This is a genomic window from Pseudomonas costantinii (genome assembly GCF_001870435.1).
GTDB classification, from domain to species: Bacteria; Pseudomonadota; Gammaproteobacteria; order Pseudomonadales; family Pseudomonadaceae; genus Aquipseudomonas; species Aquipseudomonas costantinii.
Genome location: NZ_MDDR01000037.1, coordinates 396,590 through 439,689 on the forward strand (window position 1 = coordinate 396,590; position 43,100 = coordinate 439,689).

Sequence of the window (43,100 nt, forward strand, 5' to 3'; positions counted from 1 at the left end):
AACAGGTTGGCCACTTGCGGGTCGCAATTGAGCTGGCCACGACGGTAGCGGCCCAGTTCGGCGAGGAAGTCTTCCAGGCGCATATGCGCGGCCACCAGCATGCCGTCGGCCCAGGCGCCGCTGTTGGCATCGTTGGCGCGCGGGGTGTCCCAGCCTTTGCGGGTGAAATTGACCTGGCGCCCAGCCTCGACGGCCAGCGGCAGGCCGTTGTAGCTGTTGGGCATCACGTCGACGTGGCCCTCGAGTACCGCCAGTTGGGTGTGGTCGTTGAACTGGCGCACGTTGAGTCGCGCTGCCTGGCTGCTGAGCAGGCCTTGGCCAGTGAGTACCTTCAGTGGTGCATTGCCCGCGCGGGCGGTCAGCAGGATTTCGCCTTCAAGCAGGCGGATCAAGCGCTGCCGGCCATCGAAATGTACGTCCACCGCGCTGCCGGTGTTGAGCTGCAACTGGCTGCCATCAGCCAGTTGCACTTTGCGCCGCTGGCCGACGGGGCTGCGGTAGTCGGCGGTCAGAGGCGGCAAAACATGTTGCTGGCGTAAACCCCAGGCTGCGGCGGAACCGGCACCGAGGATCAACAGCAACTTCAAAGCCTGACGCCGGCTGCTGGATTTCGGTGCGTTCAGCGCGGCATGCGCCAGAGGCGAGGGCATGCCGCGCAGGCGCTGGTTGACGCTCTGGATCTGGTCCCACGCCCGTTGATGTTCGCTGTGGGCATCCAGCCATTGCTGCCAAGCTGCTTGTTTACGCGGGTTGAGCGCGCCTTGCTGCATTTCCATCAGCCAGTGCACGGCTTGTTCGGCGACTTGGGTTGAGAAGTTCATAGGGCAAAGTAGCAGCGCATGGCCGCTTTGTTCAGGTGGCGTTTGACCGTGGCGATGGAGATGCCCAGTTCGGCGCCGATTTGCTCGTAGGTCAGGCCGTCGAGCTGGGCCAGCAGGAAGGCGCGTTTGACAGGGGCGGGCAGGCCATCCAGCAGTTGGTCCAGTTCTAATAAGGTTTGCAGGATGATTGCGCGTTCTTCTTCCGACGGAGCCACGTGTTCGGGCATTTGCGCCAAGGCCTCGAGGTAGGCGCGTTCCAGGTCCTGTCGACGGTAGAAGTTGAACAGCACGCGCTTTGCGACGGTGGTGAGGAAGGCGCGAGGTTCGATCAGCGTCGGGGTTTCCCGTGCGGTGAGCACGCGAATGAATGTGTCCTGGGCCAGATCGGCCGCGCTTTCCGGGCAGCCGAGTTTGCGTCGCAACCAGCCGGTAAGCCAGTGGTGATGGTCGTGGTACAAGACTTCGACAGTGTTGGACGGCTGCAACGCGATCACTCCACAGTATTGGCATACTTTAGAGAACAAGAATTGTTCGCATTGTAGGGCGCGTGACAAGGTTCGGCAATCCGCCCGGACAGGTGATTCATCCGTTCTCTTTTGCTTATGAGAATATTTATCATTAATATTGCGCGCTGATGAACCTGGCGCCTCCCGCATGAAAAGCAAAACCTCACTTCCCGTCTCCTACCGCCTCGCCGTCACGTCGCGCGTGCTGGCTGCAGTGGTCGGCGGCTATCTGATGGCCTCCCTGGCGGCCGTCTGCCTGGCGCTGTGGATGCCTACATCCCGCGCCGATGCGGTGATCACCGGGATGATGAGTTCGTTTGTGTTCTACCTGTTGGCGGTGCTTTGGTGTTTCGCCTGCCGTACGGCGTGGCGCGCCTGGTTTGGCGTGATGCTGCCGAGCGCGATGTTTGCGACTCTGGCGGGCGTGGGGTTCTGGATGGCGCGCACATGAAAGAGGGCTTTCGCCAGGCCATGGCCTGGTTGCACACCTGGGCCGGTTTGATCTTTGGCTGGCTGCTGTTTGCGATTTTCCTGACCGGTACCTTGTCCTATTTCAAGGACGAAATTACCCACTGGATGCAGCCCGAAGTGCAGGCCTATCCATTGGACGATGCGCGCAGCCTGAGCGTCGCCCAAGCCTACCTGCAGCAACAGGCGCCGAATGCCGCACGCTGGTTTATCACCCTGCCGGACAGCCGCGACCCCGGTTTATCAGTGATGTGGCAAGACAAGATCGACCCCGGTAAGCGCCGCAACTTCATTCAAAAAACGCTCGATCCAATCACCGGCCAACCCATCCAGGCCCGGGAAAGCATGGGCGGCGACTTCTTCTATCGTTTTCACTACCAACTGCAAATGCCTCACCCCTGGGGCCGCTGGCTGTCGACCACCGCAGCCATGGTGATGTTCGTCGCGCTGATCACCGGCATCATCACCCACAAGAAAATCTTCAAGGACTTTTTCACCTTTCGTCCTCGCAAGGGTCAGCGCTCCTGGCTGGATGGGCACAATGCGGTGGGCGTGTTGGTGTTGCCGTTTCACTTGATGATCACCTACAGCAGCCTGGTGATTTTCATGAGCATGGTGATGCCGGCGCCTATCGTGGCTTCCTACGGCACCGACAGTCGTGCGTTCTTCAATGCGGCGTTCCCGAGTACTAACAATGCACCCGCGCTCGGCCAGCCGGGTAAGTTGCTGCCGCTGCTGCCGATGTATAAGCAAGCGCGCGAACAATGGGCGGGCGGGCATGTCGGACGGCTAGCGGTGAATAACCCAAGTGATGTGAACGCCTCGGTCAATGTGTTTCGCGCCGGCTCTGATCGCGTGGTGCATGATTTCTCCAGTACCGTGTCTTTCAATGGCACCACGGGTGAACTGTTGCGAGTGAGCGGCGAACCGTCCCTGCCAGCGGTCATCGGCGGTAGTTTCTATGGCCTGCACATGGGCCATTTCGCCGGCCCGGTGCTGCGTTGGCTGTACTTTATCTGCGGCCTGGCGGGCACGGCGATGATCGGCACCGGGTTGGTGATCTGGCTCGGCAAGCGCCAACTCAAGCACGCTAAAACCGGGGTCATGCCGTTTGAACTGCGGCTGGTGGAGGTGCTGAATATCGCCAGCATGTCTGGGCTGATGATCGCCATCGCCGCATTTTTCTGGGCCAATCGACTGTTGCCGGTGAGCCTCGCCGAGCGCTCCGGCTGGGAAGTACAGACCTTCTTTATTGCCTGGGGCCTGAGTTTGTTGCACGCGGTGCTGCGTCGAGGTCGCCAGGGCTGGGTCGAGCAATTGAGTGTCGGTGCGCTGCTGTTTGCCTCGATTCCACTGCTCAACGCAATCACCACGTCGCACCACTTGGGCGCTTCATTAGTGACAGGCGACTGGGCCATGGCCGGCTTCGACCTGACCTGCCTGGGCAGCGGCGTGTTCCTCGCTTGGGCGGCCTGGAAGATGCAGCACCGCACGGCGCCGCAACCCAAGGCTGAAGGCGTTCGTTCGTTGACACTCAAGCAGGAGGCGAACTGAATGCTCCTCGCGCTCTTGATGTGCTACGCCGGATTTTGCGCATTGTGCCTGTCCACCGACCGCCACCACGGCGAGCTGTTGCACGGCAAACCATCGCCCGGTCGACGCTTGAGTTTGCGTGCGGCCGGTTGGTTGCTGCTGACGCTGTCGATCTGGCCGGCCGTTGCGGTCACAGGTTGGAGCCAGGGTCTGGTGGAGTGGTGCGCCGTCTTGATGCTCAGCGCATTGCTGCTGGTGCTGCTGTTGCCGTATTGGCCAAGGCTGGCCTTGATCCTGGCGGGCGTCGGCCTGTTGACCAGTCCTGTTGCGGCCTTCGCCCTATTCTGAGCCTCTTATGATGATCAGCACCCCACCGGAATCTCAAGACAGCCAGCACACGGATGCGGCCGGTGGGCGTGCGCATTTCCTGCAAGTGTTTTTGTCCCAGCGTTCGCAAATGGAAGCACTGGTCAGTCGACGTGTCGGTTGCCGCGCCACGGCCGCCGACCTGGTCCAAGATTTGTTCCTGCGCTTCTGGCGCCGGCCGCTGGTGCAGGTCGAAGAGCTCAGCACCTACCTGTTGCGTTGCGCCGGCAACATTGCCATCGACCACCTGCGCAGCGAAGGCGCCCGTGTGCGCAGCAACGAAGGCTGGCTGCCGGAACAGCAAGACAACCAGGGTTCCGAACCCCAGGCTGCGCTTGAAGCAGGCAATGATTTGCGTCATGTCGAAGCCGCCCTGCGCAGCTTGCCGGAGCGCACCCGGCAGATTTTCCTGCTCAACCGTATTCACGGCCGCAAGTACGCGGAAATCGCCAAGGCCATGGGGTTGTCCCAAAGCGCGGTGGAAAAACATATGATGCGTGCCCTTGAAGCCTGCAAAGCCAGCCTTCGCGAACCATCTCCAGCACGCACGCCAGGGAAAGCACCGTGAACGTCATCCCCACGCCCGCCCAGGAACAGGCCGCACTCGACTGGTTGAGCCTGCTGCATGATCAGCCCAGCAGTGGCGACCAAGCCACGTTCAGCCGCTGGCTGCGGGCCGACCCTGCGCATGTCGAGGCCTATTCCCAGGCCCAGGTGTTGTGGGAGTTGAGCGAAGTGCCGGCCCGCACTTTGGCGAACGAAGATGCATTGGCCTTGCAGCGCTACCTCAAGGCGATGAACACCTCGAAGCGCTCGCGCGTCGTGCGTTGGTCCGGCGCCTTGGCCATGGCCGCGTGCCTGCTGGTGATGGTGTCGATGGGCGCCGGTTGGCAGCCGTCGCGTTGGGTCGATGACTTCGGCGCCGATTACGTGACGGCGCCGGGGGAGGTGAAGACCGTGATCCTGGCCGATCAATCCCAAGTCACCTTGGATGCCGACAGCGCCATCAGCGTGGATTTCGCCCACGGTGAACGCCACATCCAGCTGCGTCGCGGTGCGGGCTTTTTCAGCGTGACCCACACCGGCCAGTCCTTTGTGGTGGAGGCGGGCAGCGGTGAAGCGCGAGTGCTGGGCACGCAGTTCGAGGTGCGTCTGCAACCGGCTGGGGCCCAGGTCACGGTATTGTCCGGCCGGGTTGGTGTGACGCCATCCAAGCAGGGCCAGCAACAGATTCTGACGGCAGGCCAGCAAGTGACCTACGCCGAAGGTGTGGCGCAGCCCCAGCACCCGGTCGACAGCGAATCACGCCTGGCCTGGCGTGAGGGTTGGCTCAATTACTACAAGGCGCCGTTGGCCGATGTGGTCAAGGACCTGGGGCGCTATTACCCAGGTCGCATTCTGTTGCTCAACGATGAACTCGCTACCAAGCGCGTCAGCGGCAGCTTTCCCAGCAAAGACCCGCAGGCGGTGCTGAATGCCTTGCAAGCGGTGTTGGGGTTCGAGCAGCACAGCGTGTTGGGTCGGATGATTGTGTTGCGTTAGGTACATTCAGGGTCCGTTTTACCCCTCTCTACTCCTCACTCGGTCTCTGTAAGCCGCGCCTATCGCTGCATGCAGACCTTTCACCGAACCTTCATCGCAATTGCCAAAACCTGTCACCAAACGGTTACACGCGGCGTGGATCATCCCCGGGTTCCTGAGCGAGTGGTCAGGAAGGATCGCGTCGTCTGTCAGTCCAGGCCCGGCGCAACTGCCCCATACAACAGATCAATGTAAGTAAGGGATCTACCCGTGAACTACAACAATCTATCTGCCCTGCTTTTAGCAGCTGGCCTGGGTGGCTTTGCGCCGCTGGTTTTGGCGGACGACGCTCAGGACGTGGGTTCGGTGAATGTCGCCGGCAAACAAACCCTGGGCAACGGCCATATGATTCGGGAGGAAAGTGCCAAGGCGCGGTCGACGGTGACCAAGGAAGCCATGGATGAAATGTCGTCGACCGCCAACGCCATCGACAAACTCAAATACACACCGGGCATCAACGTTTCCAGTGACGACGCCAGCGGTACCAGCGGCACCAACTTCACCATGCGCGGGATGAACTCCGACCAGATCGGGGTTTCCGTCGACGGCGTGCCGATCAACGATTCGGGCAACTACAGCGTTTATTCAAACCAGATGGGCGACCCGGAAAACCTCGCTGAAGTATTTGTCACCCAGGGTTCCTCCGAGGCGGACGGCCCGCACATCGGCTCCAGCGGTGGCAACATCGGCATGATCACCCTTCGGCCGACCAAGGAGTCCGGGGTTTTCGCCAAACAGATCGTCGGTGCCAATGCCCTGCGCAAGACCTTCGTACGGGTGAACACCGGCGATTTCGGTGGCCTTAAGACTTGGGTGTCGGCGTCTCACCTTGAAGGTGACAAGTGGCGCGGTAGCGGCACCCTGCGCAGCGACAAAGTCGAGTGGAGCAGCCTGTTCGAAGACGGCAACGGCAACTCGACCCTGGCCACGGTGAAGTACAACAACCAGGAAAACTACAACTACAACACGCTGAGCAAAGCGCAATTCGAGAGCGAAGGGCGACGTAAGGATTACTCGGAAACGCCGGTCTACAAGTCGGGTTTGCTGTCTGCGTCCTACAAGCTCAACCGTAACCCGTTCGAAAGCGTCAACGCCACGCTCACCCAGCGCTGGCGCCTGCAAGACAACCTGTCGCTGACAGTCACCCCGTATTACTACTGGGCCAACGGTGGCAGTTTCAGCGGTCAGACTGCCTCCAACCTGGGGCCAAAGACCGATAAGGCCGGCAACTACGACCTGAGCAACCTGAAGTCGGCCAACTACTACCGTCCATCGTGGACCGAAACCTGGCGCCCTGGCGTCACCGCCAAAATGAAGTGGGACATCAACGAAGAACACAGCCTGGACTATGGCTACTGGTATGAACGCGCTCGCCAGCGCCAGACACAGCCATTTATCGGGATCAACAGCGAAGGCGCACCCAGCGATGTATGGGGTGACTACAACAGCGGCGGCCAGGTGGTCGACAAAAACGGCGCGACCGTACAAGGCCGCCACTACTACACCATCACCCCGGCACAAAAACTCTGGGTCCAGGACAGCTGGCAAGCCACGCCGGACCTGAGCTTTGTCGGTGGGGTGGCGTACCAATACGTCGAGCGCGACGGCAACAACCTGGGCAGCCTGTACGACAAACCGGAAAAACGTAACACCCGTTACCACCAGTTCTTGCCGAACTTCAGCGCCAAGTACCAGGTCGACGAGAGCAACCAGGCGTTCTACAACGTCACCCGCAACATGCGCACGCCACCGAACTATGTGCTGTACAACAAGGGCGACTCCGTCAGCCTGAAGCCTGAATTGAGCTGGAACCAAGAGTTGGGCTGGCGCTACACCGAAGACGCCATGGCGCTGAGCGCGACCCTGTTCTACATCAGCTTTAAGGATCGCCAACTGTCGACCACCGACCTGAACGGTGACTACGCGGTGATCAACGTCGGCAAAGTCGACAACAAAGGCCTGGAGTTGGAGTGGAGTGGTCTGTTGCCGCATAACTTCAACTACTACGCGTCTTACACCTACACCCAGTCCGAACAGAAAAATAATTTGCTGAGCAAGAACGTGCTGTTGCCGACGGCGGGCAAGCAACTGGCCAACGTGCCGGAAAACATGTTCAACCTGGTGTTCGGGTATGACGACTCGCGTTTCTACGGCAACATCGCGGGCAAGTACGTCGGCAGTTTCTACGGTGACTTGACCAACAACGAAAAAATCGACGGCCGTACCGTGTTTGACCTGAACGCCGGTATCTACTTGCCGGTGGACAAGAAAGTCATCAAGTCGGCGACGCTGCGGTTTTCGATGCTTAACGTGTTCGACAAGGAATACTTGAGCTCGGCGCGTACCGTGTCGTTCAACTCGGCACCGGTGAACGGCTTGGCGCCAAGCACGGCGTATTACAACGTGGGTGAAGAGCGTACGGCGATGGTGTCGCTGGAAGCCAACTTCTAAGCCAAATGTGGAGGGGCTTGGCCTGCGATGCAGACACCTCGGTATGTCAGCCTCACCGCGGTGAGGCTATCGCAGGCAAGCCAGCTCCCACACAAGCCAGCTTTCACAGCGTTTGGGTTACTTCAAGGCCGCCATAATTGCTTCTGGGTTGTAATCGCGAATCAGCGTTCCATTCACATCCACAAACGGAATCCCGCCTCCGCCCAACGCCTCATACGCCTTGCGCGCCTGGGCGTCCTTTTCGATATCGAACGCCTGGTACGGAATACCTTTCTGGTCCAGAAAGCGGCGGATCTGCTTGCAGTACCCGCACCACTCGGTGAAATAGAGCACCACACGCGCCGAAGTGCGTACCTGCTCCGAAACCACCTGCGAGGGGTTGAACAGCCGCTCGATCTTGCCCCAGTTCTGGATAACCACCACGACCAGCAACACCAACAGGACTTTCTTGAGGACCCCGCCGAGCATCAGTTACGGCGCTTGAGCTGGTCGGTCAGTTGGGTCGGCAGGCCTTTGATGATCAAGGTGCCGGCGGCTTCGTCGTACTCGATCTTGTCGCCCAGCAGGTGTGCTTCAAAGCTGATGGACAGGCCTTCGGCGCGACCGGTGAAGCGGCGGAACTGGTTGAGGGTGCGTTTGTCGGCCGGGATCTCCGGTGACAGGCCGTAATCCTTGTTGCGGATATGGTCGTAGAACGCTTTTGGCCGATCTTCATCGATCAAGCCCGAGAGTTCTTCCAGGCCCATAGGCTCGCCGAGCTTGGCCTGGCTGCTGGCGTAGTCCACCAGGGTTTTGGTTTTTTCGCGGGCGGATTCGTCCGGCAGGTCTTCGCTTTCGACGAAGTCGCTGAACGCCTTGAGCAGGGTACGGGTTTCGCCCGGGCCGTCGACGCCTTCCTGGCAGCCGATAAAGTCGCGGAAGTATTCCGAGACCTTCTTGCCGTTCTTGCCCTTGATAAAGGAGATGTACTGCTTGGACTGCTTGTTGTTCTGCCACTCGGAAATGTTGACCCGTGCTGCTAGGTGCAGTTGGCCCAGGTCCAGGTGGCGCGAGGGGGTTACGTCCAGCTCGTCGGTCACCGCCACGCCTTCGCTGTGGTGCAGCAGGGCGATGGCCAGGTAATCAGTCATGCCTTGTTGGTAATGGGCAAATAGCACATGACCACCGGTGGAGAGATTGGATTCTTCCATCAGCTTTTGCAGGTGCTCGACCGCCGTACGGCTGAAGGTGGTGAAATCCTGGCCACCGTCGAAATACTCCTTCAACCAGCCGCTGAACGGGTGCGCGCCGGACTCGGCATGGAAGAAACCCCAGGCCTTGCCTTGTTTGGCGTTGTAGCTCTCGTTGAGGTCGGCAAGCATGTTCTCGATGGCGGCCGATTCGGACAGCTCCGAATCGCGGGCGTGGAGAACTGCGGGTGTGCCGTCGGGTTTTTTGTCGATCAGGTGGACGATGCAATGACGGATCGGCATAGGCTTCTCGGCTGGTTGAAGGGGAGCGGTTGGCCCCCCCAAAAAGTCGCCCAGTGTACCGCACCCGTTGGCCAAGACACGCTTGGAAGGCTGTTTTGGGCGACCTCCGACGGCCTATATGCCTTTTTTTCACGGTTTAGAGCGATAAAGCTGACCAAATGGCTAGGTAGAGGCGGATATTTCCCCGTCTCTGTGCTAGTTTTGCCCCGTCTTACGCCAAGTCTCGGCGTTAAGCGTGCATTCAGCATCTGTCAGGTCGAACCAATCCCCGTTTCAAGCATCTATAACCCCGATCTCCGTGGTTATAGCCTGGGGTGCCAGGCCATGACGGTCGGGCTCGATGGCTGACACTGCACTCTGCAATCCATATGAATTTGATAGGGAAGGAACACCACAATGGCTATTACTAAAGACCAACTGATCGCTGATCTGGCTGAAGCAGTAGACGCACCGAAAACTACCGTGCGCGCTCTGCTGGACCAACTGAGCCAGATCGTTGCTGATCAGCTGGAAAACGGCGGCGAAATCACTCTGCCAGGCGTTGGCAAACTGAAAGTGACCGAGCGTCCTGCCCGTACTGGCCGTAACCCTTCGACTGGCGCTGCCATCGAAATCGCTGCCAAGAAAGTTATCAAGCTGGTTGTGGCCAAAGGCCTGACCGACGCTGTTAACAAGTAAGACGCAGCAAAAAAAACCGTGCTCCGGAGCGATCCGGGCACGGTTTTTTGTTGCCTGCGTTTTTACTGTGATGAAGGGCTAGTCACGGACCCAGCGCTGGCGCCAGATTTGCTGTTCGTTTTTGGTCTGGAACGTCCAGGCTACAAAACGGCTTTGTTTCTGGCCTTGGGACATCTCCACTACCTGGCTTTCCAGCACGCCGGCTTTTTTCAGCGCTGTCTCGATCACAGGCAAGTTGGAGGCTTTTGACACCAGGGTGCTAAACCACAACACCTTGTGGGCAAAATGCGCGCTTTCAGCGATCAGCTGTGTCACAAAGCGTGCTTCGCCGCCTTCACACCACAACTCCGCCGACTGACCGCCGAAGTTCAGTACTGGCAACTTGCGTTTTGGGTCTGCCTTGCCCAAGGCGCGCCACTTGCGTTCGCTGCCCTTAGTGGCTTCGTCCATGGATGCGTGGAACGGCGGGTTGCACATGGTCAGGTCAAAGCGCTCACCCGGCTCCAGCAAGCCCAGCAGGATCTGCTTGGGGTTGGTTTGCTGGCGCAGTTGAATGACCTTGCTCAGGTCATTGGACTGCACGATCGCCTTGGCGGCCGCCACAGCAATAGGGTCGACTTCCGAGCCCAGGAAGTTCCAGCGGTATTCCATATAGCCAATCAGCGGGTAGACGCAGTTGGCGCCCATGCCGATGTCCAGCACCTTGACGATCGAGCCGCGCGGGATCTTGCCGTCGTTGACGCTCGCCAGCAGGTCGGCGAGGAAGTGCACGTAGTCGGCACGCCCTGGTACCGGCGGGCACAGGTAGTCCGCCGGAATGTCCCAATGCTGGATGCCATAGAACGCCTTGAGCAACGCCCGGTTGAATACACGCACCGCATCAGGGCTGGCGAAGTCGATGCTTTCCTTACCGTAAGGGTTGAGGATCACGAACTTCGCCAGTTCTGGCGTGGTCTTGATCAACGCCGGGAAGTCGTAACGGCCCGTGTGACGGTTGCGCGGGTGCAGGGTAGCTTCTTTGCGCGGCACCACGGGTTTGGCCGTGGCGGCGGTTTTAGGCTTCTTGCGCGGTGGTTTAGGTGTGCTGGGGGCGGTCATGGGCTGCGTCGATTCTGGGGTTGTTTCAAAAGTGGCGGCTATTGTCACACATTCCTGGGCCGACCTCGTTCAAATCTGGGAGCTGGCTTGCTTGCGATGGCATCAACAGGGTTTGGCAGATAGACCGAGTCGTCAGCATCGCAGGCAAGCCAGCTCCTACATTGATAGGGATTGCAGGGGAGAGCTTTAGTGTTTTCGGGGAAAAAAAAAGAGACCCGAAGGTCTCTTTTTTATACGGGTTCCACCTTACAGGCTGGATATCCGCGCATGTTGCTCCGCCAGTTTGCCCAGGGCTTGTTCAGCCTCGGCCAGTTTGGCGCGTTCTTTGTCGATCACTTCAGCCGGAGCCTTGTCGACGAACGCTGCGTTGGACAGCTTGCCGCCCACTCGCTGCACTTCGCCTTGCAGGCGCAGGATTTCCTTGTCGAGACGGGCCAGTTCTGCGCCCTTGTCGATCAAGCCGGCCATCGGCACCAGCACTTCCATCTCACCGACCAATGCGGTCGCCGACAGTGGTGCTTCGGCGCCAGGGGCCAATACGGTGATCGACTCCAGCTTCGCCAGCTTCTTGAGCAACGCATCGTTCTCGGTGAGGCGACGCTGATCCTCGCTACTGGCGTTCTTCACGAACACTGCCAGTGGCTTGCCCGGCCCAATGTTCATCTCGGCGCGAATGTTACGCGTGCCCATCATCAGGGTCTTGAGCCATTCGATATCGCTTTCGGCCGCCTCATCAATGCGCGCTTCGTTGGCCACCGGCCAAGGCTGCAGCATGATGGTTTTGCCTTCGATACCGGCCAGCGGCGCGATGCGCTGCCAGATTTCTTCGGTGATGAACGGCATGAACGGATGCGCCAGACGCAGTGCCACTTCCAATACGCGCACCAGCGTGCGACGAGTGCCGCGTTGGCGTTCGATTGGCGAGTTTTCGTCCCACAGCACGGGCTTGGACAGTTCGAGGTACCAGTCGCAATACTGGTTCCAGATGAACTCGTACAAGGCCTGTGCGGCCAGGTCGAAGCGGAACTGGTCGAGTTGGCGGGTCACTTCGGCTTCGGTGCGTTGCAGCTGCGAAATGATCCAGCGGTCGGCCAGGGACAGTTCGACGGCTTCGCCGTTCTGACCGCAGTCTTCGCCTTTATCCAGCACGTAGCGCGCCGCGTTCCAGATCTTGTTGCAGAAGTTGCGATAGCCTTCGACGCGGCCCATGTCGAACTTGATGTCGCGACCGGTGGATGCCAGCGAGCAGAACGTGAAGCGCAGGGCGTCGGTGCCGTAGCTGGCGATGCCGCCTTCGAACTCGTCGCGGGTCTGCTTCTCGATCTTCTTCGCCAGTTTCGGCTGCATCAGGCCCGAAGTGCGTTTCTGCACCAGAGTTTCCAGGTCGATACCGTCGATGATGTCCAATGGGTCCAGGACGTTGCCCTTGGACTTGGACATCTTCTGGCCCTGGCCATCACGCACCAGGCCGTGTACGTACACAGTCTTGAACGGAACCTGCGGCGTACCATCCTCGTTCTTCACCAGGTGCATGGTCAGCATGATCATCCGGGCAACCCAGAAGAAAATGATGTCGAAACCGGTAACCAGCACGTCGGTGGAGTGGAATTTTTTCAGGAAATCGGTCTGCTGCGGCCAGCCCAGGGTGGAGAAGGTCCACAGACCCGAGCTGAACCACGTGTCCAGTACGTCGTTGTCCTGTTGCAGCGCCACGTCCGGACCGAGGTTGTGCTTGGCACGTACTTCGGCTTCATCGCGGCCTACATAGACCTTGCCCGATTCGTCGTACCAGGCCGGAATGCGGTGGCCCCACCACAACTGACGGCTGATGCACCAATCCTGGATGTCACGCATCCACGAGAAGTACATGTTCTCGTACTGTTTCGGCACGAACTGGATGCGGCCATCTTCCACTGCGGCAATGGCAGGTTCTGCCAGCGGCTTGGTGGATACATACCATTGGTCGGTCAGCCACGGTTCGATCACGGTGCCGGAGCGGTCGCCTTTCGGCACTTTCAGGCCGTGGTCGTCGACGCTGACCAGCAGGCCAGCGGCGTCGAACGCAGCAACGATCTGCTTGCGGGCTTCGAAACGGTCGAGGCCGGCGTATTCGGCCGGGATCTTACCGTCGATGCTGTCGTTCAGCGTGCCGTCCAGGTTGAACACCTGGCAGGCCGGCAGTACGGCGGCGTTCTTGTCGAAGATGTTCAGCAGCGGCAGGTTGTGGCGCTTGCCGACTTCGTAGTCGTTGAAGTCGTGGGCCGGGGTGATTTTCACACAGCCGGTGCCGAATTCAGGGTCGCAGTAGTCGTCCGCGATGATCGGGATACGGCGGCCTACCAGCGGCAGTTCGACGAACTTGCCGATCAGCGCCTTGTAGCGCTCGTCTTCCGGGTTAACGGCCACGGCGGCATCGCCGAGCATGGTTTCCGGACGGGTGGTGGCGACGATCAGGTAATCGTTGCCCTCAGCGGTTTTGACGCCATCGGCCAGCGGGTACTTGAGGTTCCACAGGAAGCCTTTCTCGTCGTGGTTTTCCACTTCGAGGTCGGAAATCGCCGTGTGCAACTTGGTGTCCCAGTTGACCAGGCGCTTGCCGCGGTAGATCAAGCCGTCTTCGTGCAGGCGCACAAAGGCTTCTTTCACGGATTCCGACAGACCATCGTCCATGGTGAAGCGCTCGCGGCTCCAGTCTACGGACGAACCCAGGCGACGGATTTGACGGCTGATATTGCCGCCGGACTGGTCTTTCCATTCCCAGATCTTTTCCAGGAATTTCTCGCGACCCAAGTCGTGACGGTTCTGGCCGGTGGCTTCGAGTTGGCGTTCCACCAGCATTTGGGTGGCAATACCGGCGTGGTCGGTGCCCGGCTGCCACAGGGTGTTGCGGCCCTGCATGCGGCGGAAACGGATCAGCGCATCCATGATCGCATTGTTGAAGCCATGGCCCATGTGCAGGCTGCCAGTGACGTTCGGTGGCGGAATCATGATGGTGTACGAGTCGCCCGCACCTTGTGGGGCGAAATAATTCTCGGACTCCCAAGTCTGGTACCAGGAAGTTTCAATAGCGTGCGGCTGGTAGGTCTTATCCATGCGCGGCGGGACCCTAGTTGGCATTTATTCAGGAAAGCCGGCAAGTATAACGGGGGATAGGGGAGAGGGCGAGTTGAAGACGGGTTAAAGGTAGATGGACAACCAATGTGGGAGCTGGCTTGCCTGCGATGGCGTTTTCTCAGTCAGCATCTTCTGTAACTGATACACCGATATCGCAGGCAAGCCGGCTCCCACAAGGATTTGTACTCAAACTCAGGATTGGTATTGGCTGAGCAACCGCTCCATCCGCGCATCCATCCGGCGCTTGATTTCGGTTTCGATATGCGGGGCAAAGTCGTCGATCACGTCTTGCATGATCAGTTGCGCGGCGGCGCGCAGTTCGTTGTCCAGGTGCAGCAGCAGGGCGTCGGGTGCCTTTTCAGTGGCAGCGGCAACCGGTGCGGGTTCTGCTACGGGGGGTGTTGCAACAGGTTCAGGCGCAGCGTGTTTGCCACCGACCATGTCGAACAACAGTGGAATCTGTACCTCGCCGTCAACCGAGTCGGTCAGCAGCGGCGGTTGCAAGTCATCATCACCGAGCAACTGGCGGATCGACTCGAGGTCATCCAGCAGGTGGTCGTCTTTTTTTACAGGGTTGGGAGTGTCCATCATGTGCTCAAAGTCGTTGTAGCCGGTGATCTTGCAGAGGATAGCCCTGTTCGCGGTAGAAACGGAAACTCTCCCGCGCGGCCTGACGAATAGCCGGGTCTTCCACCACCACTTCTGCCACACGGGCAAAAGCTTTGGCAAAGGCCGGTACTTTCAGGTCCAGGTTGACCAGCAGGTCATGGTGATCGCCGCAACTGTCGCCTAAACCCAGCACAACCAGGCCTTCGGGCTCCGACTCGGCGGGGCCGTGGGGCACGAAGCTTTCGCCCTTGAAGCGCCATAGACGGGCGTCGAGGTCATCGCGTTGGGCGGCATCGCTGCAATGCAGGTAGATGCGGTGCCCCATGCGCCAGGCTTTTTCGGTGAGTTTGCAGGCAAAGTCCAGGCGCGCGGACGGATCGGCGCTGGGCAATATATAGAAGTCGACTTGGGTCATTGGGGGTCCTGATAGCCGCACCGAAATTGCAGATACCGTTTAAATAAATCGGTCACCACGAAAGCCCGTAGCAGCTGTCGAGCGCAAGCGAGGCTGCGATGCGGTGTATCAGGTACTCCGCCGACGCAGCCTCGCTTGCACTCGACAGCTGCTACGGCCGGGGTGGCGCAATGGCGACCCCGGCGTCTTCAGTTTCAGGCTTTGGCGCGATCCAGCAGGTATTGGGTCAGCAGTGGAACCGGACGGCCAGTCGCGCCCTTGTCCTTGCCGCCGCTGGTCCAGGCCGTGCCGGCGATGTCCAGATGCGCCCAGTTGAAGTTTTTGGCAAAGCGCGACAGGAAGCAGGCCGCCGTGATGGTGCCGGCTTTCGGGCCGCCGATGTTGGCGATGTCGGCGAACGGGCTGTCCAGCTGTTCCTGGTACTCATCGAACAGCGGCAGTTGCCAGGCGCGGTCGTCGGCCGCCTTGCCGGCGCTGAGCAGTTGCTCGATCAGTTCGTCGCTGTTACCCAGCAGGCCCGACGTGTGGGAGCCCAGGGCAACGATGCAGGCACCGGTCAGGGTGGCGATGTCGATCACGGCTTGCGGCTTGAAGCGCTCGGCGTAGGTCAGGGCATCGCACAGCACCAGGCGACCTTCGGCGTCGGTGTTGAGGATTTCAACGGTCTGGCCGCTCAGGGTGGTGACGATGTCGCCCGGACGGGTTGCGCCGCCGCTCGGCATGTTCTCGGCACACGCCAGGATGCACACCAGGTTGATCGGCAGCTTGAGTTCAAGCACGGCACGCAGGGTACCGAAGACACTGGCGGCGCCGCCCATGTCGTACTTCATCTCATCCATGCCCAGGCCTGGCTTGAGGCTGATACCGCCGGTGTCGAAGGTGATGCCTTTGCCGACCAGGGCATAAGGCTTCTCGGACTTCTTGCCGCCGTTGTATTGCATCACGATCAGGCGTGGCGGCTGGTCGCTGCCCTGGCCCACGGCATAGAACGAGCCCATGCCCAGTTCTTTGATTTTCTTCTCGTCCAGGACTTCGACTTTCAGGCCCTTGAACTCCTTGCCCAACGCCTTGGCTTGTTCGCCCAGGTAAATCGGGTGGCAGATATTCGGCGGCAGGTTGCCCAAATCACGGGTGAACGACATGCCGTTGGCGATGGCCTGGGCGTGAGTCAGAGCGCGTTCGACTTCAGCCTGGGCGGCCTTAATGGTCAGCAGGGTGATTTTTTTCAGGGCGCGAGGTTCGGCTTTCTGGCTCTTGAACTGGTCGAAGAGGTAGCCGCCGTCCAGCAGGCTTTCGGCCAGCAGACGGGTCTTACCGTAGCTGTCGCGGCCTTTTACGACGATTTCATCGAGTGCCAGTGCCGCATCGCTGCCGCCCAGGCCCTTGAGGGTGTTGAGGATGGCGCTGATGATCTTGCGGAACGGACGGTCGCCCAGTTCCGCGTCCTTGCCCACGCCCACCAGCAATACGCGGTCGGCTTTAAGGTTAGGCAAACTTTGCAGCAGCAGGCTCTGGCCGACTTTGCCGGCCAGGTCGCCGCGCTTGAGGACGGCGCTGATGGCGCCACCGCTCAGTTCATCCAGTTGCTTGGCGGCGACGCCGAGCTTGCGGCCTTCGCCGACAGCGACCACGAGGGTGGCGGTTTTCAACGTTTCGGGGCTAACGCTTTTTACAACCAATTCCATTTTCGGGTCCCTTATCAAGGTCTGTGAGCCTGGCGTCTGTACGCAGGCTTTAAAGCTAGGCAGCTGTGTAAACCGCCCGCGACAAAGGCCGCAGTTTGAACCTCGCCGGAGGAGCCTGACAACCCTTGCCGCATGCTTTGTGCACGCGTACGAGCAAGCTCCGTGACAGGCGCGGCCAATCACAGGATAATGCGCCATCTTTTTAGCCGGCCCGTGTAAACGGGTCGACTCGATATGCTTGCTTGTTTGGCCGCCTTAGCCTGACAACCCTGGAGTGTCTGGTTTGATTGTCTTCCGTTATCTGTCCCGCGAAGTCCTGTTGACCCTGAGTGCCGTGAGTGCGGTATTGCTGGTCATCACCATGAGTGGTCGTTTCGTCAAATTCCTTGCCCAGGCGGCTTCGGGCGCTTTGGATCCGGGCTCGTTGTTCCTGATCATGGGCTTTCGCCTGCCGGGGTTTTTGCAACTGATCCTGCCGCTTGGCCTGTTCCTCGGCATTCTGCTGGCCTATGGCCGGTTGTATCTTGAAAGTGAAATGACCGTGCTATCGGCCACCGGTATGAGCCAGCAGCGTCTGTTGGCCATGACCATGGTGCCGGCTGCCGGCGTTGCCTTGGTGGTGGCCTGGTTGAGCATGAGCCTGGCGCCCCAGGGCGCCATGCAGTTTCAACTGCTGCTGAACAAACAGGATGCGATGACCGAGTTCGACACCCTCGAGCCTGGGCGCTTTCAAGCGCTCAATGACGGCACGCGGGTAACCTATACCGAAACCATGACGGAAGACCGTGCCAACCTCGGCGGCGTGTTTATTTCCCAGAAAAACCTGGGGCAGAACCAGAAAGACCGTGGCATTTCGATTCTGGTTGCCGACAGTGGGCGCCAGGAAGTGCGCCCTGACGGTAGCCGTTACCTGATCCTGGAAAATGGCTACCGTTACGACGGCAGCCCTGGGCTGGCGGACTATCGGGCGATCAAATACGACACGTATGGCGTCATGCTGGCCAGGCCTGAGATAAGTGAAGAAGTGACTGACCGCGATGCACTCCCGACTGCATCGCTTCTAGGCAGCAAGGAACTGCGCTCCATCGCCGAGCTGCAATGGCGCCTTTCCCTGCCGCTGCTGGTGTTTATCGTGACCTTGATGGCCGTGCCGCTGGCCCGCGTCAACCCACGCCAGGGCCGTTTCCTCAAGCTGTTACCGGCGATCCTGCTGTACATGGCCTACCTGACCATGCTGATTTCCGCCCGTGGTTCCTTGGAAAAAGGCAACTTGTCGCCGACCCTGGGCCTGTGGTGGGTGCACGGGATCTTCCTGGTGATCGGCCTGGGGCTGCTCTACTGGGAACCTATACGTCTGAAAATGAAGAGCCGTCGTGGCCTGAAGGAGTTGGCGCGTGACTAAGCTCGATCGCTACATTGGTAGCAGCGTACTGATCGCCATTCTGGCGGTGCTGGGTATTATCCTGGGCTTGGCCTCGCTGTTCGCCTTCATTGATGAAGTGGGTAACGTCACCGACACCTACACGGTCATGGATGTATTGAGCTACGTAGCGCTGACTGCGCCCCGTCGGCTCTACGACATGATGCCGATGGCCGCGCTGATCGGTTGCCTGATCGGCCTGGGCAGCCTGGCCAGCAACAGTGAACTGACCATCATGCGGGCGGCGGGTGTTTCCATCGGCCGTATCGTCTGGGCGGTGATGAAGCCGATGCTGTTGCTGATGGCCTGCAGCGTGCTGATCGGCGAATACGTAGCGCCACCGTCCGAGGCGACGGCCCAGGCCAATCGCGCCCTGGCCCAGGGTTCGGGTGACGCGCAAAGCGCCAGGCACGGCCTATGGCATCGCCAGGGTGATGAGTTTATCCACATCAACGCCGTGCAGCCGGGCGGCCTGTTGATTGGTGTGACGCGCTATACGTTCGACAAAGAGCGGCACATGTTGACCTCCAGTTTCGCCAAGCGCGCGCAGTACAGCGCCGAGAAATGGGAACTGAGCGACGTCACCACCACCTACTTCCGCAATGTGGGCCAAGGCACCAAGGCCAGCACCGAAGTCATCAATGTGCCGACCGAGCCATGGGACATCGCCCTGAAGCCGGAACTGCTCAATACTGTGGTGATGATCCCGGAAAGCCTGCCGATCTCCGGGTTGTGGAGCTATATCCACTACCTCAAGGACCAGGGCCTGAATAACGGTCGCTACTGGCTGGCATTCTGGGTCAAGGTGTTGCAGCCGGTGGTGACCGCTGCGCTGGTATTGATGGCGATCTCGTTCATCTTCGGCCCGTTGCGCTCCGTGACCCTCGGCCAGCGGGTGTTTACCGGCGTGCTGGTGGGCTTCACCTTCCGCATCGCCCAGGACTTGCTCGGCCCGTCGAGCCTGGTGTTCGGTTTCTCGCCGCTGTTTGCGGTGCTGGTGCCGACCGTCATATGTGCCCTGGCAGGGTTCTGGCTGTTGCGTAGAGCCGGTTGATAGCGCGCTTATGAACAAAAAATGCCCCGCTCGAGAGAACGGGGCATTTTTGTTCTGGTCAGCAAAGATGACGTCTGGCCTGAGCATCAGGTACAATTCCCGGCTATTTTTCAGCGGGCAATCTGCCTGCAGCCTTTTTGAGTGTTGATCCGTGAGTGATTTGAGTCATATCCGCAATTTCTCCATCATCGCCCACATTGACCATGGCAAGTCGACGCTGGCCGATCGGTTCATCCAGATGTGCGGCGGCCTTGCCGAGCGTGAAATGGAAGCCCAGGTACTGGACTCCATGGACCTTGAGCGTGAACGCGGGATCACCATTAAGGCCCACAGCGTTACCCTTTACTACACCGCCAAAGACGGCATCAAGTACCAACTGAACTTCATTGACACCCCCGGCCACGTTGACTTCACCTACGAAGTCAGCCGCTCGTTGGCGGCCTGTGAAGGTGCCTTGCTGGTGGTTGACGCCGGCCAGGGCGTTGAAGCGCAATCCGTAGCCAACTGCTACACCGCGATCGAGCAGGGCCTTGAGGTCATGCCGGTACTGAACAAGATCGACCTGCCTCAGGCCGATCCGGACCGCGTAAAAGAAGAAATCGAAAAAATCATCGGCATTGACGCCACCGACGCCGTCGAGTGCAGCGCCAAGACCGGCCTGGGCGTCGACGAAGTGCTCGAGCGCCTGGTCAAAACCATTCCCGCGCCTACCGGCAACTACGAAGATCCGCTGCAAGCGTTGATCATCGACTCCTGGTTCGACAACTACCTGGGGGTTGTCTCCCTGGTACGCGTGCGCCACGGCCGTGTGAAGAAGGGCGACAAGATCCTGGTCAAATCCACCGGCAAGATCCACTTGGTGGACAGCGTCGGTGTATTCAACCCCAAGCACACTGCAACCGTTGACCTGAAGGCCGGTGAAGTAGGCTTTATCATTGCCGGGATCAAGGACATTCACGGTGCACCGGTTGGTGACACCCTGACCTTGAGCACCACGCCTGACGTCGACGTGCTGCCGGGCTTCAAACGCATCCAGCCGCAGGTTTACGCCGGTCTGTTCCCGGTCAGCTCCGACGACTTCGAAGACTTCCGCGAAGCCCTGCAAAAGCTGACCCTCAACGACTCGTCGTTGCAGTACACCCCGGAAAGCTCCGATGCCCTGGGCTTCGGCTTCCGCTGCGGTTTCCTGGGCATGCTGCACATGGAGATCATCCAGGAGCGCCTGGAGCGCGAATACGACCTGGACCTGATCACTACCGCCCCGACAGTTATTTTTGAGCTGTTGCTGAAAACCGGTGAAACGATTTACGTCGACAACCCGTCCAAGCTTCCGGATCTGTCCTCTATCGAGGACATGCGCGAGCCGATCGTGCGGGCCAATATCCTGGTACCGCAAGAGCACCTGGGCAACGTTATTACCCTGTGTATCGAAAAACGTGGCGTGCAGCACGACATGTTGTTCCTCGGCACCCAGGTGCAAGTGACCTACGATTTGCCGATGAACGAAGTGGTCCTGGACTTCTTTGACCGTCTCAAATCCACCAGTCGCGGCTATGCTTCGCTGGATTACCATTTCGATCGTTACCAATCGGCTAATCTGGTGAAACTGGATGTGCTGATCAACGGCGACAAGGTAGATGCACTGGCTTTGATCGTGCACAAGGACAATGCGCACTACAAAGGTCGTCAGTTGACCGAGAAGATGAAGGAACTGATTCCGCGCCAGATGTTCGACGTCGCGATCCAGGCCGCCATTGGCGGGCAGATCATTGCGCGGACCTCCGTCAAGGCACTCAGAAAGAACGTACTGGCCAAATGCTACGGCGGTGACGTAAGCCGTAAGCGCAAGCTGCTTGAGAAGCAAAAGGCCGGTAAAAAACGCATGAAGCAAGTGGGCAACGTGGAAATTCCACAAGAAGCCTTCCTTGCGGTGCTCAGGTTGGATAGTTAGGTCCTATGTCACTAAATTTCCCGCTGTTGCTGGTCATCGCCGTTGCCGTTTGCGGTCTATTGGCGTTGCTCGATCTGGTGTTCTTCGCCCCGCGTCGGCGGGTGGCTATCGCCTCCTATCAGGGCAGCGTCAGCCAGCCCGATGCGGTGGTGGTCGAGAAGCTGAACAAAGAGCCTTTGCTGGTTGAATACGGCAAGTCGTTCTTCCCGGTGTTGTTCATCGTGCTGGTGCTGCGTTCGTTCCTGGTGGAGCCGTTTCAGATCCCTTCGGGGTCGATGAAACCTACCCTGGACGTGGGCGACTTCATCCTGGTGAACAAGTTTTCCTACGGGATTCGCCTGCCGGTGATCGACAAGAAAGTCATCCCGGTGGGTGACCCGCAGCGCGGCGACGTGATGGTGTTTCGCTACCCAAGCGACCCGAACGTCAACTACATCAAGCGTGTAGTAGGCTTGCCGGGCGACGTGATTCGCTACACCAGCGACAAGCGTCTGTTCGTCAACGGTGAGTCAGTGGCCGAAAAACTGATCGGCACCGAGCCGAACACGTTGGGCAGTGCTGAGCTGTACCAGGAAAAACTCGGCACGGTAGAGCACGAAATCCGCAAGGAAATGAGCCGCTACCGTGCGACGCCTGATGGTGAGTGGAAAGTGCCTGCCGGGCACTACTTCATGATGGGCGACAACCGGGACAACTCCAACGACAGCCGTTACTGGGATGACCCCAACATTCCCAAGGACATGCTGGGCATGGTTCCCGATGAGAACATTGTCGGCAAGGCCTTTGCGGTCTGGATGAGCTGGCCGGAACCCAAACTCAGCCACCTGCCGAACTTCTCGCGGGTCGGGCTGATCAAGTAATACAGGCGGCGCTGTGAACACAGCGCCGAATGCTTTTCTGGGGCTGGGACAATTCGTTGTCCGGCCTCATGCAGCACCAACCAGGATTTGAATTTGAACACTGCGTCAATCGTCGATGGCCGCCGGTGCCACCAACTAGATATGGGTAAACCGTGACCGTTTCTTTAAGCCGTCTCGAGCGCCAGCTCGGCTACACCTTCAAGGACCAGGAATTGATGGTCCTTGCTCTCACACACCGCAGCTTTGCAGGGCGTAACAACGAACGCCTGGAATTCCTCGGTGATGCCATTCTCAACTTCGCAGCCGGTGAGGCGCTCTTCGAGCGTTTCCCTCAAGCGCGCGAAGGCCAGCTGTCGCGGCTGCGTGCGCGCCTTGTGAAAGGCGAGACCCTGGCCGTGCTGGCCCGTGGTTTTGGCCTGGGCGAGTACCTGCGGCTGGGTTCCGGTGAATTGAAGAGCGGCGGTTTCCGTCGCGAGTCGATTCTGGCTGATGCCCTGGAGGCATTGATCGGTGCGATCTACCTCGATGCAGGTATGGAGACGGCCAAGGAGCGCGTGGTCGCCTGGCTGGCTTCGGAAATCGAAAGCCTGACGCTGGTCGACACCAACAAAGATCCCAAGACCCGCCTGCAGGAGTACCTGCAGTCCCGTGGTTGCGAACTGCCACGCTACGAAGTGGTGGATATCCAGGGTGAGCCTCATTGCCGCGTGTTCTTCGTGGAATGTGAAATCACCTTACTGAATGAAAAAAGCCGAGGTCAGGGTGTGAGCCGTCGTATTGCCGAACAGGTAGCGGCCGCTGCAGCACTGATTGCCCTGGGCGTGGAGAATGGCCATGACTGATTCAACCGCAACACGCTGTGGCTATGTTGCCATCGTCGGCCGTCCGAACGTGGGCAAGTCCACGTTGCTGAACCACATCCTGGGCCAGAAGCTCGCGATCACCTCGCGCAAGCCGCAGACCACCCGTCACAACATGCTGGGCATCAAGACTGAAGGCAACGTGCAAGCGGTCTACGTTGATACCCCGGGCATGCACAAAGGCGGCGAGAAGGCCCTCAACCGCTACATGAACAAGACCGCTTCGGCGGCGTTGAAAGACGTCGACGTGGTGATCTTCGTGGTCGACCGTACCAAGTGGACCGATGAAGACCAGATGGTCCTCGAGCGCGTGCAGTACGTCACCGGCCCTTTGATCGTCGCCTTGAACAAGACCGACCGCATCGAAGACAAAGCTGAGCTGATGCCGCACCTGAGCTGGCTGCAGGAACAACTGCCGAACGCCCAGATCATCCCGATCTCGGCCCAGCACGGCCACAATCTCGATGCTCTGGAGCGCGTGATTGCCGAGCACCTGCCGGAGAACGAGCACTTCTTCCCGGAAGACCAGATCACCGACCGCAGCAGCCGTTTCCTTGCCGCCGAACTGGTCCGCGAGAAAATCATGCGCCAGATGGGCGCGGAGCTGCCGTACCAGATCACTGTCGAGATCGAAGAGTTCAAGCAGCAGGGCAAGACCCTGCATATCCATGCGCTGATCCTCGTCGAGCGTGACGGCCAGAAGAAAATCATCATTGGCGACAAAGGCGAGCGCATCAAGCGTATCGGCACCGAAGCGCGCAAGGACATGGAGTTGCTGTTTGATTCCAAGATCATGCTTAACCTGTGGGTGAAGGTTAAGGGTGGTTGGTCCGATGATGAGCGCGCGTTGCGTTCCTTGGGCTACGGCGACCTCTGAATCACCGCAGGGCTATAAATGTGGGCGCGGGCTTGTTGTGGTGAGCAGGCTCGCCACGACAAGTGTTCACTCAACACATTGATTGCTCTTTAGAGATTCCCCGTCTCATGTCCCAATCCCCTCCCAGCCAACTCGCCTACGTCCTGCACAGCCGCGCCTACCGCGAGACCAGCGCCCTGGTGGATTTCCTCACGCCTCAAGGTCGCCTGCGCGCAGTCTTGCGCAGTGCACGGGGCAAGGCGGGCACATTGGCGCGGCCGTTCGTGGCTCTGGACGTGGAGTTTCGTGGCAAGGGCGAGTTGAAAAACGTCGGCCGCCTCGAAAGCGTTGGTACCTCCGCCTGGCTGAATGGCGAGGCCCTGTTCAGCGGCCTCTACCTCAACGAGCTGCTGATTCGCCTGCTCCCCGCCGAGGACCCGCACCCCGCCGTTTTCGATCACTACGCGGCCACCTTGCTGGCGTTGGCCGAAGGCCGCCCCCTGGAGCCGCTGCTGCGTGCCTTCGAATGGCGTCTGCTCGACGACCTGGGCTACGGCTTTGAACTGAGCAACGACCTGCATGGCGAGCCCATCGCTGCCGACGGTATGTATCGCCTGCAAGTGGACGCTGGTCTTGAGCGCGTATACCTGCTGCAACCGGGCCTGTTCCAGGGTACCGAGCTGTTGGCCATGAGCGAAGCCGACTGGACGGCCCCAGGTGCCTTGTCCGCCGCCAAGCGCCTGATGCGCCAAGCGTTGGCCGTGCACTTGGGCGGACGGCCGCTGGTCAGTCGCGAGTTGTTTCGAAAGCCCTGACATCCCCGTGTATGCTGTGCACCGTTTCTTTCCCTTTTCAGGAGCGCTTCCGTGACCACCAGCAATCGCATTCTTCTTGGCGTCAACATCGACCACGTCGCTACCCTGCGCCAGGCCCGGGGCACCCGTTACCCTGATCCGGTCAAGGCCGCGCTGGACGCCGAAGAAGCGGGCGCCGACGGCATTACCGTGCACCTGCGCGAAGACCGCCGCCACATCCAGGAGCGCGACGTGCTGCTGCTCAAGGATGTGCTGCAAACCCGCATGAATTTCGAAATGGGCGTCACCGAAGAAATGATGGCGTTCGCCGAGCGCATCCGCCCGGCGCATATCTGCCTGGTGCCGGAAACCCGCCAGGAACTGACCACCGAAGGCGGCCTCGATGTGGCCGGCCAGGAAGCACGGATCAAAGCCGCCGTGGAGCGCCTGTCGAAGATCGGCAGCGAAGTGTCGCTGTTCATCGATGCCGACGAGCGCCAGATCGAAGCTTCGCGCCGTGTCGGCGCGCCCGCCATTGAACTGCACACCGGCCGTTATGCCGATGCCACCACGCCCACCGAAGTGGCTGACGAGTTGCAACGCATTGTCGACGGCGTCGCTTGCGGCCTGCGTGAAGGCTTGATCGTCAACGCCGGCCATGGCCTGCACTACCACAACGTTGAAGCCGTGGCCGCGATCAAAGGCATCAACGAACTGAACATCGGCCATGCGCTGGTGGCGCACGCACTGTTCGTCGGTTTCAAAGGCGCTGTAGCTGAAATGAAAGCCTTGATTCTGGCTGCTGCCAAGGTCTGACCTGCCGACTGCGGCAATGCGAAGCCTTACTGTTTAGCCGGTGCAGGTGTATCGTATCTGCCCTTTGCGGGTCCCTGGCCCGCGGCCGATACGTGAGGTTGTTGTGTCCCGATCTTTTTCCCGTCGACAAATCCTCGGTGGTCTCGCCGGTCTGGCCGTAGTGGGTACTGGTGCCGGTGGCGCCTATCGCTATTGGCTGGGGAAAGTCGCCGAGGCCGAGGCTGGGCACGATTACGAGCTGATCGCTGCGCCCCTCGACGTCGAATTGGTTCCGGGTCACAAGACTGAAGCCTGGGCGTTTGGCCCCTCAGCACCAGGCACTGAGTTGCGCGTGCGTCAGGGCGAATGGCTGCGGGTGCGCTTTATCAACCACCTGCCGGTCGCCACGACCATTCACTGGCACGGCATCCGCCTGCCGCTGGAAATGGACGGCGTGCCCTACGTCTCGCAATTGCCGGTCCTGCCCGGCGAATACTTCGACTACAAATTCCGCGTACCCGACGCCGGCAGCTACTGGTACCACCCCCACGTGAACAGCAGCGAAGAACTCGGCCGTGGCCTGGTCGGCCCGTTGATCATCGAAGAGCGCGAACCCACCGGTTTCAAACACGAACGCACCCTGAGCCTGAAAAGTTGGCACGTGGATGAAGAGGGCGCCTTTGTGGCCTTCAGCATTCCGCGTGAGGCGGCGCGTGGCGGGACGGCGGGGCGTTTGTCGACGATTAATGGTGTGTCGCAGGCGGTGATTGATTTGCCGGCCGGGCAGATCACCCGCGTGCGCCTGCTCAACCTCGACAACACCCTGACTTATCGCATCAACATCCCCGACGTCGAAGCGCAGATCTATGCACTGGACGGCAACCCCATCGAGCCGCGCCCACTGGGCAAGGAATACTGGCTGGGCCCGGGCATGCGCATCTGCCTGGCGATCAAGGCGCCGCCAGCGGGTGAAGAGCTTTCCATCCGCAACGGTCCGGTGCGGCTGGGCACCTTCCGCTCGGTGGCCAACACCGATGCTCCTGGCGAATGGCCACCGGCGCTGCCCGCTAACCCGATTGCCGAACCGGATCTGGCTAATGCCGAGAAACTCAACTTCAATTTCGAATGGGTCGGCTCGGTGTCGGTCAACGTCGATAATGGCAAGCCGCCGAGCCTGTGGCAAATCAACGGCAAGGCGTGGGATATCACCGACAAGACCTGCGCCGACCGCCCGATTGCCAAGCTTGAGAAGGGCAAGAGCTATATTTTTGAATTGAAGAACATGACCCAATATCAACACCCGATTCACCTGCACGGCATGAGTTTCAAGGTGATCGCGTCGAACCGTCACAAGGTCATTCCGTATTTCACCGACACCTACCTGCTGGGCAAGAACGAACGCGCCCGCGTGGCGTTGGTGGCGGATAACCCGGGAGTGTGGATGTTCCATTGCCATGTGATCGACCATATGGAAACCGGCCTGATGGCCGCCATCGAGGTGGCGTGATGCGCCAGATTCGACCGACGGCGATTATCGACCGCAGCCGCGACCAGGACTTCATGCGTGAAGCCCTGGCCCTCGCCGCCCAAGGCGCCGCATTGGGCGAAGTGCCCGTGGGCGCGGTGTTGGTGCAGGACGGTGAAATCATTGGCTGTGGTTTCAACTGCCCCATCAGCGGCAATGACCCCAGCGCTCATGCCGAAATGGTCGCCATCCGCGCGGCGGCGCAGGCGATCAGCAACTATCGCCTGGTCGGCAGCACGCTGTATGTGACGCTGGAGCCGTGCAGCATGTGCGCGGGTTTGATTGTGCATTCGCGTATTGCGCGAGTGGTGTATGGCGCACTGGAGCCGAAGGCCGGGATTGTGCAAAGCCAGGGGCAGTTTTTTACCCAGGGTTTTCTGAATCATCGGGTGTTGTTTGAAGGGGGCGTGCTGGCGGAGGAGTGTGGGGCGGTGTTGAGTGAGTTCTTCAAGGCCCGCAGAGCCCGCTAATGATCGTTCCCACGCTCTGCGTGGGAATGCCTCTTGTGACGCTCCGCGTCATGCTTTGGGACGCAGAGCGTCCCGGGCTGCGTTCCCACGCAGAGCGTGGGAACGATCTTTTACTTACGGGCGATGATGACGGCGCGCATCGGCGCCGGCAGCCCTTCAATGGTCTTGCTGTGATCTTCCGGATCCAGGAAATCACTCAGCGACTGAAACTTCATCCACTGCGTCCCGCGCTGTTCCTCGACCGTGGTCACGCTCACATCCACGCAGCGCACATCACTGAACCCGGCGCGGCGCAGCCACAGCATCAACGCCGGTACCGACGGCAGGAACCACACGTTGCGCATCTGCGCGTAACGGTCTTCCGGCACCAGCACTTGCTGCTGATCGCCATCAACCACCAACGTTTCCAGTACCAGCTCGCCGCCTTTGACCAGGCAATCTTTGAGTGCCAGCAAATGCTCGATCGGCGAGCGACGGTGGTAAAACACGCCCATGGAAAATACGGTGTCGAAGCCTTCCATGTTCGGCGGCAAATCTTCAAACGGGAAGGGCAAGTGCCAGGCCTTCGGCGCCGACAGGTAACGCTGCACCGCCTGGAACTGGCAGAAAAACAGCCAGTTCGGGTCCACGCCAATCACACTGTCAGCCCCGGCGCCGAGCATGCGCCACATGTAGTAACCGTTGCCGCAACCCACATCGAGAATGCGCTTGCCCTTCAGGTCCAGGTGCGGTGCAACCCGTGACCACTTCCAGTCCGAACGCCATTCGGTGTCCACGTGCACGCCGAACAGGTCGAATGGCCCCTTGCGCCACGGGCTCAAGCCCATCAGCGCGGTGTGCATTTGTGCGCGGGTGTCGTCGTCGCAATCGGTGTCCAGCGTCAGGCCATTCAGCAAATCGACTTCGCTGGGCATGATATTCGGCAGCGCATCCAGCGCACTCTGCCAGCGCTCCAGGTCGCCATGACCCTTCTCCATCTTGCTATCGAGTTGCGCTTGCAGGCCTTGGGCCCACACGGCCAAAGGAGTGCCCACCAAATGGCGGGCGAGGGGGGATAGATCAATCATGGCAAGGCAATCAACGAGGCAAAGTTAAGACACTGGAACCACGGCACGACTTTCGAGAACCCGGCCGCCAGCAGGCGTTCACGGTGTTCTTCGAGGCTGTCGGGCTTCATGACGTTTTCGATGGCGCTGCGCTTCTGGGCGATTTCCAGTTCGCTGTAGCCGTTGGCGCGTTTGAACGCGATATGCAGATCGGTGAGCAAGGCGTGTTCTTCAGGATCATTGAAGCGCAGCTTTTCCGAGAGGATCAACGCACCGCCCGGCAGCAGCGATTGGCGGATGCGCCCGAGCAACGCCAGGCGTTCGTCGGGAGCAATAAATTGCAGGGTGAAGTTCAGCGCCACCACCGAGGCCGGCTGGAACTGCAGCGCGAGGATATCGCCCTCGATCACTTCAACCGGCAGCAACTCCTGGAACATCGAGTCCTGACCATTGAGGTATTCGCGGCAACGCTCGACCATGGCCGCCGAGTTATCCACAGCGATAACGCGGCAACCGTCGGTGCGCACATGGCGACGTAGCGCCTGGGTCACCGCGCCGAGGGACGACCCCAAGTCGTAGAGCACGCTGTTGGGTTGAACAAACTGCGCCGCGAGTACGCCAAGGTTCTCAACGATGGTCGGGTAACCCGGTACCGAGCGTTTGATCATGTCCGGGAAGACCCGCACCACGTCCTCGTTAAAGGCGAAGTCCGGCACCTGGGGCAGGGGCTGGGCGAATAGGCGATCGGGTTCTTTGCTCACGGTTGTTCCGGCGACGAAGGGGGAAAGGCCGGTATTTTAGCCAATGTGGTGAGGGGATGCGCGGTTTGTCTGATAAACCGCGCTCGGTGGGTGAGAAGGTAAATTTGCGTTTTTCGCAGCCATACAGCTGAAGTCAGGCATTGTGTGTTAAGGGAATGTCAGCGCACCAGAGAGGGCGAACTGCGCCGAAATATCGATAAAGATTTTGGGGCCGAAAGTGGCGACACCCGTATATTGAAGTTCCCCGCTGTACATTTTTGTTTGGTGGTTAACGTCAATACGTACGAAGGCTTTCATGATGTCGTAGAGAACAGGGAACTCTGAGATCGTTACATTCACACCTTTGAAAATCGAGTGAGTTCCCCAGACGTAAGTTCCGCTTTGGACGTCGCTTGCCAGGTCAATGCGTAACGCCATGATCAGTGAGCTTTGATCGCTGTCCGTCGCGCTAAGCGACAGCGTGCCGTTTGCATAGGTGGCGCTGACATTGGTTGGAGACAGGATAGAGATTTGGTTGGATTGGGCCTCAAACGTGCCTGTTGTGTGGCGTGGGTAGTTTGCCATGGTGGTTTGCGTCCTTGATGCGGCGAATCTTGTATTCCCCGTCGTAGACGACTTTAAGAGGTTGAGAATGCTTTATGAACTGTTAGAAATGACAGTTTTATATATTGGTTTGTCATAAGATTTTATTAAAATTTGCATATCTACAGCGCGTTCGACCTTACGTCGATGAATGAGATCGAGGCGACTGTGAAAACGCCGAAGCCGTAATCCCCCACTGGCCCAGCCAATAAGTGGCGATCAACAAATACGGCGCTGCTTCAAACGACACCACAAACCGGTTGATCCCAATCAGCGTGTCGGAAAACACAAACGACGCGGCGCCTGCCGCCGCCAATAACGCCGAGCGCTTCGGCACGTCGCTGCCCAGCCGTGCCAGCGCGCGCCAGAGCATTGCGCTAATCACCAACGCGTAAACCACCACCGGAATCAGCAAGTCGCCAAGGCCGTGGGAAATCAGGATGCTCAGCAGGATCGCCCCGACACCCAGCGCCAATACCAACGGCAACAGCGCCAAGCGGCGGCAATCGCTGAAATAGGCTTTCAGGTATGCCAGGTGGGCAAATAAAAACGCACCAAGCCCAAAGATAAACAGATCGCCCGGCCAAGCGAGCAACACGTCGCCCACCAAGGAGAAAATCAGCCCCAGGCTGATCCAGCGTCGATAGTCGGTCGGCGGCGCATCATGCAGCCAGCCCAACAACGCGAGTACCGGCAACGGTTTGACCAGCAGGCATAACAACGTCGCATGGGTGGTCAGGCCGTAGATAAAGGTACCGGCGCCCATCAACGCAAGAATCAACCATGGCATATCAGTTCACCGTAATGGCGCAGTCGAAGGTTTCGGCAGGTTCGGCTTCCGGCTCCCAAGGTTGCTGGGAGGTCAGGCGCAAACGGCCCTGGCCGGTGGCGAAGGCCTGGAAGCGCCAAGTGGATTGGCCGCCGCCGCCGATCACGCCAGTCTCTGTGCTGCTGTAGACCTCAGGGCTTAACGCGCGCAGCACGCCGCCGGCGGAATCCTGGATGGCCCAACGGTAGCCGGTAGTAGGGTTGCTCGGTAGGGTGATGATCAGGTTTTGCCCATTTTTAAGCTGGAGTGGGCAGGCGCTCTGTTTTTCCACGGTGACGTTTTGCTTGGGGGCACTGGCGCACGCGGCCAGCAGGGCAAGGCTCAAGGGGAGAAGCAGGCGGGCAGCGGTCATGGGGGCTCCGTTGATTTACGACGAAGGGCGAGCATAACCGAAGATGAGACAAGGTGTGACAAGAGGGCAACAGAGTGCCCCTTGTGGCGAGCGGGCTTGCCCCGCGTTGGGTTGCGAAGCGACCCCAATACAAACCCCCATTCTGTCTGAAAGAGCGCGGTGCTTTTAACAGGGGCCGCTTCGCAGCCCAACGCGGGGCAAGCCCGCTCGCCACAGAGGCCCACTCAGGCTAGAGACCTATCAGAAAAGCACCTTCGCCACATCCGCAAAGCGCTTGGCAAAATGCACGGTCATGCCTTCCTTCAGGTACTCCGGCAATTCTTCAAAGCTCCCCCGGTTAGGCTCCGGCAAGATCAACTCATGAATCTTCTGACGCCGCGCTGCAATCACCTTTTCACGCACGCCGCCAATCGGCAGTACATGCCCGGTCAACGTCAGCTCACCCGTCATGGCCACGCCTTTTTTCGGCGGCTGGTTACGCGCCAGCGACAGCAGCGCACTGGCCATGGTCACCCCGGCACTTGGGCCGTCTTTCGGTGTGGCACCTTCCGGCACGTGCAGGTGGACGAAGGCTTCGTCGAAGAACTTCGGATCACCGCCAAATGACTTCAAGTTCGAGCTGATGTAGCTGTAGGCGATCTCGGCGGATTCCTTCATCACGTCACCCAACTGCCCGGTGAGCTTGAAGCCGCGATTGAGCGTGTGAATACGTGTGGCCTCGATCGGCAGCGTCGCGCCGCCCATGCTGGTCCAGGCCAGGCCTGTGATCACACCGGTGCCGGACAGTACTTGCTCATTACGGAATACGGGCATGCCCAAGGAGGCTTCCAGGTCCTTATTACCGATCTTGATCACCGAGTCCGGCTCATCCAGCAGCTTGACCACCGCCTTGCGCACCAGTTTGCCCAGCTGTTTCTCCAACTGACGTACACCGGCTTCCCGCGCATAACCGTCGATCAATGCGCGCAGCGCGCCGTCACTGATGGTCAGGGTATTTTTCGATACGCCCGCTTTTTCCAACTGTTTCGGCCACAGGTGACGCTTGGCGATCGCCACTTTTTCTTCGGTGATATAGCCCGACAGGCGAATCACTTCCATGCGGTCCAGCAATGGGCCCGGGATTGAATCCAGGGTGTTCGCCGTACACACGAACAGCACTTTGGACAGGTCAAGGCGCAGGTCCAGGTAGTGGTCGAGGAATTCGACGTTCTGCTCCGGGTCGAGGGTTTCCAGCAACGCCGAAGCCGGGTCGCCCTGGAAGCTCTGGCCCATCTTGTCGATCTCGTCGAGCATGATCACCGGGTTCATCACTTCCACATCTTTGAGCGCCTGCACCAATTTGCCGGGCAGGGCGCCGATGTAAGTGCGGCGATGCCCCTTGATTTCGGCCTCGTCGCGCATGCCGCCGACGCTGAAGCGGTAGAACGGCCGCCCGAGGGACTCGGCGATGGATTTACCGACGCTGGTCTTGCCCACACCCGGCGGGCCCACCAGCAAAACGATGGAACCGGCGACTTCGCCTTTATAGGCGCCCACCGCGAGGAACTCGAGAATGCGACTCTTGATGTCGTCCAGGCCCGCATGGTGTTTATCCAGCACCTTGCGCGCGTGTTTGAGGTCGAGTTTGTCCTCGCCATACACGCCCCACGGCACTGCGGTCGCCCAGTCCAGATAGTTGCGCGTGACCGCGTATTCCGGCGAGCCCGTTTCCAGGATCGACAGCTTGTTCATTTCTTCGCTGATGCGCTTTTGCGCCTGGGCCGGCAGCACTTTACCCACCAAGCGCTGTTCGAACTGCTCGACATCCGCACTGCGGTCGTCTTTGGTCAAGCCCAACTCTTGCTGGATGACCTTGAGTTGTTCCTTGAGGAAGAACTCACGCTGGTGCTCACCGATCTTGCGGTTCACCTCGGCGGAGATTTCCTTTTGCAGGCGCGCGACTTCAACTTCCTTGCGCAGCATCGGCAACACTTTTTCCATGCGTTTGAGCATGGGCACGCAGTCCAGCACTTCCTGCAACTCATTACCGGTGGCGGAGGTCAACGCGGCGGCGAAGTCGGTCAGTGGCGATGGGTCGTTGGGGCTGAAGCGGTTGAGGTAGTTTTTCAACTCTTCGCTGTACAGCGGGTTGAGCGGCAGCAGTTCCTTGATCGCATTGATCAGCGCCATGCCGTAGGCCTTGACCTCGTCGGTCGGCTCGGTGGGCTGGTGTGGGTATTCGACTTCCACCAGGTACGGTGGGCGGTGGTGCTTGAGCCAGGTTTTGATCCGCACGCGGGTCAGGCCCTGGGCGACGAATTGCAACTTGCCGTTCTCGCGGCTGGCGTGGTGCACCTTCACCAGGGTGCCGTACAGCGGCAGGCTGGAGGTGTCGAAGTGGCGCGGATCTTCCGGCGGCGTCTCCATGAAAAACAGGGCAAGGGAGTGGTGGTCGGATTTACTCACCAGCTCCAGGGTCTCGGCCCACGGCTCTTCATTGACGATCACCGGCAACACTTGCGCCGGGAAGAACGGCCGATTGTGGATCGGGATGATGTAGACCTTGTCCGGCAGATTCTGCCCAGGCAGCGCCAGGCCGGTATTGGACGACGTGGATTCAGCGTTTTCGGGGTCGGCGTAGTCGTTGAGGTCTAGATCAGGGAATTCTTGCTGGTCGCTCATGGGGCACCTGCATAAGGAAGTATGCAAGTTAGATGGGGCGGGGTAACGGTGGTTTCAATGGCAGGGACGAGATAGCAACATATTGCATAGATTTGCCATGACACAAATCCCACATGTTTAGCCGCGTGTGGTCAGCTGATTTTGTGCAGGTAGCTCGGCAAGGGCTGTTCCGGCAGTACTGACAGTACTTTCAGCCGTTGCAACATCCGCTGCCGTGCCCGCTGCAAATGCTCACGCAAGTTCAGCGCCGCGGCATCAAAGGCGCCATGCAGCAGCAACTCCAGGATCAAGCGATGTTCGGCGAGCATGGCTGGATCAGCCCCGATTCCCAGCAAACGGTAGAAAATCCGGCTGATGATCATCGGGCTTTGGCCTTGCCGAATCAGCGCAGCGATCTTGCGGTTTTGCAGGCCCGCCAGGCAGCGCTGGTGTAAATCTTCTTCGATTTGTTCAATGGCTTCCAGGCTGCAGTGGGGGCTTTCCTGGGCGTCCAGCACGCGCTGCAACATGGCTTCGAGCAGTTCGCGGTCCAGGTTCGGCGCGCTTTGGCGCAGGGCTTCGGGTTCCAGGCAGGCGCGCAGTTCGTAGTCTTCGGTAACCTCGCGTGCGGTCAGCGGCCCGGCCAGCCATTGCGAGTAGGGTTCCTTTTCTACCAGGCCACGGTCGCGCAGGCGCATCAGTGCTTCACGCACCACCGCACGGCTGACGCCGTAATGCTCGGCGGCGGCTTGCTCATCCAGGCGGTAGTGGCCAAAGGCGATGCAGGTGGACAGTGCCGCGCCGATTTCTTCGACGATCCGCTCGCCCAACGGTCGCGTGTCCACCAGCTCATCCTCGCCATTGAGGCCCAGGTGCGCATGGCTCAAGGGCAGGCGCAGCGGCTCCATCGCCAGACCTTCGGGGTTGATCAGGTAGCCTCGGCCGTTGAAGCGGCAGATCAGGCCTTCGTCATGCAGCAGGTCCAACGCCTTACGTACCGGTACGCGGCTGGTGCCGAACAATTCGGCCAGCGGCGCTTCGAGCAAGACCAGCCCGTGGCGGGCGGTGCCGTTGACGATCGCGTCACGCAACAGCTTGTGAATCATCGCGTAACGGGAGGCCGAGGCGGACACTGCTTTCATCGCATTCTCTGAAGTAAAGAGGTCTGGGGCATGTAGGAAGGTGGCCGGGGATTCTCTCATAAGTTGCGCCTGTCACTCTGCGCCACGTCGCTGGCACTTTTTTGGGGCCTGAGGATAGGGATGTTACTTTTTTGCACCAAAATGTACTTATTAATAAAAAATACATTATTTCATTGAGGGCTTGCTGAAGCGGCCTCGCAAGATTTTTTGCTTCCTACAAAACTATCTATCTCGTAGCTCTTGGCGATAAACCGTGATCGCGCAAAGAATCGTATGCAGAGACTGGCACGAAAGCTGCCTTTGTGAAATGTACATTTTATTAATATGTACGTTTAATGAGGGTCATCTTGATGTCAGACGCCACTTCAATGGCCGAGGCGTTCGCCAGCGGTCGTAGTGACCCGGTGCAAGCTCTCGAACAGGCGCTCGATTCAGCGAGTCGGTCGGCAGGCATCTTTATCTCTCTGATCGCCGAGCGCGCCCGCCGCGAAGCCGAAGCCTCTGCGGCCCGTTGGCGCGCTGGTCAGCCGTTGAGTGTGTTCGACGGCGTGCCCTTGGCCTGGAAAGATTTGTTCGACGTGGCCGGCAGCATCACCACCGCCGGCGCCGAGTATCGCCGCAATGCGCCTGCCGCCTTGCTCGATGCGCCGAGTGTTGGCCTGTTGTGCCGCGCCGGGATGGTCAGCGTCGGCAAGACCAACCTCAGCGAACTGGCCTATTCCGGCCTGGGCCTGAACCCGCATTTCGGTACACCGCATAACCCACACGGCAATGCTCAGCCGCGTATTCCCGGCGGCTCGTCCTCAGGTTCCGCGGTGGCCGTCGCCGCCGGTATCGTGCCCATCGCGATGGGCACTGACACCGCCGGTTCGATCCGCATTCCGGCTGCCTTCAACGGGTTGGTGGGTTACCGCAGCAGCAGCCGACGCTATAGTCGCGACGGCGTGTTCCCGCTGTCACGCACCCTCGACAGCCTCGGCCCGCTGACTCGCAGTGTGCGCGATGCATTGGCCATCGACGACTTGCTCCATGGCCGCGCCCAAACCCACAGCGCCCGCAGCCCCAAGGGTCAGCGTTTTGTGCTGGAGCAAGGTGTGTTGGCCGATGTTGAACCGGCCGTACGCAACAATCTGCTGCGAGCAGTGGAGCAATTGAAGGCCCAGGGCGCACTGATCGAAGAGCGTGGCAGCCCAACCTTTCAAGCCACTCTAGACCTGATCAAGCACCACGGCTGGCTCGGCTCCTTCGAAGCCTTCGCCTTGCACGAAGCCCTGCTCGACAGCGCCGATGCGCAAAAACTCGACCCTCGTGTACGCCGTCGCCTCGAAGCCGCACGCGCACTGCCCGCCAACCAACTTATCCACCTGGTCGACGCGCGCCGCCGTCTGCAACAACAACTGCTTGATGATCTCGACGGCGCCTTGCTGATCACTCCAACCGTCGCCCATGTAGCGCCAGCGTTGGCACCGCTGGAAGCTGACGACGACCTCTTCGTCAAAACCAACCTCGCCACCCTGCGCCTGACCATGCCCGGCAGCTTGCTCGACATGCCCGGCGTGACCTTGCCCAGCGGCCGCGATGCCCAGGGTTTGCCCACCGGGCTGCTGCTCAGCGCCCCGACGGGCGAAGACGCACGCCTGCTACGCGCGGCGTTGTCCGTCGAATCCGTACTCACTCTTTAAGGAGACACACCATGGCTAAAGACATCCTTTGTGCATTTGGCGTCGACGTTGACGCCGTGGCCGGCTGGCTCGGTTCCTACGGCGGCGAAGACTCGCCCGACGACATTTCTCGCGGCCTGTTCGCGGGTGAAATTGGCGCGCCGCGCTTGCTCAAATTGTTCGAACGCTACGGCCTGCGCACCACCTGGTTTATCCCAGGCCACTCGATGGAAACCTTCCCCGAGCAGATGAAAGCCGTGGCGGATGCCGGCCACGAAATCGGCGTGCACGGCTACAGCCACGAAAACCCGATTGCGATGACCGCCGAGCAGGAAGAGATCGTGCTCGATAAATCCATCGAGTTGATCACCCAAGTCACTGGCAAACGCCCCACCGGCTACGTCGCTCCGTGGTGGGAGTTCAGTAAAGTCACCAACGAGCTGCTGCTGAAAAAAGGCATCAAGTACGACCACAGCCTGATGCACAACGACTTCCACCCGTACTACGTGCGAGTGGGCGACAGCTGGACCAAGATCGATTACAGCCAGCACCCCGACACTTGGATGAAACCCCTGGTGCGCGGCGAAGAAACCGACTTGGTGGAGATCCCGGCCAACTGGTACCTCGACGACCTGCCGCCGATGATGTTCATCAAGAAAGCCCCCAACAGCCACGGTTTCGTCAACCCGCGCCATCTGGAAGAAATGTGGCGTGACCAGTTCGACTGGGTCTACCGCGAACACGAGCACGCAGTGTTCACCATGACCATCCACCCCGACGTCTCCGGCCGCCCGCAAGTGCTGCTGATGCTCGAGCGTTTGATCGAACACATCCAGAGCCATGCCGGCGTGCGCTTCGTCACCTTCGATGAAATTGCCGACGACTTTATCCGCCGGCAGCCGCGTAGCTAACCCCTGCAAAAGCACCCTTTGCCCACACCCTTGAGGCGCGACTCATGTCCATCTACAACAAGCTTGACCTGACTGGCTGGAAACCCCGGCAACTGACGTCCCAGGAAGTGCGCTTCGCCACCTGGATCGCGTTTTTTGCCTGGGTGTTTGCGGTGTATGACTTCATCCTGTTCGGCACTTTGTTGCCGGAGATCGGCCGGCACTTTGGCTGGGGTGAAGTGGAGCAAGCTGAAATTGCGACGTGGGTGGCGGTGGGCACGGCAGTGGTCGCCTTTGCCATTGGCCCCGTCGTCGATAAGTTGGGTCGGCGCAAAGGTATTATTTTCACCGTGGCCGGTTCCGCGCTGTGTTCGGCACTCACCGCGATTGGCGGGGCGTGGGGCAAGTCGCCGCTGATTTTGATTCGTTCGTTGGGTGGTCTGGGGTATGCCGAGGAAACCGTCAACGCTACGTATTTGAGCGAGCTGTATGGCGCCTCGCAAGACCCGAAACTGACCAAGCGTCGCGGGTTTATCTACAGCCTGGTACAGGGCGGCTGGCCGGTCGGTGCGCTGATTGCTGCCGGGTTGACCGCGCTGTTGCTGCCGATCATTGGTTGGCAGGGGTGTTTCATCTTCGCAGCGATCCCGGCCGTCGTGATTGCAATCATGGCGCGCAAGCTCAAGGAGAGCCCGCAGTTCCAGATTCACCAGCGCATCAGCGCGTTGCGTAAAAGCGGCGCGGTGACCGAGGCGCAGAACGTCGCCGTCACCTACGGTGTGGACTACGACGAACACAGCAAGGCCGGTCTTAAAGCTGCCTTCCGTGGCCCGGCCCGCCGCGCCACTCTGGTGATCGGCGCCGCACTGTTGCTCAACTGGGCAGCGATCCAGGTGTTCAGCGTACTCGGCACCTCAGTGATCGTCAGCGTGCACCACATCTCGTTCGAGAACTCGCTGATCATCCTCGTGCTGTCGAACCTGGTGGGTTACTGCGGCTACCTGACTCACGGCTGGATGGGCGACAAGATCGGCCGTCGCAACGTGATCGGCCTGGGTTGGATGCTCGGCGGCCTGGCGTTCGCCGGGATGCTGTTTGGCCCAAGCAATATGCCGATGGTGGTCGGCCTGTACAGCCTGGGCCTGTTCTTCCTGATTGGGCCATATTCGGCGGCGTTGTTTTTCATCAGTGAGAGTTTCCCTACCAGCATCCGCGCCACCGGCGGCGCGATCATCCATGCCATGGGCCCGATTGGTGCGGTAGTCGCAGGCTTTGGCGCGACCCAAGTGTTGTCCGCCGGCAGTGACTGGCAAACCGCCGCCCTGTGGTTCGGTGCGCTGCCGTGCTTCTTGTCCGGCGCCCTGATGTTTGCCGCACGCCATGTGCGTCCGGAAACCGTTCAGTAAGGAGTGTTTGATGAGCCGTAAAGTTGCCTTGATTACCGGTGCCGCCAGCGGCATCGGCCAAGCCCTCGCCGTGGCCTATACGCGTGCTGGCGTAGCGGTGGTGGGTGGGTATTACCCGGCCGATCCTCATGACCCGCACACCACTGTTTCCCTGGTGGAAGAGGCCGGTGGCGAATGCCTGATGCTGCCCTTGGATGTGGGCGATACCGCCTCGGTAGAGGCCTTGGCTGAGCAAGCCGTGCAGCATTTTGGGCGCCTGGATTACGCGGTGGCCAACGCCGGTCTGCTGCGCCGCGCGCCGCTGCTGGAGATGACCGATACGCTGTGGAACGAGATGCTCAATGTCGACCTGACGGGGGTGATGCGCACCTTTCGCGCGGCGGCTCGGCATATGAGCGAAGGCGGCGCGCTGGTGGCGATTTCGTCGATTGCCGGCGGTGTGTATGGCTGGCAGGAGCATAGCCATTACGCGGCGGCCAAGGCGGGGGTGCCGGGGTTGTGTCGGTCGTTGGCGGTGGAACTGGCGCCGTTGGGGATTCGTTGTAATGCGGTGATTCCGGGGTTGATCGAGACGCCGCAGTCGTTGGATGCGAAAAACTCTCTTGGTCCTGAAGGCTTGGCCAAGGCGGCGCGCGCGATTCCGTTGGGCCGGGTAGGGCGGGCGGATGAGGTGGCTTCATTGGTGCAGTTCTTGACCAGTGAGGCGTCGAGTTATCTGACCGGGCAAAGCATCGTGATCGATGGGGGCCTGACCGTTCGCTGGCCGGATTAACGGCGCGGTCAAAATGTGGGAACTGTGTTTGTATCAGGAGTTATTTGTATGCCTCAACTGACTAACCGCCGCGCCGTGATCACCGGCGCCGGCAGCGGCATCGGTGCCGCCATCGCCCGTGCTTATGCCATCGAAGGCGCACGCTTGCTGCTGGCCGACCGCAACGCCGTCAGCCTTGCCGAAACCGCGATCACCTGTCGCAACCTCGGCGCCGAGGTCTTCGAATGCGTGGCTGACGTCGGCACCGTCGAAGGTGCCCAAGCCGGTGTCGACCGCTGCGTCGAGCACTTCGGTGGCATCGACATTCTGGTCAACAACGCAGGCATGCTCACCCAGGCGCGCTGCGTCGATCTGTCCATCGAGATGTGGAACGACATGCTGCGCGTCGATCTCACCAGCGTGTTCGTCGCCAGCCAGCGTGCCTTGCCGCATATGCTCGCGCAGCGCTGGGGGCGAATTATCAATGTTGCCTCGCAATTGGGTATCAAGGGCGGCGCCGAACTGACGCACTACGCCGCGGCCAAGGCCGGGGTGATTGGCTTTACCAAGTCCCTGGCATTGGAGGTGGCCAAGGACAATGTGCTGGTCAACGCCATCGCACCGGGCCCTATCGAAACGCCGCTGGTGGGCGGCATCAGCGACACCTGGAAACGTGCCAAGGCTGCCGAGCTACCCCTGGGCCGCTTTGGCCTGGCGAACGAAGTCGCGCCCACCGCTGTGCTGTTAGCCAGTGAGCCAGGCGGCAATCTGTTCGTGGGCCAGACCCTGGGCCCGAACTCCGGCGATGTCATGCCATGAGTGAGGTGTAGCCATGTGCGGACTCTGCGGATTGCTCGGCGAAGACCTGCACTGGAGCGACCCGTTGGGCGATGAGTTGCCCAGACGCCGCGAACGCTTGCGCAGGATCGCCGCGATCAACCAAGTGCTGGCGGTGTTTCGGCTCAAGGTCGAAGACTTTCAGGGCGCCTCCTATTTGTTGTTGGGCGCTACCGGCAAGCAGGCATTGGCCAGTGGTCTGGATCAACTGTGGCAAGCGGCTGAAAGCATGCTCGGCCGCCCGTTGGACCCGCTTGATCCGCGTCTGTTGGATCACTTGGAGTCATCCGTATGAGCATCGCCCTCAACGTTATTACCGGCTTTCTTGGCAGTGGCAAAACCACCTTGCTCAAGCGCCTGCTGCAAGGCGAAAGCCTCGGTGACACCGCATTGCTGATCAACGAGTTTGGCGATGTCGGTATCGACCATCTGCTGGTGGAAGAGGTCGCGCCGGACACGGTGCTGCTGCCCAGTGGCTGTGTCTGTTGCTCGATTCGGGGTGAATTGAAAGACGCGCTGCTTGGCCTGTTGCAACGCCGTGAGCGTGGCGAAATTCCGGCCTTCAAACGGGTGGTCCTGGAGACCACCGGTTTGGCCGACCCGGCGCCAATCCTTGCCACTTTGAACAACGATGTGCAACTGCGCGGGCGCTTCCATATAGGCCTGGTGATCACCTTGGTCGATGCCAGCCACGCCGCCCTGCAAGAGCGCTTGCACCCGGAATGGCTGGCCCAGGTCGCCGCGGCTGATCGGCTGCTGCTGAGCAAGACCGACCTGGTCGACGACTGCGATGCACTGCGCACGCGCCTGCAGGCGCTCAATGCGGGTACGCCAATCCTCAATACCCATGAGATTCACAGCGGCGATCAACTGCTGCTTGGCGAAGGCCTGCGCGGCGCCGAACCTGCCGTGGAAGTCAGCCGTTGGCAACTGCATCAAACCACCACGGCCACCCACGGCGCGGCGCAGGTGTGCTGCCTGACCTTCGAACAGCCGCTGGACTGGGTCGGTTTCGGGGTGTGGTTGTCGATGCTGCTAAGATGCCACGGCGAACGAATCCTTCGCGTCAAAGGACTGCTCAACGTGAACGCAAGCTTGGCCCCCATCGTCATTCATGGCGTGCAGCACTGCCTGCATGCCCCGGTCCACCTGCCAGCATGGCCAGGCACCGACCGGCAATCACGCCTGGTGTTTATCCTGCGCGGCCTCGACCCCGCGTTGTTGCGCCGGTCCTTTGAAGTGTTCTCCCGGCGGTTTGCAGCATGATCACATTACGCGTCCTGGGTACTTCCGTGACCTTGCTGGAATGCTTGCGTGTGAGGGCCGAGCAGGAGCTGGGCATTCGCCTGGTGTATCACGTGCACGATGTTGAACAGGCCCAGCGCATTGCGGTGATGCAGCCCGACAGCTACGACCTGTACGACCAGTGGTTCCACAACGTTGATTTCGTGTGGCCGGCGCGGGCGATCCAGCCTATCGACACGCGGCGCATTGCGCTGTGGCACGAGATCAACGACTTGCCCAAGCGTGGCCGTTTGTCGGCCAATGACCGGCTGGGCAGCGGTAGCGTGCCCAGTGAGCGTTTGTTCGTGCAGCACGATGGCAGCCTCGGCAGCACCGTGACCGAACGCATCAGCATGCTGCCGCTGACCCATAACGCCGACAGCTTCGCCTACCGCCCCGAGCGTTTGCCCGAAGGTTTTACCCACGGCAATGAAAGTTGGGGGTGGTTGCTTGACCCTGCATGGCGGGCGCGCACCGCCCTGCAAAGTGATGCCGCGATTGGCGCCCTGGATGCCGCGTTGGCGGTGCAGGGCGCGGGGCTGGCGCGTTTCAAGGACATCGGCAATATGAGCATCGAAGAGATCGATGTGCTGGCTGACATTCTGGTGCGCAAGCAGAAGGAAGGGCACTTTGCGGCGTTCTGGTCGGACGATGAAGAGGCTGCGCAGTTGATGCTCAGCCCGAGTATCGACATCCAGAGCCTGTGGTCGCCGACCTTGATGCGCCTGCACCGTGCGGGTGTGAAATATCGGCTTGCGGTGCCGCGTGAGGGGTATCGCGCTTGGTTTGGTGGGTTGTCGTTGTCGCGGCATGCCCAAGGGCCTGTTTTGGATGCGGCCTATGCTTATCTGAATTGGTGGTTGTCGGGGTGGCCGGGGGCGGTCATGGCGCGCCAGGGGTATTACATCGGCAACCCCGCACGCACTCGTGATCATTTAAGCAGTGCCGAGTGGGATTACTGGTATGCCGGGAAGCCTGCTCGGGAGGAGTTGTTGGGGAGTGATGGGTTGCCGTTGATTGATATCGGTGAGATGCGGGATGGGGGGTCGTATGAGCAGCGGATGGGGCACGTCGCGGTTTGGAATTCGGTGATGGATGAGCACAATTATTTGGTGCGGCGGTGGGGGGATTTTATGCGGGCTCGCTCTTGATTGAGTGCATATCCGTTATTTCGGTAACGGCCGCCTAGGGTTTCGCCCTTACGGCGACTCACTTTGGAAAAGCCCCAAAGTAAGCAAAGGGCTCTTGCCCCACCACTCGGCACCTCGCTGTGGCTCGGTGTGCCCGCACACAGGCTTGAATCCGTGGGCCGCCGCGATGGGCCATCCTTGGCCCAGCGCGGCTAACCCGGCGTCCTGCCGGGTTACCCACGGATTCAAGCCTGCGTGCGGCCAGCGTGGTTAATGGGGCGCCTGAGATCAAAATCAAAAGCAGAGCACGGCGGCCTGAAAGCCGACCTGAGTGGTGTGGAGCAAAAGCCAGATCAGAAGCAGGGCAGATTGCAGTCATCCCTGATGTATGGAGATTAAAAATGTGG

41 protein-coding genes (1 of these 41 cut by a window edge) are annotated in these 43,100 nt (G+C 60.0%); 25 read left to right on the top strand and 16 right to left on the bottom strand.

From position 1 onward, the window contains the following. Both BFL40_RS23225 and BFL40_RS23230 read right to left on the bottom strand, forming a co-directional pair. Positions 1-821: the 5' portion of a FecR domain-containing protein gene (locus tag BFL40_RS23225; RefSeq protein WP_071486116.1), read on the bottom strand. The gene continues 121 nt to the left of window position 1, outside the view; 821 of the gene's 942 nt are visible here — the first part of the coding sequence; the start codon lies at positions 819-821; its stop codon lies off the left edge, out of view. Further along, positions 818-1,306 (bottom strand): sigma-70 family RNA polymerase sigma factor, encoded by a 489-nt coding sequence (locus BFL40_RS23230; protein WP_071486117.1) that lies wholly within the window; start codon positions 1,304-1,306, stop codon positions 818-820. The genes BFL40_RS23225 and BFL40_RS23230 overlap by 4 nt, the downstream gene beginning before the upstream one ends. 169 nt (positions 1,307-1,475) lie before the next feature. Here BFL40_RS23230 and BFL40_RS23235 point away from each other — a divergent pair, with 169 nt between their 5' ends. The 6 genes from BFL40_RS23235 to BFL40_RS23260 all read left to right on the top strand — a co-directional run bounded on the left by BFL40_RS23235 (position 1,476) and on the right by BFL40_RS23260 (position 7,726). Beyond that, a complete protein-coding gene (locus tag BFL40_RS23235; protein WP_071486118.1) occupies positions 1,476-1,778 on the top strand; it encodes a DUF3649 domain-containing protein in 303 nt (100 codons plus the stop codon). Beyond that, positions 1,775-3,349: a PepSY-associated TM helix domain-containing protein gene (locus BFL40_RS23240; protein ID WP_071486119.1), complete on the top strand. Its 1,575-nt coding sequence runs from the start codon at positions 1,775-1,777 to the stop codon at positions 3,347-3,349. The genes BFL40_RS23235 and BFL40_RS23240 overlap by 4 nt, the downstream gene beginning before the upstream one ends. After that, on the top strand, positions 3,350-3,676 hold the full coding sequence (locus BFL40_RS23245; RefSeq protein ID WP_071486120.1) for a DUF3325 domain-containing protein: 327 nt from the start codon (positions 3,350-3,352) through the stop codon (positions 3,674-3,676). Positions 3,677-3,683: 7 nt separating this feature from the next. Then, positions 3,684-4,262: an RNA polymerase sigma factor gene (locus BFL40_RS23250; RefSeq protein WP_071486121.1), complete on the top strand. Its 579-nt coding sequence runs from the start codon at positions 3,684-3,686 to the stop codon at positions 4,260-4,262. Continuing rightward, entirely contained in the window at positions 4,259-5,236 is a 978-nt protein-coding gene (locus BFL40_RS23255; RefSeq protein WP_071486122.1) for a FecR family protein, read from the top strand. Before BFL40_RS23250 ends, BFL40_RS23255 begins: the two co-directional genes overlap by 4 nt. 249 nt (positions 5,237-5,485) lie before the next feature. Beyond that, a complete protein-coding gene (locus BFL40_RS23260) occupies positions 5,486-7,726 on the top strand; it encodes a TonB-dependent receptor domain-containing protein (protein ID WP_071486123.1) in 2,241 nt (746 codons plus the stop codon). 117 nt (positions 7,727-7,843) lie between these two features. Here BFL40_RS23260 and BFL40_RS23265 read toward each other — a convergent pair whose 3' ends face one another. Together BFL40_RS23265 and yejK are read right to left on the bottom strand one after the other, a co-directional pair. After that, positions 7,844-8,194 carry a glutaredoxin family protein gene (locus BFL40_RS23265; RefSeq protein ID WP_071486124.1) on the bottom strand — a complete coding sequence of 117 codons (351 nt, stop codon included), beginning with the start codon at positions 8,192-8,194 and terminating at the stop codon, positions 7,844-7,846. Next, positions 8,194-9,198, bottom strand: a complete 1,005-nt coding sequence (gene yejK / locus BFL40_RS23270; RefSeq protein ID WP_071486125.1) for a nucleoid-associated protein YejK — start codon at positions 9,196-9,198, stop codon at positions 8,194-8,196. Before yejK ends, BFL40_RS23265 begins: the two co-directional genes overlap by 1 nt. A gap of 396 nt (positions 9,199-9,594) precedes the next feature. Between yejK and BFL40_RS23280 the strand changes: the two genes are divergently transcribed. Continuing rightward, positions 9,595-9,876: an HU family DNA-binding protein gene (locus BFL40_RS23280; RefSeq protein ID WP_003212743.1), complete on the top strand. Its 282-nt coding sequence runs from the start codon at positions 9,595-9,597 to the stop codon at positions 9,874-9,876. Positions 9,877-9,954: 78 nt separating this feature from the next. Here the strand turns inward: BFL40_RS23280 and rlmF are convergent, their stop codons facing one another. The 5 genes from rlmF to BFL40_RS23305 all read right to left on the bottom strand — a co-directional run bounded on the left by rlmF (position 9,955) and on the right by BFL40_RS23305 (position 16,797). Continuing rightward, positions 9,955-10,974 (bottom strand): 23S rRNA (adenine(1618)-N(6))-methyltransferase RlmF, encoded by a 1,020-nt coding sequence (gene rlmF / locus BFL40_RS23285; protein ID WP_071486127.1) that lies wholly within the window; start codon positions 10,972-10,974, stop codon positions 9,955-9,957. Between the two features lie 246 nt (positions 10,975-11,220). Next, positions 11,221-14,067 carry a valine--tRNA ligase gene (locus BFL40_RS23290; protein ID WP_071486128.1) on the bottom strand — a complete coding sequence of 949 codons (2,847 nt, stop codon included), beginning with the start codon at positions 14,065-14,067 and terminating at the stop codon, positions 11,221-11,223. 213 nt (positions 14,068-14,280) lie between these two features. After that, on the bottom strand, positions 14,281-14,676 hold the full coding sequence (locus BFL40_RS23295; protein ID WP_071486129.1) for a DNA polymerase III subunit chi: 396 nt from the start codon (positions 14,674-14,676) through the stop codon (positions 14,281-14,283). 7 nt (positions 14,677-14,683) lie between these two features. Continuing rightward, positions 14,684-15,112 (bottom strand): DNA polymerase III subunit chi, encoded by a 429-nt coding sequence (locus tag BFL40_RS23300; protein WP_071486130.1) that lies wholly within the window; start codon positions 15,110-15,112, stop codon positions 14,684-14,686. Between the two features lie 194 nt (positions 15,113-15,306). Beyond that, positions 15,307-16,797 carry a leucyl aminopeptidase gene (locus BFL40_RS23305; RefSeq protein WP_071486131.1) on the bottom strand — a complete coding sequence of 497 codons (1,491 nt, stop codon included), beginning with the start codon at positions 16,795-16,797 and terminating at the stop codon, positions 15,307-15,309. A 283-nt stretch (positions 16,798-17,080) separates the two neighbouring features. Between BFL40_RS23305 and lptF the strand changes: the two genes are divergently transcribed. The 10 genes from lptF (at position 17,081) to tadA (ending at position 27,382) form a co-directional block, all read left to right on the top strand. After that, a complete protein-coding gene (gene lptF / locus BFL40_RS23310) occupies positions 17,081-18,199 on the top strand; it encodes an LPS export ABC transporter permease LptF (protein WP_071486132.1) in 1,119 nt (372 codons plus the stop codon). Further along, the gene (gene lptG, locus BFL40_RS23315) at positions 18,192-19,271 is read left to right on the top strand and encodes an LPS export ABC transporter permease LptG (protein WP_071486133.1); all 1,080 of its coding nucleotides are present in this window, start codon (positions 18,192-18,194) and stop codon (positions 19,269-19,271) included. Before lptF ends, lptG begins: the two co-directional genes overlap by 8 nt. Positions 19,272-19,422: 151 nt before the next feature. Further along, positions 19,423-21,222: a translation elongation factor 4 gene (gene lepA, locus BFL40_RS23320; RefSeq protein ID WP_071486134.1), complete on the top strand. Its 1,800-nt coding sequence runs from the start codon at positions 19,423-19,425 to the stop codon at positions 21,220-21,222. A 5-nt stretch (positions 21,223-21,227) separates the two neighbouring features. Next, positions 21,228-22,082, top strand: coding sequence for a signal peptidase I (gene lepB, locus BFL40_RS23325; RefSeq protein WP_071486135.1), 855 nt, complete (start codon positions 21,228-21,230; stop codon positions 22,080-22,082). A gap of 152 nt (positions 22,083-22,234) precedes the next feature. Next, positions 22,235-22,924, top strand: a complete 690-nt coding sequence (gene rnc / locus BFL40_RS23330; protein ID WP_003188856.1) for a ribonuclease III — start codon at positions 22,235-22,237, stop codon at positions 22,922-22,924. Continuing rightward, a complete protein-coding gene (era, locus tag BFL40_RS23335) occupies positions 22,917-23,819 on the top strand; it encodes a GTPase Era (RefSeq protein WP_016978271.1) in 903 nt (300 codons plus the stop codon). The genes rnc and era overlap by 8 nt, the downstream gene beginning before the upstream one ends. A gap of 107 nt (positions 23,820-23,926) precedes the next feature. Continuing rightward, positions 23,927-24,613, top strand: coding sequence for a DNA repair protein RecO (recO, locus tag BFL40_RS23340; protein ID WP_071486136.1), 687 nt, complete (start codon positions 23,927-23,929; stop codon positions 24,611-24,613). Positions 24,614-24,664: 51 nt separating this feature from the next. Beyond that, positions 24,665-25,408, top strand: a complete 744-nt coding sequence (gene pdxJ / locus BFL40_RS23345; RefSeq protein ID WP_071486137.1) for a pyridoxine 5'-phosphate synthase — start codon at positions 24,665-24,667, stop codon at positions 25,406-25,408. Positions 25,409-25,511: 103 nt separating this feature from the next. Next, positions 25,512-26,894 carry a multicopper oxidase family protein gene (locus BFL40_RS23350; RefSeq protein ID WP_071486138.1) on the top strand — a complete coding sequence of 461 codons (1,383 nt, stop codon included), beginning with the start codon at positions 25,512-25,514 and terminating at the stop codon, positions 26,892-26,894. Beyond that, positions 26,894-27,382, top strand: a complete 489-nt coding sequence (gene tadA / locus BFL40_RS23355; RefSeq protein ID WP_071486139.1) for a tRNA adenosine(34) deaminase TadA — start codon at positions 26,894-26,896, stop codon at positions 27,380-27,382. The genes BFL40_RS23350 and tadA overlap by 1 nt, the downstream gene beginning before the upstream one ends. 110 nt (positions 27,383-27,492) lie before the next feature. On the opposite strand, the gene cmoB is transcribed toward tadA, so the two are convergent. The 7 genes from cmoB to BFL40_RS23390 all read right to left on the bottom strand — a co-directional run bounded on the left by cmoB (position 27,493) and on the right by BFL40_RS23390 (position 34,734). After that, the gene (gene cmoB, locus BFL40_RS23360; RefSeq protein WP_071486140.1) at positions 27,493-28,449 is read right to left on the bottom strand and encodes a tRNA 5-methoxyuridine(34)/uridine 5-oxyacetic acid(34) synthase CmoB; all 957 of its coding nucleotides are present in this window, start codon (positions 28,447-28,449) and stop codon (positions 27,493-27,495) included. Next, the gene (gene cmoA, locus BFL40_RS23365; protein WP_071486141.1) at positions 28,446-29,189 is read right to left on the bottom strand and encodes a carboxy-S-adenosyl-L-methionine synthase CmoA; all 744 of its coding nucleotides are present in this window, start codon (positions 29,187-29,189) and stop codon (positions 28,446-28,448) included. The genes cmoB and cmoA overlap by 4 nt, the downstream gene beginning before the upstream one ends. Positions 29,190-29,336: 147 nt before the next feature. Further along, the gene (locus BFL40_RS23370; RefSeq protein WP_071486142.1) at positions 29,337-29,753 is read right to left on the bottom strand and encodes a hypothetical protein; all 417 of its coding nucleotides are present in this window, start codon (positions 29,751-29,753) and stop codon (positions 29,337-29,339) included. 157 nt (positions 29,754-29,910) lie between these two features. Then, positions 29,911-30,561, bottom strand: coding sequence for a lysoplasmalogenase (locus BFL40_RS23375; protein WP_071486143.1), 651 nt, complete (start codon positions 30,559-30,561; stop codon positions 29,911-29,913). A 1-nt stretch (position 30,562) separates the two neighbouring features. Continuing rightward, positions 30,563-30,952, bottom strand: coding sequence for a protease inhibitor I42 family protein (locus BFL40_RS23380; RefSeq protein ID WP_071486144.1), 390 nt, complete (start codon positions 30,950-30,952; stop codon positions 30,563-30,565). Positions 30,953-31,192: 240 nt separating this feature from the next. Next, entirely contained in the window at positions 31,193-33,613 is a 2,421-nt protein-coding gene (gene lon / locus BFL40_RS23385; RefSeq protein WP_071486145.1) for an endopeptidase La, read from the bottom strand. A 131-nt stretch (positions 33,614-33,744) separates the two neighbouring features. Further along, positions 33,745-34,734: a GntR family transcriptional regulator gene (locus BFL40_RS23390; RefSeq protein ID WP_071486146.1), complete on the bottom strand. Its 990-nt coding sequence runs from the start codon at positions 34,732-34,734 to the stop codon at positions 33,745-33,747. Between the two features lie 350 nt (positions 34,735-35,084). Between BFL40_RS23390 and BFL40_RS23395 the strand changes: the two genes are divergently transcribed. From BFL40_RS23395 to BFL40_RS23430, 8 genes are read left to right on the top strand one after another with little or no spacing between them, the layout of a single operon-like run. Beyond that, positions 35,085-36,416 carry an amidase gene (locus tag BFL40_RS23395; RefSeq protein WP_071486147.1) on the top strand — a complete coding sequence of 444 codons (1,332 nt, stop codon included), beginning with the start codon at positions 35,085-35,087 and terminating at the stop codon, positions 36,414-36,416. An 11-nt stretch (positions 36,417-36,427) separates the two neighbouring features. Then, positions 36,428-37,306 (top strand): polysaccharide deacetylase family protein, encoded by an 879-nt coding sequence (locus tag BFL40_RS23400; protein WP_071486148.1) that lies wholly within the window; start codon positions 36,428-36,430, stop codon positions 37,304-37,306. A gap of 44 nt (positions 37,307-37,350) precedes the next feature. Continuing rightward, on the top strand, positions 37,351-38,691 hold the full coding sequence (locus BFL40_RS23405; protein ID WP_071486149.1) for an MFS transporter: 1,341 nt from the start codon (positions 37,351-37,353) through the stop codon (positions 38,689-38,691). A 10-nt stretch (positions 38,692-38,701) separates the two neighbouring features. Next, entirely contained in the window at positions 38,702-39,463 is a 762-nt protein-coding gene (locus tag BFL40_RS23410; protein WP_071486150.1) for an SDR family NAD(P)-dependent oxidoreductase, read from the top strand. A 48-nt stretch (positions 39,464-39,511) separates the two neighbouring features. Then, positions 39,512-40,261, top strand: a complete 750-nt coding sequence (locus tag BFL40_RS23415) for an SDR family NAD(P)-dependent oxidoreductase (RefSeq protein ID WP_071486151.1) — start codon at positions 39,512-39,514, stop codon at positions 40,259-40,261. A 13-nt stretch (positions 40,262-40,274) separates the two neighbouring features. Then, positions 40,275-40,574, top strand: a complete 300-nt coding sequence (locus tag BFL40_RS23420; RefSeq protein WP_071486152.1) for a hypothetical protein — start codon at positions 40,275-40,277, stop codon at positions 40,572-40,574. Continuing rightward, a complete protein-coding gene (locus tag BFL40_RS23425; protein WP_071486153.1) occupies positions 40,571-41,545 on the top strand; it encodes a CobW family GTP-binding protein in 975 nt (324 codons plus the stop codon). The genes BFL40_RS23420 and BFL40_RS23425 overlap by 4 nt, the downstream gene beginning before the upstream one ends. Next, positions 41,542-42,714, top strand: a complete 1,173-nt coding sequence (locus BFL40_RS23430) for an ABC transporter substrate-binding protein (RefSeq protein WP_071486154.1) — start codon at positions 41,542-41,544, stop codon at positions 42,712-42,714. The genes BFL40_RS23425 and BFL40_RS23430 overlap by 4 nt, the downstream gene beginning before the upstream one ends. The last annotated feature ends 386 nt before the right edge of the window (positions 42,715-43,100 follow it).

Bases quoted from the DNA above. Each gene is read 5' to 3' on its own strand.
- BFL40_RS23420 (WP_071486152.1), top strand. From the start codon at position 40,275: ATGTGCGGACTCTGCGGATTGCTCGGCGAAGACCTGCACTGGAGCGAC.
- BFL40_RS23290 (WP_071486128.1), bottom strand. From the start codon at position 14,067: ATGGATAAGACCTACCAGCCGCACGCTATTGAAACTTCCTGGTACCAG.
- BFL40_RS23300 (WP_071486130.1), bottom strand. From the start codon at position 15,112: ATGACCCAAGTCGACTTCTATATATTGCCCAGCGCCGATCCGTCCGCG.
- rlmF (WP_071486127.1), bottom strand. From the start codon at position 10,974: ATGACCGCCCCCAGCACACCTAAACCACCGCGCAAGAAGCCTAAAACC.
- tadA (WP_071486139.1), top strand. From the start codon at position 26,894: ATGCGCCAGATTCGACCGACGGCGATTATCGACCGCAGCCGCGACCAG.
- BFL40_RS23240 (WP_071486119.1), top strand. From the start codon at position 1,775: ATGAAAGAGGGCTTTCGCCAGGCCATGGCCTGGTTGCACACCTGGGCC.
- BFL40_RS23265 (WP_071486124.1), bottom strand. From the start codon at position 8,194: ATGCTCGGCGGGGTCCTCAAGAAAGTCCTGTTGGTGTTGCTGGTCGTG.
- BFL40_RS23370 (WP_071486142.1), bottom strand. From the start codon at position 29,753: ATGGCAAACTACCCACGCCACACAACAGGCACGTTTGAGGCCCAATCC.
- BFL40_RS23235 (WP_071486118.1), top strand. From the start codon at position 1,476: ATGAAAAGCAAAACCTCACTTCCCGTCTCCTACCGCCTCGCCGTCACG.
- BFL40_RS23280 (WP_003212743.1), top strand. From the start codon at position 9,595: ATGGCTATTACTAAAGACCAACTGATCGCTGATCTGGCTGAAGCAGTA.
- BFL40_RS23410 (WP_071486150.1), top strand. From the start codon at position 38,702: ATGAGCCGTAAAGTTGCCTTGATTACCGGTGCCGCCAGCGGCATCGGC.
- BFL40_RS23375 (WP_071486143.1), bottom strand. From the start codon at position 30,561: ATGCCATGGTTGATTCTTGCGTTGATGGGCGCCGGTACCTTTATCTAC.
- BFL40_RS23425 (WP_071486153.1), top strand. From the start codon at position 40,571: ATGAGCATCGCCCTCAACGTTATTACCGGCTTTCTTGGCAGTGGCAAA.
- recO (WP_071486136.1), top strand. From the start codon at position 23,927: ATGTCCCAATCCCCTCCCAGCCAACTCGCCTACGTCCTGCACAGCCGC.
- BFL40_RS23380 (WP_071486144.1), bottom strand. From the start codon at position 30,952: ATGACCGCTGCCCGCCTGCTTCTCCCCTTGAGCCTTGCCCTGCTGGCC.
- BFL40_RS23250 (WP_071486121.1), top strand. From the start codon at position 3,684: ATGATGATCAGCACCCCACCGGAATCTCAAGACAGCCAGCACACGGAT.
- BFL40_RS23245 (WP_071486120.1), top strand. From the start codon at position 3,350: ATGCTCCTCGCGCTCTTGATGTGCTACGCCGGATTTTGCGCATTGTGC.
- BFL40_RS23415 (WP_071486151.1), top strand. From the start codon at position 39,512: ATGCCTCAACTGACTAACCGCCGCGCCGTGATCACCGGCGCCGGCAGC.
- BFL40_RS23430 (WP_071486154.1), top strand. From the start codon at position 41,542: ATGATCACATTACGCGTCCTGGGTACTTCCGTGACCTTGCTGGAATGC.
- BFL40_RS23390 (WP_071486146.1), bottom strand. From the start codon at position 34,734: ATGAAAGCAGTGTCCGCCTCGGCCTCCCGTTACGCGATGATTCACAAG.
- BFL40_RS23305 (WP_071486131.1), bottom strand. From the start codon at position 16,797: ATGGAATTGGTTGTAAAAAGCGTTAGCCCCGAAACGTTGAAAACCGCC.
- BFL40_RS23400 (WP_071486148.1), top strand. From the start codon at position 36,428: ATGGCTAAAGACATCCTTTGTGCATTTGGCGTCGACGTTGACGCCGTG.
- era (WP_016978271.1), top strand. From the start codon at position 22,917: ATGACTGATTCAACCGCAACACGCTGTGGCTATGTTGCCATCGTCGGC.
- lepB (WP_071486135.1), top strand. From the start codon at position 21,228: ATGTCACTAAATTTCCCGCTGTTGCTGGTCATCGCCGTTGCCGTTTGC.
- BFL40_RS23295 (WP_071486129.1), bottom strand. From the start codon at position 14,676: ATGGACACTCCCAACCCTGTAAAAAAAGACGACCACCTGCTGGATGAC.
- BFL40_RS23405 (WP_071486149.1), top strand. From the start codon at position 37,351: ATGTCCATCTACAACAAGCTTGACCTGACTGGCTGGAAACCCCGGCAA.
- yejK (WP_071486125.1), bottom strand. From the start codon at position 9,198: ATGCCGATCCGTCATTGCATCGTCCACCTGATCGACAAAAAACCCGAC.
- cmoB (WP_071486140.1), bottom strand. From the start codon at position 28,449: ATGATTGATCTATCCCCCCTCGCCCGCCATTTGGTGGGCACTCCTTTG.
- lon (WP_071486145.1), bottom strand. From the start codon at position 33,613: ATGAGCGACCAGCAAGAATTCCCTGATCTAGACCTCAACGACTACGCC.
- BFL40_RS23395 (WP_071486147.1), top strand. From the start codon at position 35,085: ATGTCAGACGCCACTTCAATGGCCGAGGCGTTCGCCAGCGGTCGTAGT.